The organism is Alkalihalophilus marmarensis DSM 21297 (assembly GCF_000474275.2).
In the GTDB taxonomy this organism is placed as follows: domain Bacteria; phylum Bacillota; class Bacilli; order Bacillales; family Bacillaceae_D; genus Alkalihalophilus; species Alkalihalophilus marmarensis.
The window spans coordinates 57,672-115,342 of record NZ_ATAE01000042.1 but is presented as its reverse complement, the minus strand read 5'-3'; the positions used below and the strand labels follow the sequence as shown (position 1 = coordinate 115,342).

Sequence of the window (57,671 nt, the reverse complement as noted above, 5' to 3'; positions counted from 1 at the left end):
TTAAAGAAGAAATTAAACAACAGATGGAAGAAATGGGCATCGAGTTTGAGGATGTAGGATGCGAATGCGATACATCTGTCGACTATCCTGATTATGCGATTCCTGTTGCTGAGAAGGTAGCAAAAGGCGAAGTGGACCGCGGCATTTTAGTGTGTGGTACAGGAATTGGCATGTCGATTGCTGCTAATAAAGTAAAAGGCATCCGCTGCGCCCTTGTACATGATACATTCAGTGCAAAAGCTACTCGCGAACATAATAACAGCAACGTCCTAGCAATGGGTGAGCGCGTTATCGGAGCTGGACTTGCCCGGGAAATAGCGAAAATCTGGCTTGAAACAGAGTATGAAGGTGGACGTCACGAGCGCCGTGTAAGTAAGATTACTGAATACGAAGCATAAAAGGAGTGGCCCCGTTATGCCGGTTGTAAAAGAAGAAATAAATGCTCAGCTTACGCAAGTATTACATGACTTACAGGCAATGATGCCTCTTACTCATGATCACCTTCTTGTCATTGGGACAAGCACAAGTGAAGTGGCAGGTGAACATATTGGGTCAAACGGATCAAGGGAAATTGCTGCGGCGATTTATGATGCACTCAGCCGTTTTCAAGATGAGACTGGAGTGAAGCTTGCTTTTCAATGCTGCGAGCACTTAAACCGGGCACTGGTCATTGAGGGATCAATGGCACGTGAACGCGGATATGAGGCTGTTTCGGCGATTCCGATTCGAGCGGCCGGCGGGGCGATGGCAACGCATGCTTTTTCAAGAATGGACAATCCAGTCCTTGTTGAATCGATTAAAGCGGATGCTGGAATTGATATCGGTGATACGTTTATTGGCATGCATTTAAAAGAAGTGGCAGTACCGATTCGCAGTCAGATTAAAGAAATCGGTCATGCGCATGTAACAATTGCTAAAACTCGTCCGAAGCTGATCGGAGGAATCCGAGCAAATTATTCGCGTACCGAAGAACATGAATAATCAGACCTGTTTTTGATAAATAGTACGGATTTTAGTTAATTCTTATGTTAGAATGTAGTTGAATCTAATGTTTGATACCTAAAAACCGAATGTGTAGGAACTGAAAGGGGAATAAGGATGGAGACATTAAAGAAACAAGACGAAAAAGTATATGAGGCGATTAAGTTAGAATTAGGTCGTCAACGTGACAAAATTGAATTAATTGCATCTGAGAATTTTGTTAGTGAAGCTGTAATGGAAGCTCAAGGCTCAGTGCTAACAAACAAATATGCAGAAGGCTACCCAGGCCGCCGCTATTATGGTGGTTGTGAGTATGTTGATATTGTAGAAGATATCGCGCGTGATCGTGCAAAAGAGATCTTTGGTGCAGAATATGTAAACGTGCAGCCTCACTCAGGTGCACAAGCGAACATGGCTGTATACTTCACAATCTTAGAACAAGGCGATACAGTTCTTGGTATGAACCTTTCACACGGCGGCCACTTAACGCACGGAAGCCCTGTTAACTTCAGTGGAGTTCAATACAACTTTGTTGAGTACGGTGTTGATGAGGAAACTCAGCGTGTTGATTATGATGTGGTACGTGAACTAGCTAAAGAACATAAGCCGAAATTAATCGTTGCGGGTGCAAGTGCATACCCTCGTGAGCTTGATTTTGAGAAATTCCGCGAAATCGCTGATGAAGTAGGCGCTTATTTAATGGTGGATATGGCTCATATTGCAGGTCTTGTTGCAACAGGCTTACATCCAAACCCAGTTCCTCACGCTCATTTTGTAACAACAACAACACATAAAACATTACGTGGACCTCGCGGCGGAATGATTCTTTGTAAAGAAGAGTTCGGTAAAAAGATTGATAAATCAATCTTCCCTGGAATTCAAGGCGGCCCGCTTATGCACGTTATTTCTGCAAAAGCAGTAGCGTTTGGCGAAGCCCTATCTCCAGATTTCAAACAATACGGCGAGGCAGTTATTGCTAATGCAAAACGTCTAGGCGAAAAGCTTGTTTCAGAAGGTGTCAACCTTGTTTCAGGAGGAACGGATAATCACTTACTGCTTCTTGACTTGCGTTCATTAAACCTAACTGGAAAAGTGGCAGAAAAAGCACTAGATGAAGTAGGGATTACAACGAATAAAAATACCATTCCATTTGACCCTGAAAGCCCGTTTGTAACAAGCGGTATCCGTATCGGAACAGCTGCTGTAACATCACGCGGTCTTGATTTAGAGGCAATGGATGAAATTGGTGCATTAATTGCATTAACGCTTAAAAATGTTGAGAACGAAGACAAGCTTAACGAAGTTCGTGAGCGTGTGGCAGCTCTTACGGCTAAATTCCCGATGTACCCTGAGCTTAAAATGTAATAAACAAACATCAACCCTCTTCCGGCCCGGCCGGGGAGGGTTTTTATTTTATAAAAGCCTCTCATATCAGCACATTTTAGTGAAATTTAAAAAACAAATTGTACAAAATCAATGAAATCTATCGTACAGGGTTGAGATCGCTTCACTTTTTGGGTAGAATTTTCAAGGAGCTATTAAAGGATATTAATCGACATAAGGGAGCAGCGCTAACTTCCCTTTAGTTCGCATAAAAAAGGAGTCGAGGCTGATGAGTAAGGTGTTTGTATTTGATCACCCATTAATTCAACACAAATTAACGTATATTCGTGACAAGAATACAGGAACGAAGGAATTCCGTGAGCTTGTAGATGAAGTAGCGGCACTAATGGCATTCGAAATTACACGTGACTTACCTTTAAAAGATGTGGAAATTGAAACACCGGTTGGGCCAGCGAATTCAAAAACAATCGCAGGGAAAAAGTTAGGTCTTGTGCCTATTTTACGTGCAGGTCTTGGAATGGTTGATGGGATTCTTCAAATGATTCCAGCTGCAAAAGTAGGACATGTCGGTTTATACCGTGATCCTGAAACATTAAAGCCGGTAGAATACTACGTGAAGCTTCCAACTGATGTAAACGAGCGTGAATTCATCGTTATTGACCCAATGCTTGCGACAGGCGGTTCTGCAGTAGAAGCAATCAACAGCCTTAAAAAGCGCGGTGCGAAAACGATCAAGCTGATGTGTTTAGTTGCTGCCCCTGAAGGTGTTGAAGTGGTGAAAGATGAGCACCCTGATGTAGATATTTATCTTGCGGCCCTTGATGAAAAGTTAAACGAAAAAGGTTACATCGTCCCTGGTTTAGGTGACGCGGGTGACCGTCTATTTGGAACAAAATAAATAGATAATAAGTAAAGAACGAAATAAGTAACGTAGAAAAGAGGCTAAGCCGATGAGTTCAAAGTTGAAAGTCTTAACGGTGTTTGGGACAAGACCTGAAGCGATTAAAATGTCGCCTTTAGTGCTTGAGCTGAACAAGCATCAAGATACTATTCAATCGTTTGTAGCTGTAACAGGCCAGCATCGTGAAATGCTTGATCAAGTGCTTCAGTTATTTGATGTGAAGCCGGATTTTGACTTAAATATTATGAAGGAACGTCAAACGCTTGCTGATGTAACAACAAATGCGCTCCAAGGGTTAGATGGAGTCATTAAAGAAGTGGAGCCTGACATTGTGCTTGTACATGGTGACACCACTACAACGTTTGTAGCAAGTCTTGCAGCTTTTTACAATCAAGTAGCTATTGGTCATGTTGAAGCAGGTCTTCGTACGTTCAATAAGTACTCCCCGTTTCCGGAAGAAGCGAACCGTATGCTGACAGGCGTATTAACTGATCTGCACTTTGCCCCGACAGAGCAGGCACACAAACATTTGATTGATGAAAATAAGAAAGATGAATCGATCTTTATTACGGGAAATACAGCGATTGATGCCCTGAAGACTACGGTCAATGACAGCTATCAGCATGAGGTATTAGATAAAATTGGTGATGGCCGTCTAATCTTATTAACGGCGCATCGTCGTGAAAATCTAGGTGATCCAATGCGAAATATTTTCCGTGCAGTCCATCGCATTGCAGATGAGCATCCGGATGCCCATGTAGTTTATCCTGTGCATTTAAATCCAGCCGTGCGCGAGATTGCTGGTGATATTTTAGGTGATCATGACCGTATTCACTTGATTGAACCTCTTGGCGTGCTTGATTTCCATAACTTTGCTAATCGTGCTGAAATTATTTTAACGGATTCTGGCGGTGTGCAGGAAGAAGCGCCGTCGCTTGGAACGCCGGTTCTTGTCCTGCGTGATACGACAGAGCGTCCTGAAGGTATTGAGGCAGGTACACTGAAGTTAGCTGGAACAGATGAAGATGATGTGTATCGTCTTACAGATGAACTGCTTAGAAATAAAGAAGAATATGATCGCATGGCAAAAGCTTCGAACCCTTATGGGGACGGAGAAGCATCTGCCCGCATCGTTCAAGCCCTTCTTTATCATTTTACACAAACAAAAGAGCGTCCTGAGCCGTTCAAGCCGCTTTCAGCTGAATAATTGGATATCTCGAACAATCGACCTAACTACTATTGTAGTTAGGTCTTTTTTGTCTGCTTCATACATGATTTCTTCTTAACTACTCATACTACATATACGCAAAAAAGTTGGGAGGAGATTGATTTGCGTCAAATAGTCTGGCTATGCTGCTGTGTGCTGTTACTATCAGTGGTTTCACCGGCATATGCTACAAATGCAGTGTTTCCGGAACGACCGCAAATTACTGAAAGAAATCTTGAAGAGAATGAAAAAATGGTCGTCATAGTGACTGCAAAAGGTACGGTAAACGATGCAGTAGCGGAAGTGATGGCTGCTTTGCCTTCAAGTAAAGTGAGAAAGACATTTAATCGTTTATATAATGGATTTTCCCTCGAGCTAGAAAAGGGAGATCTTGATGTATTAAAAAATGTTCAATCTGTAGAACGTGTTGATCAAGTAGCACAATATGAAGCAAACCTCGACGGCAGTGTTCCCTTTATAGGAGGTGATCACGTCCGAGGAATGTTCAGCCGTGACGGGGAGCGTTTAACGGGTAAAGGTGTGAAAGTGGCTGTGATTGATACGGGCATTGATTATAGACATCCTGATCTCCAAGCGAATTATAAAGGCGGCTATGATGTCGTCGATTATGATCATGATCCGATGGAGACACAAAGCACTCAAGGGGTGCCGACCTTGCACGGAACGCATGTTGCGGGAATTATTGCAGCCAATGGTCAAGTAAAAGGAGTGGCACCTGAAGCAGATATTTATGCGTATCGAGCTCTCGGTCCAGGAGGGCAGGGGACAACCGAACAAGTGATTGAAGCGATTGAAAAAGCAGTTGCTGACGGAGTAGACGTGCTTAATTTATCACTTGGAAATACAGTGAATGGACCCGACTGGCCGACAAGTGTTGCGCTTGATAAAGCAGTAGAGGAGGGGGTCGTTGCTGTCACATCGAACGGAAACAGCGGACCTAAAATGTGGACGGTCGGCTCTCCTGGTACCTCGACAAAAGCAATATCCGTAGGTGCTTCAGCCCCGCCGATAAAAACACCTTACGCCACTGTATTCGGTGATGATACAGAACTAACCCTGTTTCCGATGGGTGGAACGATGCCGTGGGCGTTAAAGCGAGATTTTCCGCTTGTTAACGGAGGTCTTGGCACGGAAGAAGATTTAGATGAGCTTGAGGTAGAAGGGAGTGTTCTTTTGGTAAAACGCGGTTTGATCCCGTTTACTGAAAAGGCTCATAATGCCAAAAAAGCTGGAGCCAAGGCAATGATTATTTACAATAATCTGCCGGGGGCATTTGTCGGCGTGGTAGAAGGCGGTGTGAAGCTGCCTGTTGTCAGTGTCACAAAAGAGGACGGAGAATATTTGCTGGATAAACTAGAGGAAGCACACAAAGAGCTGACGATCCGCACGATCTACCGGGAAGAAGAAGATTTTATTGCCCCGTTTTCGTCGCGGGGACCGGTGACGCAAACGTGGGAAGTGAAGCCTGATTTAGTCGCTCCTGGCGTCTCGATCGACAGTACAGTTCCAAGAGGATATTTAGCGTTAAATGGAACGAGTATGTCAGCCCCGCATGTGGCAGGAGCTGCAGCCCTCGTAAAGCAGGCCCATCCTGACTGGTCGCCTGAGCAAATTAAAGCAGCACTGATGAACTCGGCTAAAAAGCTGACGTCACCAGAAGGGGAGAGGTACCTCCCGCATGAACAAGGGGCAGGCAGACTGCAGGTGGATGATGCAATTGAGTTAAAGACGCTTGTCTATCCGGGTGCTGTTACATTTGGAAAGTGGACAAAAGAAGATCCGCGTGAGAAGCGTGAAGTAACGTTTACGATTGAGAATCATGATGATCTGCCGCGCACCTATCACATCACACCGCCATTTGAAGCACCGGATGGACTTCAGTGGGATGTACCGTTTGCCACGACGCTTAAACCAGGTGAGAAGCGCGAGGTTAAACTCCAGCTAGATATGCTGCCTTCTGTTTTAGCTGAAGGTATCCATCATGGGGACATCCTCATTGAAGGCGGACGCGAGACGATTACTGTACCGTATGTTTTCTTTATTGAGGAGCCGAATTACCCGAGGCTCATGGCGTTTAACTTCGGGCAAGGTGATACGGCAGATACGTATCGGTATGAATTGTACTTACCTGGTGGAGCGGAAGAGTTTGGTATCGTCTTGTACGATCCAGACACCTTTGAATTTGTCACATTCCTCGACAGCAAAGAAGATATAGGCCGAGGGATGGTAGAAGGTACGTTAACAGATGTTGACTTAGAAGACGGCGTCTATAAAGCGCTGATTTACGCTGTGAACGACGGACAGGAAGATACAATTGAAGCATGGATTACCATTGGAGAAGAACTCCCTCCGAAGAGTCAAGGACTCGAGTAGGGGAGTGCAAAAGAGCGCGTGAATGCGCTCTTTTTTGTTGGTTTTGGGAGTAGGGGAGTGCTAAGCTGCCTACTCGAGCTGCGCCGTTGCAGCGCTTCCGCCCGGGTGAACCGGCGCAATTAATGTCAAAGTAGATAGAATAATGCCTGAGAGCCGCGCATATATTGTGTAAAGTGACGCAATTAAGACGAAGAGGCGCAATTAAGGCTGAGACTGACGCATAAGTAAGCGGAAGCAACGCGATTGTAAGAGCAACCGGCGCAATAAGAGGGTGAATAGACGCAATCCGGCCGTCTGCTCTACCGAAGGCTGTCTGCTCTAAACGAGGCCAAGATGCTCGATTCGACAAACCATCTCACCTGTCCCGCCCTTCGACACACTCCTACACAAACTCCAATATCACGCACACAACCCATATATACCCATGACATAAATACTTGACAATAATTTCTCACAAACATGTATAAAACCCTATAAAAATGTGGAATATGACAGAAGTGTGAACAAAGGAAGATATCGACAAATCTCTTTTTTTTTAGTCGGAAAACACATTGACACAAAGTTTTCGCTATTGTACGATTACAAAGGATATGATGATAAGGTTTACATACGAAAAGTGAAAAGGTTCGAAAGCTCTGGAAAAGCTTGAGGGGAGCGGTGTTCATGTCTAACGGGAAACGCAACCCATGGCGCGCGATGGCGCTTGTTTCAGTCATCTCATCCTATGTTGTAGGGGGAGTGGTGGCAGGTGTTTTTACCGGGTTATGGCTTGGGAATCGACTTGGTGCTAAACCGGTGTTCCTCATAGTATCTATCCTCATTGGTTTGGGTGTAGGTTTTTATGGCGTAATGAAGACGATTGAACCGTTCTTAGGAGACGATGAGTAATATGACTTCACTAGAAGGAAAAATGAAACAACATACAATTACAACTAGTATTTTGCTAGTGTTGTTTCTTGTATTATATCTCATCACCCCACTTCAAACGCAATTCCTTGGCTTAGCTTTAGGCCTCTCCGTTAGTTTTCTTAATCTTTGGACAACCTACCGCAAGACTCAAGTAGTCGGAATGGTTGCCGACCGCAAAAGGAAACAGTCGTTTCTTCCATTTATTCTTGCAGGGTTTGGCTTCGGAATTCGTATTATTCTGACAATCGCTGCGGTGTATCTGGCCCTTATCTATCCGGACAAGTTAGATGTTATCTCAGTCATTGCAGGGCTTGCCCTGATCTATGTCATTATTATCCTTGATATGCTAGTTCAATTTGTGAGAAAGAGGTGAATTTAATATGGATCATGAAGCGCCTATACGAGAGTTTCTAGGGCTGAGCTTCAACATGTCCACAGTGCTTATGACAACTGTGACGTGTGTGATTGTGTTCTTGATCTGCTTTATTGGCTCAAGACGTCTCGCCATGCGTCCTTCTGGAATGCAGAACTTCCTAGAGTGGGCAATTGATTTCGTCCGTGGGATCGTTAAAGCGAACATGGACTGGAAGGTCGGTGGACAATTCATTGCACTCGCCTTCACCTTGCTATTCTATGTGTTTGTAGCAAACATGCTAGGGTTGCCATTTGAGCTTTATAACCCGAACACGCACGAGGTTTGGTGGAAATCACCAACATCTGATCCAGTCTTAACCTTAACAATGGCTGTGTTAGTCGTAGTGCTGACTCACTATTACGGGATTAAGATCCGCGGGTTTGGTGAATATTTGAAAGATTATGTTCGTCCGGTACCATTTTTACTTCCATTTAAAATTATTGAGGAATTTGCTAATACGTTAACACTTGGAATGCGTTTATTCGGTAACGTTTATGCAAAGGAAATCTTAATGATTTTACTTGTAGGTTTAGGAACATCAGGTTTACTTGGAATGTTTGGAGCATTCTTGCCGCTTATTGTATGGCAGGCATTTGGTATGTTTATCGGTGCGATCCAAGCGTACATTTTTGCCATGCTAGCGATGGTTTACATGGCACACAAAGTAGAAAGTCATTAATCTTAGTAACAACGCTTTGGTCAGGCTAGGTTTATAGGTTGGACAAGGCAATTAAATAAAAACTATTAAGTATACAATAGGGAGGAAATTTATCATGTCATTATTAGGCGCTGCAATTGCAGCAGGTTTAGCAGCGGTTGGTGGATCAATCGCAGTAGCAATTATCGTAAAAGCAACTCTTGAAGGTGTAACTCGTCAACCAGAACTTCGCGGTACACTTCAAACTCTAATGTTCATCGGTGTTCCTCTTGCTGAGGCGGTTCCGATCATCGCAATCGTTATCTCTTTCTTATTACTATTCTCATAATAAGATACGCACGAACAGTCTTTTCATTGTGCATAAAAATGGCGACAGTGTTCTGTTTGAACCTGCGCCATTCCTTATGTACGACTAACCGATTAGAATTATTCATCCGATAAAAGGGTGCCGAAATACGTTAGGTTACTTATTTTTCACGTCCAAGAAAGGAGTGAATCCACGTGGGTTTCGATAGCATTAACTGGGGCTCAGCCCTTTATCAACTTATCGCATTCTCAACGCTTTTATTCTTAGTAAGTAAGTTTGCTCTTAAGCCTCTTATGGGGATTATGGAGAAGCGTGAGCAGATCATCAATGATCAAATTGATTCTGCAGAGAAAAACCGTAAAGAAGCTGAGGCGTTTATCGCTGAGCAGCGTGCAGAGCTAGAGCGTGCGCGTACTGAAGCTAATGGAATTATTCAAAATGCGAAAAAACTTAGTGAACAGCAAGGTCAAGATATTGTAAAAGCAGCACGTGACGATGCTGAGCGTATTAAGGAATCAGCAGTAGCTGAGATCCAACGCGAGAAGGAACAAGCAGTAGCTGCCCTTCGTGAGCAAGTTGCGGGTCTATCTGTTCTTATTGCTACTAAAGTGATTGAAAAAGAACTTAATGAAGCAGAACAAGAGAAGCTTGTACAAGAGTATCTTAAAGAGGTAGGCGAGGAGCTATGAGCAACCAAGCAGTAGCCAATCGTTATGCATATGCCCTTTTTCAGCTTGCTGAAGAAAAAAGCATTTTACCTCAAGTTGTGCAGGAGATGGAGCTTGTAAAGGAAGTTGTGAACACAACGCCAGAATTTTTACAGCTTCTTGCGCACCCGAAAGTAACAGCAGAGAAGAAGCGTGCTTTCATTGAAAACAGCTTCAAAGATTCTCTAAGTGAAACAAGCCTTCATACACTGCTTCTATTAGTAGAAAACAAGCGTATTGAAAGTCTTGTGGATATGATTGATTCGTTTAAGGATATGTCTTACGAGGCACAAGATATGGCTGAGGCTGTTGTGTATTCAGCTAAGCCGCTTACTAGCGAAGAGCAAGCGCAAATCGCTGTGATCTTTGCTAAAAAGGTGAACAAAGCGAAGCTTCTAGTAACCAATGTAGTGAATAAAGACCTTCTTGGCGGACTCAAGATTCGTATCGGAGACCGCATTTATGACGGCAGTGTTAAATCACAGCTAGACCGCTTAGAGCGTCAGCTGATTGCCGGTACACGTTAGTAGAAGATAGGGGTGAATGATATGAGCATCAAACCAGAGGAAATTAGCTCTCTTATAAAGCAGCAGATTGAAAGCTTTCAGTCTGATGTTCAAGTTCAAGATGTAGGTACGGTTATCCGTGTTGGTGATGGTATCGCGCTTGCACATGGCCTTGAGAATGTCATGGCTGGTGAGCTTCTTGAATTCTCAAACGGGGTAATGGGGATGGCTCAGAACCTTGAGGAGAACAACATCGGGATTATCATTCTAGGACCATACACAGACATTCGTGAAGGTGACGAAGTAAAGCGTACGGGTCGTATTATGGAAGTTCCTGTTGGAGAAGAATTATTAGGTCGCGTTGTGAACCCGTTAGGACAACCTATTGATGGTCTTGGTCCAATCGCAACGACAAAATCTCGTCCAATTGAAAGCCCGGCACCAGGTGTTATGGATCGTAAATCTGTACATGAGCCGCTTCAAACAGGTATTAAATCAATCGATACAATGATTCCAATCGGCCGTGGTCAACGTGAGTTAATCATCGGTGACCGTCAAACTGGTAAAACGGCAATCGCTATCGATACGATCTTAAACCAAAAAGACGAAGATATGATTTGTATCTACGTAGCAATCGGTCAAAAGGATTCTACTGTTGCAGGTGTTGTTGAAACACTTCGTCAACGTGGAGCGCTTGATTACACAATCGTTGTATCAGCAAGTGCATCTGATCCGGCACCAATGCTATTCTTAGCACCATATGCAGGCGTATCTATGGGTGAAGAATTCATGTATAACGGCAAGCACGTTCTTGTGATCTATGATGATCTTTCAAAACAAGCTTCTGCTTATCGTGAGCTTTCACTATTACTACGTCGTCCTCCAGGTCGTGAGGCATTCCCAGGGGATGTATTCTACCTACACTCTCGTTTACTTGAGCGTGCAGCGAAGCTTAGTGATGCTAAAGGCGGCGGTTCAATCACTGCATTGCCTTTCATCGAAACACAAGCGGGTGACGTATCAGCTTATATCCCAACAAACGTTATCTCAATTACAGACGGACAAATCTTCCTTCAATCTGACTTATTCTACTCAGGTATCCGTCCTGCCGTTAATGCCGGTTTATCGGTATCACGTGTAGGGGGTTCTGCACAGATTAAAGCGATGAAGAAAGTTTCAGGTACATTGCGTCTTGACCTTGCAGCGTACCGTGAGCTAGAAGCATTTGCTCAGTTTGGATCTGATCTTGATAAAGCAACTCAAGCGAAACTTAACCGTGGTCAGCGTACAGTTGAAGTTCTTAAACAAGACCTTCACAATCCGCTTCCAGTTGAGAAGCAAGTTGCAATCATCTATGCTCTTACAAAAGGCTTCATGGATGATATCCCAGTTGAAGATGTACAACGTTTTGAGTCTGAGTTCTTCACGTTCTTAGATCACAACAAAAAAGATCTTCTAGATCACATTCGCACAACTGGAAACCTTCCTGAAGATGCAGACTTTAAAGCAGCGATCGAAGAGTTCAAGAAGGGCTTTAGTGCAAGCAAGTAAGGCTAGTGGCTGGTAATTAGCAAGGGGTAGCGGCTGCGTACTTTTCTAGAGAGTACGCTTGCCGTTTGGCTCTTGCTATCTGCCAAGCAAAACACGAACCAGTTTTTGCGAAAAGGTGGTGAATCGAATGGCTTCATTACGTGATATACAGGGACGAATTACCTCGACTAAAAAGACAAAACAAATCACAAAAGCGATGCAAATGGTATCAGCGGCAAAGCTGAACCGTGCACAGCACAACGCACAGTCTTTTACTCCTTACACGGATAAAATTCGTGAAGTTGTAGCTGCGATCGCATCATCAGGCACTGAGATCTCTCATCCGATGCTTGAGGAGCGTCCTGTTAAAAAGACAGGATACATTGTGGTTACGTCTGATAAAGGGTTAGCTGGCGGATACAACTCTAGCTTAATTCGTTCTCTATTAAACACGATTAAAGAGCGTCACAACTCTCCTGATGAGTACGGAATTATCATCATGGGACGTATTGGACGTGATTTATTTAAAAAACGCGGATTGCCTATCATTCAAGAGGTAATCGGCTTACCGGATCAACCGGAATTTAATGATATTAAAAACATTGCGCGTACATCTGTTGAAATGTTTGCTGATGGGATCTTCGATGAGTTGTATGTTTGGTACAACCACTTCGTAAGTCCAATCACTCAAGATGTAACAGAAATGAAGCTCTTACCGCTTACAGATATCGGTAGTGATGAAAAAGCGGCTTCAGCTAGTGCTTCTTACGAGTACGAGCCAAATGAGCAAGCTATCCTAGAAAAACTTCTTCCACAATATGCGGAGAGCCTTATCTATGGATCACTGCTTGATGCGAAAGCGAGTGAATTCGGTGCGCGTATGACAGCAATGAGTGCTGCAACTGATAACGCATCTGCTCTAATTGAAGAGCTTACGCTTAAGTTTAACCGTGCGCGTCAAGCGGCGATCACTCAAGAAATTACAGAGATCGTCGGCGGTGCAGCAGCACTAGAATAGATATTATTTTAACTACTACAAATACCCTGAAAAAATTGGCTAGGAGCCATTAGGAGGGACGGAATACTATGAATACAGGTCACATTACTCAAGTAATGGGTCCGGTTGTTGACGTAAAGTTCAAGAGCGGACAATTACCTGAAATCAATAACGCATTAAAAGTCGTACAAGTAGGTGCAGACAAAAATGCGGTTGATGTTACAGTTACACTTGAAGTTGCATTGCACTTAGGTGATGATTCAGTTCGTACCGTTGCAATGGGTTCAACAGACGGCCTTGTACGTGGTACAGAGGCACTTGATACAGGCGCTCCAATCAGCGTTCCAGTTGGAGAAGCGACTCTTGGTCGTGTATTCAACGTACTAGGAGAAGCAATCGACTTAGGTGAGCCGGTTGCAGCTGATGTAAAGCGTGACCCAATCCATCGTGAAGCTCCTAAATTTGAAGAGCTTTCAACAACTACTGAAATTCTTGAGACAGGAATTAAAGTAGTAGATCTTCTAGCACCTTACATTAAAGGTGGTAAGATCGGTCTATTTGGTGGTGCCGGTGTAGGTAAAACTGTTCTTATCCAAGAACTTATCAATAACATCGCTCAAGAGCACGGCGGTATCTCTGTATTCGCTGGTGTAGGTGAGCGTACTCGTGAAGGGAATGACCTTTACCACGAGATGACTGACTCTGGCGTTATCAAAAAGACTGCCATGGTATTTGGTCAAATGAATGAGCCGCCTGGTGCGCGTATGCGTGTTGCTCTTTCTGGTCTTACAATGGCAGAGCACTTCCGTGACCGCGATGGTCAGGATGTACTTCTTTTCGTTGATAACATCTTCCGTTTCACACAAGCAGGTTCTGAGGTATCAGCCCTACTAGGCCGTATGCCTTCAGCCGTTGGTTACCAGCCGACACTTGCTACAGAGATGGGTCAGCTTCAAGAGCGTATCACATCGACTAAAGTTGGTTCGGTTACATCAATCCAAGCGATTTATGTACCAGCCGATGACTATACAGATCCAGCGCCAGCGACAACGTTCGCTCACTTGGATGCAACAACAAACTTAGAGCGTAAATTATCTGAGATGGGTATCTACCCTGCCGTTGATCCACTTGCATCAACATCTCGTGCACTTTCTCCTGAAATCGTTGGAGAAGAGCACTACAGTGTTGCTCGTCAAGTTCAACAAACGCTTCAAAAGTATAAAGAACTTCAAGATATCATCGCAATCCTAGGTATGGATGAGCTTTCTGAGGAAGATAAGCTTGTTGTACACCGTGCGCGTCGTATCCAGTTCTTCTTATCTCAAAACTTCCACGTAGCTGAGCAGTTCACTGGTCAGAAAGGTTCTTACGTGCCAGTTAAAGAGACAATCAAAGGATTCAAAGAAATCCTTGATGGTAAATATGATGATCTTCCTGAAGATGCATTCCGTCTTGTCGGCCGCATTGAAGAGGTTATCGAAAAAGGAAAACAAATGGCGTAATTCACGCATCGCATAAACTAAAGCGGGGGCGCAGCTAAGCTTGTTGCGCACCTGTTTATGCAAACTAACCCCGTGATGCTACTCGAGGAGGGTTTCTCACATGTCGACGATTCGTGTAAATGTAGTAACTCCTGATGGCAAAGTGTATGATGGTGATGTGGATATGGTAGTAGTTCGCACGGTTGAAGGCGAACTAGGTATCTTGCCAAAACATATTCCGTTAGTTGCTCCGCTTACAGTTGGAGCAGTACGCTTGAAAAAAGGCAACTCTGAAGAACAAGTTGCGGTTAGTGGCGGTTTCGTAGAAGTTCGCCCTGATCAAGTAACGATCTTAGCTGAGGCTGCTGAATTACCATCAGCAATTGATGTCGACCGTGCGCGCGCTGCTAAAGAACGTGCAGAAAGTCGTCTCAACTCTACAAAACAAGATGCAGTAGACTTCAAACGTGCTGAGCTTGCTCTGAAGAGAGCGATCAACCGTCTAGATGTCACTGGTAAATAAGAAAGCGGGATGAGCACTCAGCTCATCCTGTTTTTTTGTGGTTGTGATGAGGTGCGGCGTGGTGTTGTGGGTTTGTTTTCCAGATTTTTGCTCCGTTTGTTCAAAAAAAGTGGAAAGTTGTTCGAAATAATGATGAGTTTATTCGAATTATGCATTTGTTTGTTTGATAAAATGAGTTTTATGTTCGATATATCGCTTGACCATGTTGTACATTCCAATATATTGCTCCGTTTGCTAAAATTATTCAGCGTTTCGCTGGATTATAGAGAAGATTCGCCGAAAAAATAAACTATTTGCAAGAATGAACGCTGTTTTCGCTAGATAAACTCCTCATCGTGCTTGATCCTCACACCACTCTCACTCACTAATCCGTCACTAATTTGACTTTATTTCACGATTTCATGTGAATATTATCCATGCTATGTATCGTATGATTAGGAGGTATGGATGAGGCTGTGTCATAAGTCATGGATTAGATGACAAACATGACAAAAGATAGGTCCGTACAACTATAAAAATGATGGTAATTCGCTATAGATTTTTTTGCTAAAATCCGTTAAGATGAAAAATGGATTGCTTTGTCCTTGACATTTTTTTTTGAGTCAATCGACAAATTTCTACTTACAGTAACACGAGAGAAGGATTGGGACTGGGGGTTAAAACGTTGTTTGAAGGCATAGGCCAGCAAGCACTGATCCACGTATTTGTGAATGTGATGTTTTTAGCAATCACTTGGTGGGCTTTGCAAGCTTTTAAGTTTGATCTATTTGTCAAAGAACCGAATAGCCCTAAGGCAAAAGCGTTGATGATTCTTGTCACCATCGCCGTAGCCCAGTTAGTAAGTAGCTTTTTTCTTGATTATTACAATGCTTCAACGATGTTACGGTATTTGTGGTAAGGTGGTTGTTGTCGAGTAATGACTACAACTTCCATGTATGCTTTTACTCCTCAAGGTAAAAATGGTACTAATCAGCTTTATTTGGGGGAGTGAGTCTTATGGGCATGGTACGAATACTATTTTTCGGTTTCATATTTCTTTTAGCAGGGTACAGTTATATGCAGGCAACAACAAGTCACGCACATAACAACAATTTACGTGAAATTGAATCCATTTTAGATTTAGCACAACAAGAAGAATTACATGTTCAAGGGTGGCAGCTGCGTATGAGAGCAGGACAAGGTCAAGTTAGCGATCTTGAAGCGTTTAAGCAGTATGTACATAATTTGAACAGCCAATTCACTGGTTGGAATGTGAGCGACGTACACATGTCTGAGACAGATTGGTCGATCGAGGCAACTCGTCCCAGCGTTTTGGGAGACAGCCAAGAAAGACTGAGTATCTATGCATACGAACAACATGGATCCTATGAAATCATCCACACTTATGAACTGAATGGAACATCAACCAAAGCGCTTGGTGAGAGAGAATTACACGAATTACTTGAAGAGAGAAAAGAATCATTTTCCCTGCAAGACTCGCCTATTTACTCTCAAGTAAGAGCAGTACGACCGGAAGATTCTGAATATGTGCAACCTTCTCTGGGAGACCAAGCAAGAGATTTCGTAAAAAAGCTCGGTGCAACAGAGATTGAATCACTGAATGAAGAAACGTTTGTCTCGGTTTCTGCATACAATGATGTATGGACAGATGCCATCGTTACAAAAGGTCACAAGATGAACCTGCAAGTTGCCTTAAGAAGCGGAGAGACAATGGGCTCCGGTACAACCGTGACAATAGGAACGCCTATTATTACGACTGAATATTGATGATATAGAAGAGACTATAATTTCTAGACGCGGAGGGGAATACGTTGGAAAAAATTATTGTCCGTGGTGGCAATAAGCTAGAAGGCACTGTTAAAGTAGAAGGTGCTAAAAATGCTGTGCTACCCGTAATTGCTGCATCGATTTTAGCTGGAAAGGGCACAAGCAAACTTTATGATGTGCCAGAGCTTGCAGATGTATACACAATGAGAGAAGTATTACGTAATTTAAATATTGATGTGGAGTACGTAAACAACACATTTACGGTAAATGCCGAGAAAACATTAAAAACAGAGGCACCATTTGAATATGTTCGCAAGATGAGAGCGTCTTTCTTAGTGATGGGGCCATTACTTGCGCGCGTAGGTAAAGCTCGTATCGCTCTTCCTGGAGGCTGTGCAATCGGATCACGTCCAATTGATCAGCACTTAAAAGGGTTTGAAGCAATGGGTGCGACAGTTGAAATCGGAAATGGTTTCATCGAAGCGCGCATTGACGGCAAGCTTCAAGGAACAAAAATCTACCTTGACTTCCCAAGTGTAGGTGCTACTGAAAACATTATGATGGCTGCGGTCCTGGCTGAAGGAACAACAATCATCGAAAACGTAGCAGAAGAGCCTGAAATCGTTTGTCTTGCGAATTATTTAAATGGTATGGGTGCAAAAGTTCGCGGAGCTGGTACTGGTATCATTCGTATCGAAGGGGTAGAAGAGCTTAACGGCGCTCAACACACAGTGATCGGCGATCGTATTGAAGCTGGTACATTTATGGTAGCGGCTGCTATTACTGGCGGAAATGTGTTAGTTGAAGGAGCAGTAGCAGAGCATCTTCGTCCATTAATCGCGAAAATGCGTGAAATGGGAGTTGAAATCAAAGAAGAGGAAAATGGTTTACGTGTCATCGGGCCTGAAACACTAAAGGCAATTGACATTAAAACAATGCCTCATCCAGGATTCCCGACGGATATGCAAGCTCAAATGATGGCACTTCTTTTAAAAGCAAAAGGCACAAGTGTGATCACTGAGACTGTATTTGAAAACCGCTTCATGCATGTGGAAGAATTCCGCCGCATGAACTCTAACATTAAAATCGAAGGACGTTCAGCGATCATCTCAGGTCCTAACAACCTTCAAGGTGCAGAAGTAGCTTCAACAGATCTTCGTGCTGGTGCAGCTCTTGTAATAGCTGGTCTTGTAGCAGACGGTATGACACGTGTAACTGAACTTAAGCACATCGACCGCGGCTATGTAGATCTTGCTGGCAAGCTACAAGCACTAGGCGCTGACGTTGAACGCGTAAAAGAGCAAGTTGAAGAAGAAACGACAACTGAAGATGCTCCATTACGTGTAAACACAAACCTTTAATCAAAAGCCCTTTTCGAAGGGCTTTTTTATTTTGCGGTTTTTGAGCGGGTGACCGTGTGCAAGATGAACGTAGTTGAAACCGGCGCAATTAACGCTTAGATCGACGCTATTCCCTCACCAATTCACGCAATAAACAGCTGAACCAGCGCAATTGCTATCAATTGACACATACGCGCTCTCAATCAGCGCAATTCCTCAAGCAACCGATGCAATAGCGCTCGAGAAAAACGCATAAATGTTTCCAAACGTCGCATATCTCTTCCACAACTTATCCACAGTTATGTCAACAAGTTTCCTTATCCATCAATTTAGCCAAAATAAACTCTTTTTATTCTTATATTCTGAATATTACCGCCTTTATGCCTCATTTTTAAAATTAAGTCATATTTTCTATAAAGGTTCTATATAAATTAGTTATCAACAGCTTGTCCACAACTGTTAAAAAGAGAAGCCTCTTACTTCTCTTTATAATCCCAAAGCAGCCGCCAGTCTCCTTCTTCATTTGCGACATATACATATTGAATAAATTGAAAGTGGCCATATGTTCCGCGGTATGTTTTGGTCACTATGACTTCATAAGCTTCCATTTTTTCTGAGTCTTCATAGAGCTTCCAATTCTTTAATTTTTTCGGACGGCTCATATCAAACTCAAATGTATCAACGCCAAAATGATTCATAAATGTATGAGGCCGATCACTTATATAGCGATCCCGTGAGAAATGGCTTTGCATAGATGAGTGAAACAACTCCCATGAAGAAGAAAACTTGGCTTCCTGCTCAAGAGAGTAAAAGTCATCAACTACCTTTTTCACTTGTCTTGCCTCAGACGGAATGACTAAAAAAATGACGAGAAAGAAGAGTCCAATGATAACGATGGTTGGCAACATCAGAGGTTGAAGTGGATTTCTTCTACGCAGCATAGACGCCCCTCCTTAAGATTTCTCTATTGATCCTATTCCGGCATGTACGCATTTATCACAGTAAGAAGAACTTGTTCTATTAGAGGGGCCTCCCACATAAAATAATAGAGAGATCAAAGACATAATGGAGGCTTGAATATGAAACGGTTACTCATTATTGCAACAATCCTGTGTACGGTTGTACTGATCATTCCTACAATGATGGTGCTAATCGGGGATCGATCGACGCAGACTACGACGCTAGAACCAACGAATCAAAAGCCGGCCGTCTCGAATCAAGTCACCTATGAGCCACAAGCAGATGTATCGATCCAAGTGTTTAGGAGCAGCACCGAGCAAGTGGAGGAAGTTCCCTTAGAAGAGTATGTAGTTGGGGTCGTCGCTTCTGAAATGCCTGCTACATTTGAAATGGAAGCATTAAAAGCGCAAGCACTAACCGCGCGAACGTACATTTTAAGACAGATGCTTGAACCGGGAGATGTCGAGGTGCCTGGTGACGCAATGGTTACAGATACGGTGATGCATCAAGTTTATCAAGGAAAAGAAGAGTTGAAGTCTCGCTGGGGAGGCGACTTCGAGCAAAACTATGCACGAATTAAAGAGGCTGTCTTACAAACGCAAGGACAAGTATTAACATATGATGGAGAGCCGATCACAGCTGCCTTTTTTTCAACAAGCAATGGCTTTACAGAGAACTCAGAGGACTATTGGCCAAATCCAATTCCTTATTTAAGAAGTGTAGAGAGCCCGTGGGATGAACGCTCTCCCGAATTTACATCAGAAAAAGTATTCACAAAAGCTGAGGTCGAGCAAAAGCTTGGGGTAAGCCTTCCGGGCGATGGGACAGTCGGCTCTATTACAGCACGTACCGATGGAGGACGTGTAGCGACAGTGAGTGTCGGAGGAAAAGAATTCAGCGGACGTGAAATTCGTGATAAATTAGAGCTTAATTCATCAGACTTTGACTGGCAGCGTCAAGGGGATCAAGTGGTCATAAAAACAAGAGGATGGGGTCACGGGGTAGGTATGAGTCAGTACGGAGCGGACGGTATGGCCAAAGAAGGAAAGAACTACGAGGAGATTGTTCATCACTACTATCAAGGGGTGAGCATCCAGTCGATGGAGTCGTATGAAGCAAAGCTGACGGCGAGAGCGGAATAATAACACAAAATAAGAAGACCCTCAATTGGAAGGGTCTTCTTTCGTACGTATTTCTTTTTTAAAACCCAAACAATTTCCAAGGGTCATCCCTGCTGCAACAAAAACGAGTAGAAGGAGAGTATGAACTGCGCCAGGCTGAAGAAACTCGAACCAATGACCTCCGAATACCATTAACGTAAAGAGTCCTGCAAAGAAGCTGATCGTAGCACCTAGGGTTATCCCGCCAAGGTGGATCCATTTCATTATGTGCTTAAACCAGATCAGTCCGGCTATCATGAATAAGAGGGGGATGATGCCGATGTATGGACTGTATACTTGGGGAAGGAAATAAGCAACCTCCAAACTATGTCTCCCTATCATAAGAACAATGTCCACAAGCTTTAACACGAAAATTCCAATTAACGCACCTAATAATAACCCGCCAAGCCGTGACCAGTCTTTTGAATAAGCAGCTATGACGACAGAGCACAGGAATAAAATAAACAATCCGATGAGCGGAAAAACAGGTATTAATAAGAGTGGGAACATCAAAAATCCCAATACAAATAATGCTTTTGAAAAAAAGTCCGCTAACGGTTCAAATAAGCTAATGTGTTGGGCGAGCAGGGACCCATAATCAATAATCGTAAAGCTGGCATATAGAAAGGCGAAAAAGGTTAGTACACATAAAACAAAAGCATTAAATAATTTCATACCATAACTCCTTACATAATTTCTCACAGAGTTCTAGCCTAACATTAAATGTCAGTGGGAGAAATCTTTTTTTACAAATTGCGCATAATACGCATACCTTTGTCGAAAACTAATCTAAAAATTTTTTTCGGTTGAATGTATATATTTCCAGGAATCGGCTCAAACTGGTTGCTGAGGTGATGAGAAATGAGAGAAGAAGAAAATAAACGCTCTTCTAAAAATGAGGAAAATTCATTTGATCTACAAAGCTTCCTAAAGAAGCGCTGGGTAGTTCCCGCAGTCTATTTAGTCGCAGCCGCTGGTGTATTAAGTGCCGTGTTCTTTATGCAAGGTGGAGACGAATCAGCTCTACCAGGCGAAGGAGTCGAAGTGGAAGATCCATCGCAAGAAGGTATGTATGGTGAAGAAGCAGTAGAAGTTACTGCTGCAAATGAAGTCATCAAAAAGCCAGTTGCAGAAGAAGAAGGAATTGAAGTAGTTGTCCATTATTTTGATGAGTCAGCATCTGCTGAAGAAAAAGAACTCGCTTTGGTATACTACAATAATGAATACCGTCAAAATAAAGGAATTGATTTTGGTCACGTTGAAAACGAAAGCTTTGATGTAGCTGCTGCTCTAAGTGGAACGGTTGTAAAGTCAGAGAAAGATGCACTTCTTGGATATGTTGTAGAAGTTAGTCACGATAATGGAATCGTTACGCATTACCACAGCTTAGATGGTGTGGAGCTTGAAGAAGGTCAAGTGGTAAGACAAGGTGACGTTATCGGACAAGCAGCCCGCAACTTATATAATCAAGAAGCAGGCGTACATGTTCACTTTGCGATCCGTCAAGACGGAGTTGCTGTCAATCCATCTGATGTATTTGAGCAGCCGATTGATTCAATTGGCGATGCTGTGAAAAAGCAGCAAGAAACGGCTAATGCAGAAGAGGAAGCACCAGCAGAAGGCACTGAGCCTGCAGAAGGTGAAAAAGAAGACAAGCCAGCTGATGAAAATGCAGATGCGCTTGGTGATGAAGACGAAACAGAAGCACCAGCTGAAGACGAAGATGGTGCCGAAGAGTCTGATGAAGAAGAAAATAATATTGGATAATGTTTAAGAAAGCGGCTCACGCATCAAGCGTGGGTCGTTTTTTTCTGATGGGTTGGGAGCTTATTCACCACCAGGGGATGCCCGATAATCTGCAAAGCCGCCCGATCCCCCGCACATTCCCGCAAGTCATATTTTGTCTACAAAAAATAAAAAGACATTTGTCCTCTCTCTTGACATATTTCAGAATATTTGAAATAATAATGCTTATGAAAAGACTGTTATGGAACACCGCAAGAAGACCTGCTTGGATGTTCCACTATATTTAACAAAATAATGATAACGCTTACATATGGCTCGTATGATCTGTATTAGTACTACTCGAGACTGACTATCCGGTCTGAGTAAACGACATCAAAAATATATTACATAAAAGGAGGGCACGTATGCTGTATGTATTCTTGCTTATCACGACCTTATCGATTTTCTTTGCTTTTAAAATGAAAAAGCCGCTGATGTTATCTGTTCCATTTGCAGCGATTCTCGTGTACTTTGTCGTTCAAATCGCCATGGTGCCGCTGGGCTTTTTTGAGACCGTCCGGTTTATCTTTGATCTAAGATAGGGAGGAAGCTATGCCGAAACGAAAGAAAACTCAAGTGACACAGCAAAATGCTGAACACTGTACGAAATGTCATCAAGACTCACTCACCTATATTCAAACTGGGCAATACTTTTTCATGCTCAGTATCCTGCCTTTTATCGTGGCTATTGTCTTAACTTTTGTGGTTCATCCAATTTTTCTAGCATTTATTCCATTCATAGCTTGGATGAATTTCAAATCTGCTAAAAAGAAAACACCTCTTAGACGCTGCACAAACTGCCACCACATCATGACCCCACAACAACTTACACACCAAGCCTAATGAATATTTTACTCTAATAAGGAGGCGATGAAATAAGCAGTCAGTTAGTTAGTTGGAAAGGAAAAAGGTTGGAAAGTTGGAAAGTTAGAAGGGCAAAAGGTTGGTTAGCTGGTTAGCTGTTAGGTTTTAGGAAAAGATTAAAGTCTTTAAGAACTTTCTCCTAACCAACTAAATACTAACCACCCAGCCACCCAACCACCTAAAAACAAACCAAAACCAAGGAGGCGTTAACACTTGAAGAAGATTGATAAGAAAGTAGCCGATGCCTATTTTCGTGCGAGAACGACTCTTGTCATTGTCTGTTTAATTATTGGAGGCCTTGTATCATTTGGCGTTGTTGCCTTTGCCGAGTTCTTTGTAACTTTTAACATTATGGGAATGCCTGCTAACTACTTTATGGGGGCACAGGGAGCTGTCGTAACCTTCGTACTCTTACTTTTTGGAAACGCTATCATAAGTGATCAGATTGATAAGAAATTTGGAATCAATGAAGAAGAAAATATTCGTGCAAGTGCAGGGAAAGCACTAGATCACTAAAAAAGAGAAGAGTAAAAGGGGGACATCATTGTGGACCAACAGACGATAGTATCGTTATTAATGATTATGGCAACGTTTGGACTTTATATCGGTATTTCCGTATATAACCGAGCAAAAGCAACTTCTGACTTCTATGTAGCAAGCCGCGGCGTACCACCATTCTGGAATGGTATGGCGATTGGCGGGGACTGGATGAGTGCGGCATCCTTTATCGGGATGGCCGGTACGGTTATGATCCTTGGGTATGACGGTCTTGCTTACATCATGGGTTGGACTGGCGGTTATTTATTCTTAACCTTCTTACTAGCACCACAGCTTCGTAAATACGGTCGTTACACTGTGCCGGAATTTATCGGTGACCGTTTTGGGAGTAACACAGCGCGCTTAATCGCAGCGATTGCAACGATTATCATCAGTTTTACCTACATTATCGGACAATTGTCTGGTTCCGGGGTTGTTATTGGACGTATTTTAAATATCCCGGCAATGTATGGAACGATGATCGGGGTCGTTGTTATTGCGATCTATGCGACTCTTGGCGGGATGAAAGGGATCACTTGGACACAGGTAGCGCAGTACATTATCTTAATCATTGCCTACATTATTCCGATCGTGTTTATGTCACTTCAAATTACAAGTAATCCATTACCATGGCTTACATATGGAAACATTGTCACGCAGCTAGGTGAGCTTGACAGAGAGCTCGGGATTTCGGAGTACTTTGCTCCGTTTGCTGAAAGTGAAAAATCACAGTTTATTGCCCTGATGTTTACCTTAATGGTTGGTACAGCAGCGCTTCCTCACGTTATCGTTCGTTTCTACACGGTAACAACGATGAAAGCAGCACGTTGGAGTGGTGCTTGGGCGCTTGTTTTTATCGCATTACTTTACTTATCAGCACCAGCATACGCTGCCTTCTCTCGTTTCATCTTAATGACGCGTGTAGCAGGTCAGCCGATTGATGAGCTGCCAGCTTGGACAACAACATGGGTTAACACAGGACTCTTACAAGTAGCCGACCAAAACGGTGATGGAATCCTGCAATGGGAAGAGATTGTCATTTCAAATGATATCGTCGTAATGGCGACACCAGAGATCGCAAACCTTGGCGTTTTTGTTATCGGACTAGTCGCGGCCGGTGCGATGGCCGCAGCCTTATCGACTGCTGGTGGTCTATTAATCACCATTTCATCATCATTTGCTCATGATATTTATTATCGTCTTGTGAATCCAAATGCGAGTGATAAGAAGCGTCTTGCTGCAGGGCGTTGGGCGATCGTGCTTGCGACGATTGTAGCTGGGGTTGTTGCGCTTAATCCGCCAGGGGTTATTACGCAAATTGTTGCCTGGGCCTTTGCGCTTGCCGGCGGTACCTTCTTCCCTGTTCTCCTACTCGGGGTATGGTGGAAACGTGCCAACGCAAAAGGTGCAATTGCAGGGATGCTCGTTGGACTATCCGTTACACTCACATATATCTTACTAGCACGCAGCGGCATTACGCTCTTCGGTATTCAAGATACAGGAGCAGGTCTGATTGGGGTGCCGATTAACTTCATCGTTACAATTCTTGTATCGAAAATGACGGCAGCGCCATCTCAAAAACTTCAAGATGAAGTCGTAGATTTACGTTATCCTGAACAAATGACGTATAAAGACGGAGAGGTATGGATGGATGAATCCTCAGGCAGATAAACAAATTATTCAAGACATACACACTCACCCGCTATTTGTCGGCACAACAGCCGACGAATTGCGGGATCTCTTAGAAACATGTGAACTCAAACACTACGGAAAATCACAAAAAGTACTTTACTCCAAGACACCGCGCGAAGGACTTCTGCTTATCCTAAAAGGGGTGGCAGAAGTTTTTGTCAGTGGCAGGGACTCAAATTCAGAAGAGGTATTAGAGGTGCTTCAAAAAGGCGATATGATCGGCTTCTCAAGTCTTGCTGATTTTCTCGGCGAAAAGAGCGAGAATCCCGATCAATATGCAGTCGAGGTCCGGGCAGTAGAGGAGGCTGTTTGCCTGCATATCCCGTACCCAGTCATTGAAGCGCGCTGGCATGATGACACGGTTCGTGACTTTATGCTTCGCCAAGCGTCGATCAGATTGCGTGATATCTATCAATCTCTCGCAGAACAAATGAAACAAGCGAGTCATTTTGGCGAAAGTGAACCTTTTATCCGCCGAATTCATGACGTGATGACCGAACCGGTGATTGTTGTCGACCAGGATGATGATGTGCAAGATGTCGCAGCAACCATGGTCGAGCGCGGCACAAGTTCAGTCGTCGTGTTAAATGACGGCGATCAATTAATTGGCATTATCACTGAAAAAGACCTTGTGGCCCGAGTGGTTGCAAATGGAGGCGGACCAGGGATTGTGGCCAAAGAAGTGATGACTGCTAATCCATTTATAATCGCTGATGATGCCTTCTATTATGAAGCAATGTCGAGCTTTCTTATGAACGGGATTAAGCACCTGCCGGTAATGAGGCGCGGCCGTGTTGTCGGCATGTGTACGCTATCGGATCTTCTGCGTAAGAAAAACCGCGGCACAATGGAGATCCTCCATACAATAGAGGAATCTGATTTTGAGACAATTGATGCAATGAAACCAGCAATCTATGATGTGCTTAGCAATTTAATTCAAGACCGCATTCCAACAACTCATCTGTTAAATGTGATTACGAAGCTGTACGACCGCCTCGTGAAGCATGCGGTAACGCTTGCTGTGCGTGCGGTAGAAGACCGTGGATTCGGAGCACCGCCTGTCAGGTTCAACTGGTACATGATGGGGAGCGGGGGGCGAGCGGAGCAGTTTATGTTAACGGATCAGGATCACTTCCTCGTCTATGAAGATGTCGGAGATGAAAAACGTGAGCAAGTAGAGACCTATTTTGCGGAACTCGGCACAGAAATTGTGCGTCATCTTGAGCAAGCAGGGTATAAGCGCTGTAAGGGACTCATGATGGCAAGCGAGTCACAATGGCGCGGGTCAATGAAGAAATGGGAAGAGCGTCTGCGGGGCTGGAGTCTGCGCTCGACGAATGACAATATTCTACTCGGCCATAATTTCTTGTCCTATCGTCTTCTTTACGGTGACCCTGAGCTCCATGATCAATTTGTCGGTGTGGTTGAAGAGATTTTAACGAAGTCGAAAATCTTCTTATATCGGATGGCAGAGCAGGAGAAAGAGCACCCAGTGCCGACGCTTGATCATCCAATTCGAGCGTTGTTCCGTATGAAGCGGGAGTCGATTGATATTAAGATGCATGCCCTCTTCCCGCTCCATCATTGTTTGCAGCTGCTATCAGCACATCACGGCATATTTGAAGGAACACCGCTAGAGCGACTCGATCGTTTAGTAGAAATTGATGTATTTGATGCTAAAACAGCTGATGAAATCCGCTTTGCCTATGAGGTTGTTCTTTCAATCCGTGTAGATCAAGCATGGCAAAGCTATCAATCTGATACAGAGAGAACGAGCAAAATTCATTTTGCCCATTTGCGTACAAAAGACAAAGAAGAGCTGATGATTGCCTTAAGAACGATTCGCAGTTTGCAAAATCAAACATTAGGCGCATTTGGCATGTATTAAAGGAGCATTACGCGACGACTAGGAGGTGTGTGTCATGATGTTTTGGAAAAAGCAAAAGCTTAATTATCAGCTGCAATCAGAGGTCCCGCTAAACACGCATATTCGTGATTTAACCTTTACGATATTTGATACAGAAACGACAGGGTTCGCCATTAATGGGGCAGATCGGATGATTGAAATTGCTGGGGTGCGGGTGGCTGGTTTGGAGGTTCAGGAGCAGACCTTTCAAACGTTCGTCAATCCTGAACGAGAAATCCCAGAAAAGATTACGAGTCTGACCGGTATTTCCGGGGAAAAGGTGAAAGATGCGCCGTCCTCACTCGAAGCTCTTGAGCGATTCTTTCAATTCAATGAAGACATTGACAGCAATCTGTGGGTTGGCCATTATGTCAGCTTTGATATGATGGTCGTCAAAAAGGAGCTTTTGCGTCATAAATACACATACGACACCCCGCTAGTCGTCGATACACTCGATTTAATCGGTTACCTCAACCCCTCACGTGACATGCGCGACCTTGAGGTATATGCGCTGCAATTCGGCACCCTCGTCTATGAGCGCCATCAAGCGCTAGGAGATGCGATGACCACTGCCCATCTATTCTGTGAGCTGATGCGTCATCTAGAAGACCGGGGCAAGACGACGCTCGCTGATCTAATGGAGATCGGCAGCTCCACGACAAAGGGTGTAGTGTTTTAATAAGAGGAGGAAAAACGCGGCCGAGGCCGCGTTTTTTTGTGTAATGCGGTTTTAGGCGGCGGGAAGGTGTTGACTGAGAGTGACGCAATTACAGCCTCAACCGGCGCATAAGCCAGTCGGAGCGGCGCAATAAGCCAGGAGACAGGCGCAATAAGTGTCAACCGGCGCAATAAGCTGTTGAAGTGACGCATATACTTAATCAACCCACACAATTCCACCTGAGAGCAGCGCAATTAGGCCGCGAACTGGCGCAATCCCCCTACCAAAAGCTTTCCGCCCCACTCTGCAACCCCGAAAAATACTCTCCAATCACCCAAATATGTAAAAAAAGTCTGAAAATAGCCCTCGTCCTCTTTAAAATGTGGTATATCTGCTTAATCTCCCTAATAAACTGTACCAATCACCAACACAGAATTAGGGAGGCGAGACGTGTGCACGATTACATCAAAGAGCGAACGATCAAGATTGGCAAGTATATCGTCGAGACGAGGAAAACGGTGCGGACCATTGCAAAGGAGTTTGGGGTATCCAAAAGTACCGTTCATAAAGACTTAACAGAACGCTTGCCAGAGATCAACCCAGAGCTCGCAAATGAAGTAAAAGAAATTCTTGAATATCACAAATCTATTCGTCATCTTCGGGGCGGCGAAGCGACGAAAGTGAAATACAAGAAGACACAAGAAGAGCCTGTACAGCAAATTGTAAAAAGTCGTCAATAATTTGCAGAAATTATTATCCCTGTCTGAACAATCTGTGATAAAATTTACAATTAGGTATATCGTAATCAGTAGATACGATCATGTTCGGTAAAACAGGGAGGAAAAAGAATCATGTTTGGTAGAGATATTGGAATTGATTTAGGTACTGCGAACGTCCTAGTCTATGTAAAAGGTAGCGGTATTGTCTTAGATGAGCCCTCAGTAGTTGCAGTCGATACACAGTCAAAGAGAGTTCTAGCTGTCGGAGAAGAAGCGTTCCGCATGGTTGGACGCACACCAGGAAATATTGTTGCCATGCGCCCAATGAAGGACGGCGTCATCGCAAACTTTGAAATGACAGAATCGATGCTGAAGCATTTTCTTGGCAAGATCAATGTCAAAAGCATGTTTTCAAAGCCGCGCATTTTAATTTGCTGCCCGACAAATATTACATCTGTTGAGCAAAAAGCGATTCGCGAAGCAGCTGAGAAGAGCGGCGGGAAGAACGTGTATTTGGAAGAGGAACCGAAAGTTGCTGCAATCGGAGCCGGAATGGATATTTTCCAGCCAAGCGGTAACATGGTAGTCGACATAGGCGGTGGGACAACAGATGTTGCTGTTCTTTCAATGGGTGATATCGTCACCGCCTCTTCCATCAAAGTAGCTGGTGACAGATTCGATTCTGACATCTTAACTTACATCAAAAAGAGGTATAAACTTCTTATCGGAGAACGTACAGCTGAGAACATTAAGATGCAAGTCGCAACAGTATTTCCGGGTGCGCGTGAAGAGGAAATGGAGATTCGCGGACGCGATATGGTAAGTGGACTTCCTAAGACAATTACGGTACACTCAAAGGAAATAGAGGAAGCGTTGCTTGAATCGGTTTCATATATTGTACAAGCTGCTAAGCAAGTCCTTGAGCAAACGCCTCCAGAGCTGTCAGCAGACATTATTGACCGCGGTGTTATCTTAACAGGCGGCGGAGCTCTTCTACACGGTATCGATCAGCTTCTAGCAGAAGAGTTGAAGCTTCCGGTACTTGTAGCAGAGGATCCAATGCATTGTGTGGCAAAAGGAACAGGCATCATGCTTGAGAACCTTGACCGCATATCAAAGAAAGTTAAAATTTAACAAGAACCTAAAACATACCGATACATGTGGCATAGGGACGAATCCATGCCGCATGTTTTCGTGCTTAATTATATAAACAGTGAACCAAGGAGGAACACAATGCTTAGAGGATTGTACGGCGCAGCAGCAGGGATGATTGCCCAACAGCAGCGCCAAGAAATGCTGACCAACAACCTAGCCAATGCGAATACTCCAGGATACAAAGCCGACCAAGCATCACTGCGTGCGTTTCCAAACATGCTGATCAAAGCAATGGACACACAAGGACCTAAGGGCGCTCAAGCACCGATTATCGGAGAGCTCGCAACAGGTGTCTATTTGCAAGAACGCATGCCGAACTTCCGTCAAGGAGACATCAATGAAACAGGCAATTCAACCGATATTGCACTGGTTCAAGGGGTACTGCCTGAAGGAGAGGCAGGGCGTCCGGGTGCATTATTTTATACGATTCAATCTAATGATGAGATCCTATACAGCCGTAACGGAAACTTTACGATAGACGGGGCTGGATTTCTGACAACGACGGAAGGGCAGTATGTTCTTGGCACGAACGGAGAGCCGCTTCAAGTAGGTGATGAGAATTTCACGCTTGACCCAAATGGTACAATAACTTCATCAGATGGTGCAGTGATTGGCCAAATTAACTTGGCTTACGCAGAAGACCCAATGTTGCTTGTGAAAGAAGGAGACGGCCTGCTTCGTTATACAGAAGAAGGGGAGCTGCCGACTGCAATTGGAAATGCTGAGATCAACTATCAGCTCCAGCAAGGCTTTATTGAACGCTCGAACGTTGACGCCTCACAGACAATGACGGAAATGATGAGTGCATACCGCTCATTTGAAGCGAACCAGCGTATTCTTCAAGCCTATGATCAAAGCTTGGATAAAGCTGTTAATGAAGTCGGGCGGTTAGGCTAATGGCTGAACAGAAAGTGAGGATGGAACGATGAATCTTTCGATGATATCAGCTTCTGTAACCATGGGGCAGCTGCAGCGTAAAATGGATACACTCTCACATAACATGGCAAACAGCAACACAACAGGCTTTAAGCGCCGTGAAGCCACGTTTTCAGACCTGTTATTCCAGCAGGTTAATAACAACACGGACACACGCTATGAAACCGGAAGGCTGACGCCAAACGGAATCCGCGTCGGTGCAGGAGCAAAGATTGCTCAGACCGCTCTTCGGATGGAGCAGGGGGCCATTATGCAAACAGGACGAGAGCTTGATTTTGCGATTGCTGAACGTGATCATTTTTTTGAAGTAGAATCTGTGGAAAATGGACAAGCTACCTCGTATCTAACACGCGATGGGTCTTTTTACTTAAGTGAAGATCCACAAAATCCTAATGCGTTAACCATTGTGAATGCAAAAGGAGACTTTTTACTAGACGGGGGAGGCAACCGGTTTACCCTCCCGATGAACTTCTCAGAAATTAAACTCTCAGCAACTGGTGAGCTTGAAGCCATATTAAATGACGGCACAACCCAAGATCTAGGTCAATTACAGCTGATTCGTGTGTTAAAGCCGCATTTACTTGAAGCAGCAGGAGACTCAGGGTTTAAAATCCCAGACCTTGCTGGACTAGGATTTGCTGAAGCTGATGTGTTTGAGCAAGTTGCAGGTGATGAGGGGAGATTAATTCAATCTTCACTAGAAGCATCAAATGTAAATATCGGCCAAGAGATGACCGAGTTAGTTAATACCCAGCGACACTATCAATTCAATGCACGTGCCCTTTCTATGGCAGATGAAATGAACGGTTTAATTAACGGGATCCGCCGTTAATTGAAATCAGCGTTTGTGCAAATGAGGAGAAGAAGATGACTGAACAAGAGAGACACCCAACGACAACTGAACAAGAAGCTGCTAAGACAGAAGCGGAAGAAACTCCTGTTGCAGCAGGTGAGGAGGAAGAACCGAAAAAGAGACGCTTCGGTATGCGCAAAAAAGGACCAAAAAAAGAGCGCATCCGTCTGATTCCAATTTGGCTCCGTCTTATTATCGTAACCGTTCTTGTCGGCGGCAGTCTTCTTCTTGGAATCATTATTGGCTACGGGGTCATCGGCGATGGCGACGTGTCTGACGCCCTCAAACCAGAAACCTGGTACCATATTCTTGATATGATGCAAGGGAATTAGTTAGTGAAAACCACCTTTTGAGGTGGTTTTTTGTTTTGGGCTGATGTTAGCGTGAGGTCAACAGGCGCAATTACACCTCAACTAGATACAATTCCAGCTTACACCGACGCAATACCGTCCCCAATCGGCGCATAAACAGCCGACTGACGCAATTACCCTTCATACAGACGCAATAACCCTATAGATAGGCGCATTAGCCAAGCACACCCGCGCAATAAGCCTCTGAACCAACGCAATCCACCATACGGCTGCTCCCTCACCAACCGCATCAAAAAAAATTTGTCACAAAATAAAGGGTTTTCCCGACCTTAGTCGAATAATTAACTTTACTAATTATCAGGAGGCCTGCATATGATCCGAAAACAGCGCGAAACCCCGATTCATCTGCTCCAAATTGAAGCCCTTCATAGAAGACTAGCCCCGCACCACTCCAAAAAGAATGCAATAGAAGAAGAGCTGTACAAGTACCAAGCCGGTTTAAAAGGTGAACAATCCCTCGATTACTTCCTCGACCCGTTTAACAGCGATCAATATTCCGTGCTGCACGACATCAGGCTTCCTCTAAACGGTCAACATTTTCAAATGGATTCTATAATCATTGCTCCAGCATTTATTCTCATTCTCGAGGTGAAAAATCTATCCGGCACGCTGCATTTTGATCTAGAATACAACCAGCTGATCCGTTCCATACAAGGAAAGGAAGAAGTATTTCCAGACCCCATCCTGCAAGTGGCAAGACAAGAGCAGTTCCTCGCCGAATGGCTGAAGCAGCAAGCTTTCCCTGACATTCCTATCTATTCACTCATCCTTGTAGCAAATCCAAATTCTAAAATCGAAGTAAGCGGCGGTACACGTGAGCAGCGCTTAAAGATCCTCCACCTGGCCAAAGTGCCGTATGTCCTCTCCGAACTTCTTCAGAAAGGCTCGCCATCAAAATTATCCGATAAGCAAGGTGAAGCCCTCATTAAACAGCTGATAAGTCAGCACACTTCCTACACACCAAATATTTTAAGTTACTTTAAACTTCATCCGAACGAGCTTTTAACAGGCATTCACTGTGCTCACTGCAATGCGCTTCCGATGCGAAAGGTATATGGAGGCTGGTTATGCGCATACTGCAGTTATCACTCGCGTACGCCGTTTGTCGATGCACTCACCGACTACCGTCTGCTCATTAATGAATCCATCACAAATAAAGAGCTCAGGCGCTTTCTTGGCGTGCCCACACGAAATATTGCCAACAAAATATTAAGGCAGCTCACATTAAAGCGAAACGGCATGACAAAAGGGACCACTTACAGCCTAGAGAGAATTGGCTTGAAGTGAGAGGTATGGCGAGGGAGGGGGGGAACCGGCGCAATTATAGCCGGAGTCAATACAATAGTCTGGTCAACCGGCGCAATCCGGCCTAAGACTGACGCTATTAGCAGCAACCGGCGCAATAACATCCAAGACCGACGCAATTACAGTCTGAACCCGCACAATTACCCAAGCAACTAGTCAAATAACCCCTCCAACTGACGCAATTACCCGCATGTCCATCCACCGCCCACCCATCCGCCTCATGCCCACGCACCTCTCATATGCTATAATAAACTCATCAAAATCCCACCACTGAAAGGAAGTCTAACCATGAGCGAATTAACAATTGAAGAAATCAAAGAGATTATTCCGCACCGCTATCCATTTTTGCTGATCGACCGTATTCTTGAAATCACTGAAGGTGAACGAGCAGTAGGACTCAAAAATGTCACAGCGAACGAAGAATACTTTAACGGACATTTCCCTGACTATCCGGTTATGCCTGGTGTCCTCATTATTGAAGCACTTGCACAAGTCGGTGCAGTAGCCATGCTAAAAAAAGAAGAAAACCGCGGCAAGCTCGCATTTTTCGCAGGTATTGATAACTGCCGCTTTAAGCGTCAAGTCGTACCAGGAGATCAATTGAAACTAGAAGTAGAGATCACACGCCTTAAAGGACCAATCGGCAAAGGACATGCAATTGCCACAGTAAACGGCGAGGTTGCAGTTGAGACAGACATTATGTTTGCCATCAAAAATGCTTAAACAGCCTCTGTAAAGGCCGGCCGAACACATACATAGCAATGCACACAATCTCCAACCGGCCGAACGGCTTGCTTGCCGCATAAAGAACCGGGATGAAGCCGGCAAAACAAAAACATTCCTGTAACCCTTGGTACATCAGCGTTCGACTAGGATTCGACATAATCCTAGTTTGTGATAAACTGTGTGACACCTTGGGAAGATGCCTAGATCTTACCAAAAAAACCTGCAACCTATAGACGATTGCGCATAAGCTTGGTAGGATGTACACAGACTAACAGCAAGGCAAATGAGTCACGCACTCATAAACCCAATACGTTAGTCAGATAAATAATCAGGGGGTATTATCAATGAAAAAATTTATGATGACAACAGCAGCAGCTGTATTATCTTTAAGTGTATTAGCAGCATGTGGAGAGCCAGCAGATGAGCCGGCAGTAGACGAGCCAGTAGAAGATCCAGCAATGGATGAGCCTGCTGAAGAGCCTGCTATGGATGAGCCAGCTGACGAAGAGCCAATGGAAGAAGAGCCAGCTCTAGATGAAGAGCCAGCTGAAGACGAAGAAATGGATATCGAAGAAGAAGACGAAGAAGCTACTAACTAATTCTAGTCTGATTCTACAATACAAAAAACCCCGCCTAAGCGGGGTTTTTTCTGTGGTTACGAACATGATTTCAGGGTCTGGTAGGTGAAAATCAGTTTATCTAACTCCTCACTTATCTGCAATACTTCTTTTGAGTTCATCCCGAACCTGAGTGCTGAGACATGTAGCTCTTCACGCTTGGATTCGATCACTAAAAGCAAGCTCTCTTTATTCATAGTATTCACCCGTTATGGTTGATTTTTTAGCTGTTCTCTTCAAAAATATAAGTATACTTATTAGTAGTTATTTCCTATTCTACTGGATTTTCCATGGGAATACCACCATTATTTGAACAGATTTCAGTATTTTGTCCATTTAAGAAAAACAAAAAAGATGATGACTAGTTGCTGTCATCACCTTTTATTCGTTTGATTCAATTGGCAGTTCGAGATGCTCTCTTAGCTCATTAGACATTTCTTTACGGTCTTCATCCGAAACAATCACATAATAAAGACCGTCAATCCGTTCGTTTTCGCCTTCTAGCGCTAGCTGCTCTACCTGATGTCGTGCGCCGCGGTAGTTTGATTGGATCGTCCACATTTCACTTAACGTTAAATCCGTCCGTACTGATCTACCGACCGCATCTAGTATGTCTCCAGCTCGTGCAATGGATGAGATATCGGCAGCTTCTAGAATCACTGCTTCAACAATTTCACGCTGCCGGTCATTCCGGCCAAAATCTCCCCGCGAATCCTCTTTTCTCATACGCGAGTAGGCAAGAGCTTCCTCGCCGCTAAGCTTCTGCTCACCAACTGGGAACCGGTAGCCGCTTTGGCTGAACTCAAAGTCATTATCAACCGTCACCCCGCCAAGAGCATCGACAATACCAACGAAGCCTTCCATATTAATGCTCACATAATGGTCAATCGGAATATCTAAGAAGTTCTCAACGGTGTCAATCGCCATTTCAACCCCGCCCCACGCATAGGCGTGATTAATTTTTTCAACCGTTCCGCGCCCAATGATATCTGTTCTGGTATCACGCGGAATGCTGAGCATTTTAATCGATTCCTTTTGCGGGTTGACCGTGAGCACAATCATCGTATCCGACCGCCCTTTAAGCTCTTCTCCAGATGAATCCACGCCAGAGATTAAAAAGGAGAGAGGCTCCTGGTTTTCAACATCCACTTTGACCTCGCGTTTTTCTGATTTCTCTTCCTCACGCTCGATCGGCTCATACATGTCTTGCGCGGTCTCATTTACCGACGCCCACAAATAGACCCCATATCCTGTTATTGAAAGAAGAACGACAGCTGCAATTACTAGTAAGACTCGTTTCATCGACATTCCTGCCCTCCGTATAAGTTGTTCTTTGTTATAATGTACTTCATTATATAGGAAAATGGCTGTCGATGGAAATGGACGTCGCCTGCATCATCAATTAAAACAACTCTCCATTCACTAAACGGTACAATACTTCCTCATCGGTTAACGTACTTGCTGCGGATCCGGCCTTCTCACGTGCCTTCTGAAGCGTGCCAGAGTAATGCAGCTGTCCTTCTTTTAACACACCAATTTCATCACATAAGAAAAGAACTTCAACTACATCATGTGTCGTGTATAAAATGGTCTTGCCATCTTGCGCTAACTGTTTGATCAATTGATTGATTTCAAATTTTGATTGGAAGTCAATCCCGACAGTTGGCTCATCCATTAAGAGGATTTCTGGGTCATGGAGGAGGGCGATCACAATGTTTAATTTTCGCTTCATCCCACCAGATAATGTTTTGACTTTATCATGAGCACGATCGCCAAGCCCAATCATCTCTAAATGGTTAATCAGTGCTGACTTAGTGAGTTTTTTACTGGCAAATGCACTCCAGTACTGAGCATTCTCGAGCACGGTTGCTTCCTCCCAAATCGATAACTCTTGAGGTACATAGCCGATCAACTCACGAATTGGCTTTGTTTGCTTTTTTATATCAAAACCCGCGATGGTGATGTCTCCGCCAGAAGGCTCCAGGACCGTCGCTAACAATTTAAGGAGGGTTGATTTCCCAGACCCATTCGCGCCAAGAAGACCGTAGATTTGTCCTTCTTTAACAGATAATGATAGGCGATCAAGGGATTTATTCTTCCCGTACGATTTAGAAACATTTCTTACCTCGATCTGATTCACTTCAACCATTCTCTTCCCTCCAATCGTTTAATCGCTAATGTGAGCATGACACAAGCGGCAATACCATTCACAATTAAGGATAGGGGTGAAACAGAATCCACATGCATCACCGCAAAATGTGGAAGATACGCAGAGACCGCTCGAAGGACCTCAGCTAGTTCATGAACAGGGATGAAACTTCCCCCTAAAAGGCTTAAGCCGACGACCACCATCATGCCAAGGATATAATAACTAACAAGGTTCTTGCTCCAGGCCGCGAGCATAAAGGAAAGGGCCATACTTACACATACAAACAGCATCATGCTTAAGAATAAGCTCACACTAGGCGCAACTTTATGTAACGATAGTAAGATAAAATACGAAGCCGAAGCTTGCAGAATAAAGAAACTGACATACACAATAAACTGAACGAATAAATAGTTCCGTAATCCAGCAAACGTAGAGCGAATCCGCGGAAAGATCACCTGTTTTTCCCGAAGCACCCAATCTGATAGAACAATGCCAATCAACAGTGTGAAAAAGGTCCACATCCCTAAATACGGGTTTAACCACTGTCTTTGAACGTCAATTACCCGACCGTCACTTGAAACATCTTTATACTCGATCGTAAGCAGCGGCTCAGGGTCCCACTGGCTTTCGCTGTATTCAAATGTCCTTTGCCAAACCACATTTTCTTCCGCATCAAGCGGAAGCTCTAATAAAGAAGATAAAACGAGGACGCGGTCAGCAGCATTCACACTGCTTGACAGTCTCACTGCCATACTAGCGATAATCTCATTTATAATCCCAGTCGTTAAAGACTGAGGCGCGGTCCACACCTCAATCTTCTCTTGCCTGTTTCCCTGTTTTAACGCGGCTTCAAAGTTCTCCTTAATCACATAAACTGAATCGACTTCATGTCTCAAAAGCATTTTCCGGGCATCTTCCCTGGTGGTTGTAATCACAGAGATCCGGTCTTGGTTGGAAAGGTGTGTGACAAGCAATTTCGAAAAGACCTGGTTGTCCTCATCTACCACAGCAATTGGAATAGCGATTTCTTGTTGTCCTTTTTCAAGGAGAGTGGCAAAAAGCAGCATCCCGCCTATAGGTACCAAGAAAAGGAGCAGCAAGACAGCCGGCTTATAAAAAAGTCTGGAAAGAACCATACGTAAAAGCTTCATGAGACTATCTCGCTCCTTTCTTGGCCAATATGCCGGTTGCAGCGAATATTAAGGACCCGATAACGAACAAGCATAATGACTGGAGGCTTGCAGCTGTTCCTTGAAGAAGGGCGATAGCTGCATCAAGAGCCCATTTGTTTATCGTCCAATCACTTAAGGTTTGCAGCCAATCGGGAAAATAAAAAGCAGGAACAAAATGCCCGCCTGCTGTTGCTCCAATTAAAAAGAACAGCCAGCTGACGATCTGCACACCTTGCTCGGATTTTATCCATACAGAAATTCCGTAAAATAAGCTGCTAAATAAAAGCGCGAGAAGAACAATTCCCACTGCTATTAAAAATAAGGAGGCATTACCTTCAGCAGCATAAATAGCTGGCAAACCAACAACGGCCCCGGTTAAAAAAACGATAGCTGCAGCATTAATAAAGGTGGCTCCGGCAAAATGCCAATCATTGATCCCGCGTGTACGTAAGCGGTCAAAGGTTGCGGCATCGAATGCTTGGCGCAGGATATGAACGATAAAAAAGCTCCACGTCATCACAGCTAACACAAGAAAAGATGCGATATAGTACAGCACGAGATGTTCTTGAAATAACCCGCTGACTAACACTTCATCAAATACATCAAGTCTGCCTAAGGCATCGAGCGAAAATGTCACGATATTTCGCTGCAGCTCAGCTTGCCGTACATCCGCTGAAACATCCTGCTCCACCAAAAAATGATGCACGGCGTTCACACCGCTTTGAGCAGCTGAGACATAATGACTGGCAGCGGTTAGGAGCTGAAGGATCAGTGCTGATTGCAGCGGCTGACTGCTTTGACCAATAACGGTGATAGGGGAGTTTATTCCGTAGCGAAGATCATCGCTAAAGCCTTCAGGAATGACCACTAACGCATCAAGCTCACCTGAGGCTAGCATTTCTGTCCCTTTTGCTTCAGTTGTATCAAACGTCTCAATCACCTGTTCGACATCCTCGTTATCAAACATTTGGCCGATTGCTTGTTTCGTTTCAAATGTCTGATCTAAATCAACCACTCCGACTGACATTTTATTAATCGTATCACTTGGGGTGAGCTGGTGAGTGACGATGAGTCCAATCGCTGAAAAAAGAAGAAGAGGAGTAACAATAACTGTTACTCCAAGCTTCCACTGCTTAATCCACATATGAAATTGAATAGTGAGTAAAGCCGCAATATGCTTCATGCTGCTCTCCTAGAACAAGCCAAGCTCATACATCAGCTGACCAAGGCGCATTTCGATATCTTGAGTAATCTGCATCATATCCATTTGCGTTAATTCCACTATGTTAATTCCTTCATCCCCATCAAGGGTTGGGAGTGAAACCTCTTCAATGATCGTAGAATCTGACTCAACTACGACAGAAAGCGAGCCATTCTCAAACTGGTCATTAAGGTCAATGGTAAAATCGTATTTATAAGAGGCTGTTTCGTCTTTTAAATTAATCTCCTTCTCTTGATTCAATGTGCCTGTTAAAAGCGGCTCCATCGTTGAGATGTCGTTTGACATAACGGCAAATGTACGTTCAACTTGCTGCTCTCCTGTCCCAAGTCCAAAGAACTCAGACTGCATTGACAGGCTGAAAGGCTCAGATATTGTGCCGAATTCCTGTATCGAAACATGGAGGTTCATATCTTCTGTTCTCGAGCCATCGCCTGCACCAATTAAGTTGGTATACGCTACATTAAGCTCAGAATCTTGCTGTCCTTCAGGTGCAACAGTAATGACGGCTGCACGGTCGACTTCATTCGTATCAAGCTCAACATTTCTCGTCTCAACCATAAGGCTGCCAGCTTCATTTGTGTTTTCCGTTGAAATGGCTGTATTGATTTGACGGTTCACAACAATATTGCTGTTATCAACAAGAATCGTCGACGTGAATCCGTTCGGGAACTGAAGATTCGCTGCATCTGCTTTTAAGTCTTCAAATACGTCTTTTATCTCTGCTTGAATGGTTTCAACATTAAATTCTTCTAGGTCTATAAATTGCTCAAAAGTTTCGGCATCACCCGTCATGACAATTCGTTCTGCAATTAACTGGTGAAGCTCATCATCAGCTGCAACAAACTCGAAAAATTCATTTGAAAAGGCTGAAGCTTCTTCAGGAGACAGCTCCATGACCAATTCGCGTAAGCTCAGCGTTGTATCGCTATGTTCATAATCTACTTTTCCGTTATCCGTAAAGTACTCATCTTTCAATGAATCCATAAAGAAGGTTGAGTATCTAGATTGAAGAGCTTCTTGTTCTGCTTCTGAGAGCTTATAGTCTTCTAAGCTGTACTGCGCGGATTCCAGGCTTTCGATTCCGTCATAAAATGGGTCAAACATACGCATGAAATCACCGTATTGATCAAGGTTGATATAGAAGTATTCATCATAGAGGAAGGGAACCTTTAATCCCATTTGTTCATTTGATTGAATCATTTCTATCGTAAGCGCATCTGTTTGTTGAATATTTAAACCAAGTTCATAAAATGCCTGGTTCACAACAGGGTCCATTTCTTGTGTCATCGTAATAGACGAGGAATTTAGAATGGTTTGGATCATATCAAGATCGGGGTCATATGTAGCTGCATCCATATTCAGCATCCCGCTAAGAGTTACTTCAGAACGTGAAGGGTTTGATACAGTTAATTCGTTAAAGGCTAAATCTTCTCCGTATTTGTTCTGGAATTCTTCTGAAAGCTGTTCAAATGATTTGTATTCAGCATACAAGAAGCGCTGCTTATCACTCATAAATAAGCCCATTCCAAACGCAAGCGCAGCAAATCCCATTAATAGTACGGCTACGGCAGAAGTAATGATAATGGCTTTCTTTTTGGATTTCTTAGGCGGTGCAGTTTCACTAGGGGGGCTGTGTTCTGTCTCCTCATATTCTAGTGCTACAGCTGCTGCTGTCTCATCTACCTCCGTGCCGCAAGATGGACATACCGTTGCATCTTGCTTTAGAGCAGCTCCGCAATTTTTACATACCACTGGCAATCTCTCCTTTTATAATGAAATAAAGTGAAAACCGAGCTTCATTATATCTCTATTTTTCCATGAAACTGGTAACAAACACATCTAATCATAAGCCGTAATTACTGCTCTTTCCATGATTTCGACAATAAAAGACAAATATCCCAGAGAAATGAGACTAAAGGCTTGTCTAAATCTGTCTGTTATCTATGAATAATGGCCTGATCAAGCGTCCGTTTAACGTTCTGAATGTTTGAAGTGAAGAGGATATACGTATGTTTTTTTGTTTTTAGTACAACACGATCTAGTGCCCCGCTCGGATTTCCGATACGAATGGCAGAAGGATCCGCCCCGCCATATGTCTCATCTAGTGATACTTCTAAAATATCTGAAATAGGTATTTCCACTTTAGTAAACTGCCATTTAATGATGACCGATTCATTGACTTTTTTTACAGAGAGTCCAAACATCGCACACACCAGCTTCCATCCATTATTTTCATTCTTACTTAGCTACGATGCGAGAATATAGATGGTTTCGTATTCTTCCTATTAGTCTTACATACGAGCAACCTTTTATAGTAAAATAGAAACAGCTTGTCATAGGAGGTACACACCATATGAAGAAATTTTTAATCGCAGCAACAGCAGGCGCTATGCTATTAGCAGGCTGTTCTGAAGGCGAAGAGCAAACGGATGTTAAAGACGAAACTGAAGAAACAAACGAGGAACAAGAGATAGAAGAAACAGAAGCAGGAGAAGATTTTGCTGAAGGGGAACCGGTAGACAGCGCGGACTACATTGAAGACGGAGCGCCGATTACGGCAAATATTGAGCAGGAGGCAGGCGTACTAGGCGCACAAGTATTTGTAGATGGAGACACAGCAGTCGGCTCTCTTATGCTAGATGAGAGTGTCGAAGAAGAGCGAGTCGAAGTTCTTGCTGAAAGCTTTGCCGAAGAAATAAAGGCGGCACATGAAGATAAAGCCGCTAATGTGCAAGTTGTACAGAATAATGAAATCGTAGCAGATATTACGATTGAATAAGGTGGAATGCGATGAGCGGAGGCTTGTCGCATTTCTTTTTTTATTATTTGAAAATTTATTATTGAAATTGTTTACGCTTACATTTATAATACAGATAAATCGATTTAGTAAACCGGTTTAGTAAATCGATTTAGAAGGTAGCTTTATAAAGGAGTTTTCATGAAAAAGGTTACGATGATGGATGTCGCTAAAGAAGCGAATGTATCCAAAAGCACAGTCTCTCAGTACATTAACAAACGTTATGACTATATGAGTGTAGAGACGAAAAAGAGAATTAAGGAAGCGATCGAAAAGCTTGGGTATCAGCCGAACTACATAGCTAAAAGCCTTAAGCAGAAGAAGACATCAACAATCGGTGTCATTGTCGCAAATATTCTTCATTCCTTTTCTACTCAAGTCATCCGAGCCGTTGAAGATTACTGCCATGAACATGATTTCCATGTCATTGTTTGTAATGCTGATGATGATCCTGAAAAGGAAAAGAAGTATGTCGAGATGCTGCAAGCTAAGCAAGTAGACGGGTTAATTGTTTTTCCAACTGGAGGCAATGTCGAGCTTTTTCAGCAGATGGTCGAGCAAAATTTCCCGCTTGTGTTTGTAGATAGAAGAATTGAAGGCTTAGACGTGCCTAGCATTCTACTCGACAACAAAAAAGCAATAACTCTTGCAGTAGAACATTTGCTTGAGAGGAACTATAAACGGATTGGCATTATTACACCTTCCTTAATTCGTAAGATTACACCTCGTATCGAACGGATTCAAGGCTATAAGGATGCCTTAGAAAAACACGGATTAGAACTAAATGAACAATACATCAAAAGTGTAGATGTTCCTCTTATGAAAGATACAGTAAAAGAGATGTTAGAACTTCCTGAGCCTCCTGATGCACTATTAGCAGGGAATGATTTAGCGTTGATGGAAGTCTTGAAATTAGTGAAGGAAGAAGGTCTCGAAGTTCCTAGTAAGCTAGCAATCGTAGGGGTTGATGATGTTTCTTTTGCAAGCCTTTTCAATCCTTCGCTGACAACGATTGCACAGCCTGCTTTTGAAATGGGTACAGACGCAGCGGAACGATTATTGAACAGAATTAAAGGCTCTCCTGTAGAGCACAGCTGTGTGACGTACTATGAACCCGTTCTACGCAAGAGACAATCTAGTTAAAACAAAATAAGTAGATGGGAGAGCGATGATGAGAAAAGATGTTATTACAATTGGCGATGCCATGATTACATTTAATCCAGCAACGACTGGCCCAATGAGGTTTGTCCAAAGCTTTGAGCGAAAGGTTGGCGGAGCAGAGCTGAACTTTGCTCTCGGCTGTGCTCGCCTAGGCTTACAGACGGGCTGGATCTCAAGACTCGGTGCTGATGAGTTTGGCAGATTTATTATCAATTTTGTACGAGGTGAAGGGATTGATATATCGGAAGTAGAGCTGGTTGAAGGGTGCCCGACATCACTTAATTTTAAAGAGATTAGAGAAGATGGCACAGGAACGACCCATTATTACCGGTATAATTCACCAACCCAAGTCCTGACAGAAGACACGTTAAATGAAGACTATATTAAAAACAGTAAAGTCCTTCATGTCACCGGGGTATTCGCAGCGATTGATAAAAAGAATCCAGGCATCTTGCTTGAAGCAGTGAAGCTTGCAAAAAAGCACGGGGTTACGGTTTCATTTGATCCAAACTTGCGCTTGAAGCTGTGGACGATTGAAGAAGCGAAAGCTGCTTTTCATTCTATTCTTCCTTATGTAGATATTATCTTATCTGGAGTTGAAGAAGCAGAACTGCTTTACGGCGAGAAATCAATAGACGAGTATATTGATATTTTCAAAGGATACGGGATTAGAGACATTATCCTGAAACGCGGGGCAGAAGGTTCAGTCGGCTACCGCAATGGCGAGCTGATTTATGCTGATCCTGTAAAACCTAAAGTGGTCGTCGATACAGTAGGCGCAGGAGATGGATTTAACGCCGGCTACATTTATTCTTACTTAAATGGAAGCGCTCTCGATGAGTCCCTCGCATTTGCAAACTTAATCGGTTCGATGGTTGTAAGTGTACAAGGCGACAATGAAGGGCTGCCTTATCTTGATGATGTGATGGTAAGGCTCGGTAAGAAAGAAGAAGTGGAAAGGTAGGCGGGTAACATGAAGCTGCAGCTTGCCCTAGATCGTTTAACAAAAGAGGAATGCACAGACATTCTTAAAGAAACGCAATCAGCAATTGATTTTATTGAAGTTGGAACGGGCGTGATTAAAGAATACGGCACCTCAATTATAAAAGAAATGAAGCAGTCGTACCCCAAACACATCATTGTAGCAGATATGAAAACATGTGATGCAGGGAAGGCTGAAGCAGTGCAGGCATTTGAAGCAGGTGCCGATATTACAACGGTTATGGCATTTGCACATGATGCGACGATCCGCGACATGGTCGAGGTAGCGAAGAGTTATCAGAAGCGAGTAATGGTTGACCTCTTAGGGGTCGATAGCAAAGAGAGAATACATGAGCTTAAAGAATTAGGTGTTGATTTAGTTAGTCTCCACATCGGCAAAGATATGCAAGGGGATGGAAAGGTTGCCACAGCAGAGCTTTTCAGCTTACTTGAAGAAGTAAGAGCGGAGATGGAAGTGTCAGTGGCAGGTGGAATTAATGAAGAATCACTGCCGCAATTCCTTCAACACTCACCAGATATCTTAATTGTCGGCAGTGCGATCACGAAGGCAGATGATAAAGCCTCTGTTGCCCAGAAAATGAAGGAGATGATTTTAACTTGAAAACGACACTGAATACAGTAGCGAAAGAAGTAAATGAAGTCCTTCAACAGGTTAAAGAAGATCAAGCGATTGACCTCTCAAAAGCGCTGCTGCAGGCTAAACGGATTTTCGTTTTAGGAGAAGGGCGTTCTGGACTAATGGGCAAGGTCTTTGCGATGAGGCTGATGCATGCAGGGTTTCATGTTTACGCAGTAGGGGAGACAATCACACCAAGCATCCAGAAAGATGATCTGCTAGTAGCCATCTCAGGATCAGGCACCACAGGATCGATCGTTCAATTTGCAAAGAAAGCCAAAGAGGCAGGGGCTGAGGTTGCAGGAGTAACAACAGATGCCGCGTCTCCATTAGCAGAAGTGAGCAGCAATGTGCTAATCATCCCAGCAGCAACGAAATACAGAAGAGAATCTGAGCCGGATACGATCCAGCCGCTCGGCAATCAATTTGATCAAAGTCTACATTTACTTCTAGATGCCATCATCATCTACACCGTGAAAGAAACAAGCAGTCATGAAGAGATGAAAAACAGGCATGCCAACTTAGAGTAGGGGAGAGAATCATAAATGACCGATATTAAAGTATCACAAGAAAAGCTTAAAGAGTTAGTTGTAAATAAATTGACAGATGCATCACTTGTAAGGGAACATGCTGAAATTGTAGCAGACGTTTTAATACATGCCGATATGCGCGGCGTTAGTTCACACGGAGTTCTTCGTACAGAGCATTATGTTAAACGCTTAAATGAAGGCGGAATGAACCCGAATCCTGAATTTAAAGTAACAGAAACAGGTCCATGTTCAGCGATTTTTGATGGAGATGACGGCATGGGGCACGTTGTAACAAAAGAAGCGATGGATATTTCGATTGAAATGGCGAAAAAGAACGGAATCGGAATGGTTGGAATTACGAACAGCAGCCACTGCGGAGCTCTTTCATACTTTGTGCAGCAAGCAGCGGAACATAACCTGGTAGGTATGGCACTCACTCATACAGATAGTATCGTCGTTCCTTTTGGCGGGGCAAAGCCTTACTACGGTACGAACCCGATTGCTTATGGTTTCCCAGCTCGTAAAAATAAGCCGGTCATTCTTGATATGGCAACAAGCAACGTAGCATTTGGAAAGGTACTGCATGCTCGTGAAGCAGGCGGAGAGATTCCAAGTGACTGGGGCGTAGATGAAAAAGGGCAGCCAACGACAAACCCTCATGATGTTTCATCCTTACTGCCATTTGCAGGACCTAAAGGATACGGACTTGGCATGGTTGTCGATATTATGTCTGGAATTATGACGGGTTCAAGCTTCGGTCCTAATATTGCCAAAATGTACGGCGACTATGATAAAAAACGTAAGCTTGGCCACTTTATCTTTACGATCAATCCTGCGATGTTCACCAATATTGATGACTTCTTAGATTCAATGGACCAAATGATTGATGAAATTCACCAAGTAGAACCGGCTGAAGGGTTTGACAAAGTGTTAGTTCCAGGAGAACCAGAACAGTTAAAAGAAGAGGTTGCTTTAACTGAAGGCGTGCCTGTTACTAAATCGGTTTATGAATATTTAGCTAACTAATTTATCGGTTTTAAACGGTTACGATAACCGTACACAAATACACATTTAGGGGGATATACACATGAAAAAGCTTAAAGGGTTAGTGATTGGATCTGCATTACTTATGATGCTTGCTGCTTGTGGCGGCGGAGATACGGAAACAACAGCGGACGGTGTAGAAGAAAATACTGCATCTGGTGAAACAATTAACTGGAGAATGGGTCACTTAGCTGCTGAAGATCACATTTGGCACCAAACTGCTGAGAAATTTGCAGAGCTTGTTAGTGAGAAAACAGAAGGACAAATTGATATTTCCATCTATCCGAACAACCAGCTTGGCGGGGAAACAGAAGTATTAAACAGTGTGAAGGGCGGAAACGTTGATCTTCTTATCACTGGTGAAACGATGCAAAACTGGGCACCCAAAGCAGCTCTTTTAGCTGTACCATATGCATTCCGTGATTCAGATCACTTAAATGCAGTCGTTGAAGGCGAAATCGGACGCGAGATTGAAGAAGAAATCGTAGAAAAAGTCGGCGTTACACCTTTATTCCACATGGAGCGTGCACCACGTAACTTAACATCGAATGAGCCAATCAGCACACCTGAAGATTTAAGCGGTTTCAGAATGCGTGTACCTAATGTTCCGCTATTCATGGATTCTTGGAGTGCAGCTGGGGCGAGCCCGCAAGTAATGGACTTTAACGAAGTATTTACTGGGCTGCAGCAAGGTGTGATTCACGGTCAAGAAAACCCGGTTGACCTTATTCACAGCGGCGGTCTTTATGAAGTACAACAATATGTAAACGAAACAGAGCACGTGTACTCTTGGATTTATGTAGTAGTTGGGAACTCTCAATTCGAGGCGTTAAGTGAAGACTTACAGCAAGCGGTTATGGAAGCAGCTGAGGAAGCTAAAGGATACGGTGATGAGCTGTTCGTTGAAGAAATTCAAAATTACCGTGACACTCTTGAAGCTGAAGGCATGACATTTAATAGTGATGTAGACCAAGATGCATTCCGTGAAGCAATGGAGCCAGCGATTGAAAGTGCATTAACAGAAGAGCAATTTGAGCTTTACCAGCAAATTTTAGAAGTTCAATAAGGAATTCTAATAAGACGTATCAACTAGGCGTTGGTACGTCTTATTTCTAAGAAAGGCGATGAGAAATGTGAGACCGCTAAAACTTTTAGATCGAACGCTAGAAGTCTTAACTGCCCTATGTTTTATCGGTATTATTGTCGTTGTAACTATGCAAATATCTACTAGATTCCTACCCTTTTCAGCTGTTTGGACAGAAGAGTTAACACGTTATTTATTTATATTTGCGGTATCTTTTGGAGCACCGCTTGCGATGAAACGTCAAGAATTTATTAGTATCGATTTCATTTTGAATGCAATACCGGAGAGGTTCCGGAATTATTATACAGCGTTTACTCAACTTCTAGTCATTGTGATGTGTTCCTACATTGCCTATTACGGCTATTACTTCATGCTGCTTGGTCAAGGGCAGCGTTCAGCTACGATGGCAATTGAAATGTCATGGATACATGCAAGCATCGGTTTATCCATGCTGCTTGTAGGAGTGTATGCGATTATCAGCATCATTGATCTATTTGTTAGAAGGAAGCGAGGCGAACAAGCATGATGGCATTACTTTTATTCCTATCCTTCCTTGTTCTCATGTTTTTAGGAGTACCGATTGCCTTTAGTTTAGGGCTTTCAAGTTTACTTTATTTAATTATCGTTGATGTTCCTCTGACGATTATCCCGCAGCGAATGTTCTCTGGAATTAACTCATTCGTTCTTCTATGTATCCCGGGTTTTATTCTTGCCGGGAACTTAATGAATGCAGGCGGAATCACCGAGCGAATTATTAAATTTGCCAATGATATCGTCGGTCATATCAGAGGGGGACTAGGTCTGGCGAATATCGGGTCCTCAATGGGGTTTGCCGGAATTTCTGGTACAGCCTTAGCGGATACAGCGAGTATTGGTTCGGTCATGATTCCAGCGATGAAAAAGCAAGGCTATGATGCACCTTATGCAGCGGCTGTCACTTCATCATCCTCTACAATTGGACCGATCATCCCGCCATCTCTTCCGTTAATTATTGTCGGTACGCTCGCAAGTGTATCGATCGGAGATTTATTTTTAGCAGGAGCGATTCCCGGTGTGCTTCTTGGTTTGGGATTAATGGCTATGGCTTACTTCCTATCAGTGAAGAGAGGCTACCCAAAGCAAGACCGTAAGCCAATCGGTGAAATTACAAAATCATTCTTCGGCGCATTCTGGGCGCTTTTGATGACAGTCATTATTTTATACGGAATCCTTGGCGGTTACTTTACACCGACAGAGGCATCTATTGTTGCTGTTCTTTACGCATTAGTGATCGGGTTGTTCGTATATAAAGACTTAAAGATCAAACAAGTTCCAAAAATCATTCTAGATTCAATGATCAGCACAGCATCAATCTTAATTCTAGTAGGGTTTGCTAACCTTTTTGGCTACATTTTAGTAAGTGAACAGATTCCAATTTTAGTAGCAGACACAATCTTAGGGATTACAGAAAATCCAATCCTCGTTATTCTGCTAATTATCTTATTATTGCTATTTGTTGGAACGTTTATGGAAACAATCGCAGCTCTTGTTATCTTATTCCCGGTACTGCTTCCGGTTGCGGCTCAAGTCGGCATGGACCCAGTACACTTTGGGATCGTCATGGTGCTTGCATTAATTATCGGCCTGACAACACCGCCTGTAGGAGTTTGTTTATTCGTTGCATCAAGCATCGGAAAAGTGTCGATCTGGGATACGACCAAAGCACTTGTTCCGTTCCTATTTGTAAGTTTAGTCGTTTTACTTTTAGTTGCCTTTATCCCTGAAATTACGTTGTTCTTACCAAGTTTGTTTGATTAATAGGAGGCGTCTAGATCATGAAAGTTGTAAATGTTGAGGAAGCTGGTTCAATTGCAGTTATTGAAAAAGAAGTACCAGAAATAAAAGCGGCAAATGAAGTGCTGATGCGCGTTCGTATGGTAGGAATTTGCGGGTCAGATATGCATATCTACCACGGGACCAATCCATTAGCTACGTATCCGCGTATTATTGGACATGAAGTGACAGGTGAAGTCGTCAAAGCCGGCGAGAGTGTCTCTCGTTTAAAAGAAGGCGATAAGGTGGTATTAGAACCCATCGATACATGCGGCGAGTGCTATGCATGCCGTAATGGCCGAGCAAATGTGTGCGAAAAGCTTGAAGTATATGGTGTACACCGCGACGGCGGCATGCAGGAATATATGGTCGTAAACGAAGCTCACCTTCATAAAGTGGATGCGGCAATACCATTTGAAGATTCGGTATTAGTCGAGCCATTTACGATCGGGGCACAAGCCAACTGGCGTGGAAATGTCCAAAAAGGTGATACCGTTTTGATTCAAGGAGCTGGTCCGATTGGAATCTGTTGTCTGAAAGTGGCAAAGCTGCTTGGAGCTACATGCTTTATCACCGATCTAAGTGAAGAACGATTAGACTTTGCCCTTAAGTGCGGAGCAGATAAAGTGATTCACGCTGGTAAAGAGGATGTAGTGGAGACGGTGATGAAAGCCACAACTGGTGAAGGAGCTAATGTCGTGATTGATGCGGTATGTCTTCCGCAAACATTTGAACTAGGCATCCATGCAGCCTCCATTGCCGGACGTGTTGTGGTACTAGGGTTTGATGAGCGTCCATCAACAATCTCTCAGCTTCCGATCACGAAAAAAGAATTAACAATTGTCGGATCACGCCTGCAAACGAATCAATTTGAAAAAGTAATTAAGTGGATGGAAGAAAAAGAGCTGAATGTAGATGAAATGGTCACACATACTTTCTCTATTGATGAAATTAAAGAAGCTATGTCTTTCATTGAAAACAATCCAAATGAAGTACGAAAAGCAGTAATCTCCATGTAAGCACGATCTGCCCGCCCAATTAACGGGTGGGCATGATGTGTTGATTCGCAACTAACTTGATAAAAGGAGAATGATCATGAAAAGCTATCAAACCTTACAAAAGATGATTGATGCCAGCATTACCGCTGTCGTTCGCGGGGATACATTTGAAGAAGCCGAAACGATTGCTAAAGGCTGTATTGAAGGCGGCGTGACATCCATTGAAGTAACTTTCACCACACCAGATGCGATGCGTTTAATTAAACAATTAAGCACTCAATATCCTGATATTACAGTAGGTGCAGGAAGTGTATTAGATTCAGAAACTGCTAGAATCGCTATCTTAAATGGAGCGGAATATGTGGTTTCCCCGTGCTTTGACGCCGGAGCAGCTAAGCTCTGTAATCGATACCAAGTCCCTTATGTACCAGGCTGTATGACAATCCGTGAAATGAAGGAAGCGACAGAATACGGCGTTGCGTTAATTAAACTATTTCCAGGAAACCAATTTGAGCCATCCTTTATCAAATCGGTTAAAGGACCTCTCCCGCATGTAGCAATCATGCCGACTGGCGGAGTAAATGCTTCGAATGCCCAGGAATGGATTGAAAACGGGGCAGCTGCAGTTGGAGTCGGAAGTGACTGGAACAAAGCCTTAAAGAAATCCGGTGTAGAAGGCGTAGTGGAAGCAGCGAAAGTGTATGTGGAGCTATTAAATAACTAAAAAGGGAGGGAATAAGATCATGAGAATGGTATTCAGGTGGTTTGGAGACGGCAATGATCATGTGTCGCTAAAAGAAGTTAAACAAATCCCAGGTGTCGAAGGGATTGTCTGGTCTTTGCATGATGTTCCTGCAGGTGAAGAGTGGCCGATTGAGAAGATTCATGCGGTGAAAGAACAAGCCGAAGAACATGGTTTACATATCGAAGTGGTAGAAAGCGTAAATATTCACGAAGATATTAAACTCGGCCTTCCAACAAGAGATCACTACATCGAAGCGTACAAGAAAACGATTGAGAAATTAGCAAGTGTCGGCGTCAAAGTGATCTGCTACAACTTCATGCCGATTTTTGATTGGCTGCGCACAGATTTAGCGAAGGAACTAGAAGACGGTTCAACTGCGCTGTTTTACGAAGGATCAAAAATCCATGATATTGATCCAATGGATTTGGTCAAAAAGATTAATGAGAATTCAGAGCTGACCATGCCCGGCTGGGAACCTGAACGTCTAGCTGATTTAACAAAGCTGTTTGCAGCGTATAAAGATGTGACAGAAGAAGATTTGATGAGCAATCTTCAGTATTTCCTAGAAAATATTATTCCAGTTGCCGAGCAGCATGATATCAAAATGGCCATCCATCCAGATGATCCACCATGGTCTATATTCGGACTTCCACGCATCGTTAGAAATAAAGAGAATTTGCAGCGCATCTTAAATCTAGTAGACAGTCCATCAAATGGGCTAACTCTATGCAGCGGATCACTAGGATCTAACCCTGATAATGATGTGGCTGATATGGTACGAGAATTTGCCGATCGAATTCCTTTTGCTCATATTCGCAACGTCCGTATTTATGAAAACGGCGATTTCATCGAGACCTCACACAGAACGCAAGACGGTTCTCTAGATATCACAGATATTGTAACGGCCTATCACGAAAATGGGTTCACAGGCTATGCCCGCCCCGATCACGGCCGTCATATTTGGGATGAGAAATGCCGTCCGGGCTACGGGTTGTATGATCGAGCCCTTGGGATTATGTACATCTGGGGAATTTGGGATGCGTTAGAAAAAGCGAAAGCAAAGCAGGAGGCCTAAAACGATGCTGGCAATCAATGAAAATTTAAAAGGTAAAGTAGCGGTCATTACAGGCGGAAGCGGCGTGCTGTGCAGTGCGATGGCAAGAGAGTTAGGACGTCAAGGCGTGAAAGTAGCGATCTTAAATCGTACCGCTGAAAAAGGAAAGCAAGTGGAGCAGGATATTATCGAGGCAGGCGGCGAGGCGCTGGCGATCGCATGCGATGTTCTTGATTTAAACAGTATCGTAGAAGCAGAAAAAGTGATCACTGAAACGCTTGGCGTATGCGACATTCTAATTAACGGCGCAGGCGGCAATCATCCAAAAGGAACAACTACAAATGAAATCTTCCAAAAAGAAGATTTGACGAATGACTCGGTTAATACATTCTTTGATATGAGCAGCGAAGGCTTCCAGCATGTATTTAACTTGAATATTCAAGGGACGATCAATGCCACGCAAGTATTCTTAAAGCGCATGGTTGATAAAGAAGGCGCCGTTGTCATCAATATTTCGTCAATGAGCGCACCATCTCCAATGACAAAGGTGCCTGCATACAGCGCTGCAAAGGCGGCTATCGATAATTTCACGCAATGGCTCGCCGTTCACATGGCTCAGTCAGGCGTACGTGTAAACGCGATCGCACCAGGATTCTTTTTAACAGAACAGAATCATAAGCTGTTGAAAAATGAAGACGGCAGCTTAACAGAGCGTTCGGAGAAGATTATTACGCACACACCAATGCGCCGCTTCGGCGATCCAGAAGATCTGCTCGGCACATTGCTGTGGCTGGCAGATGAGAATATGTCTGGATTTGTAACAGGCATCACTGTACCGGTAGACGGCGGGTTTATGGCGTATTCAGGAGTGTAAGACGAGGGCACAACCGCTGGGGCGGTTGTGTTTTTCCATATATTTGCTGCGTTTGTTTGTATATTTGGGATTTAGTTTATAAGTTAGCTAATTCGTTTATAAAATGCTCTTTTCGTTTATAAATTAGGATGATTTGTTCATATCTAGATAACTTTGATTATTATGATCTTCTTAGAAGGACAAACCACTCAATTTGTCGAAGTTCTTCATCTGCTAAATCACTAACAAACCGCAAAGGAGCCTAATATGATTGCTAAACCTCGCAAAATCCCCATTCATATTGACAAATTAGAAGCTCTCCTCCGCCGAATCCCCGCTCATCACCCTAAAAAACCTCAGATTGAAGCCGATCTTGCCAAACGAAAAGCCGGCTATAAAGGTGAGTCCGCCCTCGATTACCATCTTAGCTTCCTGCCGCCAAAAGAGTACATCATCCTCCACGACCTTCGTCTCCAAAGCGGTGATTACTTCTTTCAAATCGATACACTCATCCTCACTCCCACCTACATCCTTATCATCGAAGTGAAGCATCTCTATGGAACCCTCTCATTTGAACCAGAATTTCAGCAGCTCGTCCGCACAACTCCTGAGGCAGAAGACACATTTCCAGACCCCATCATCCAAGTCCAAAAGCAAGCTAGTCAACTTCGCCAATTTTTAAAGAAGCATAAACTGCCGGATATACCGGTTGAAACGCTAGTGGTCATAACGAACTCACAAAGCAGAATAGCCCTCTCCGACTCCACGACCTATACAAGAAGACATGTAATACGCGACACGGTTTTGGTGAAACGGATAGAGAAGTTGACCTCGCAATATGCCACAATCATTTTCGATCCAAAGCTACTCAAAAAAGCGACTAGAATTCTAAATAACTCCCATGTGCCATCAATATTTGAACCCATCCATTTTTACCGAATTGAGCTAGATCAATTATTAAGCGGTATCCACTGTCCAAAGTGTGATGCACTTCCCATGCAGAGATTACACGGGAAGTGGGTATGCCCAAGCTGCTATTACCAATCAAAGTGGGCGCATATAGACAGCTTAGTAGATTATGTCTTACTCGTAAGTGATATGATTACGAATAGAGAAGCATGTGACTTTCTCAATATAAATCGTCCATTAGCATCACGCTTATTAAAGATAGTGGAATCGAGCAAAATTGGGAGTAAGAAAGGGACAAAATATAAGTTAGAGGTTGATAATTTAATAGAATTAACAAAAAAGAAAGGTATCGACTAGTGTCGGTACCTTTCTTTAAGTAGATATAAACGAATTGATATATTTTTGAACAAATCAGGTTCATTTATAAACAAATTTTCAAATTTATAAACGAATTCCTCTTTTTATCGCATAAGCGATTCAATAATATGGAAATAACCACTCTATTGCGTGCTTCCTTCCCTACTTCGCCTCAACCGCCGCTTCCAAACTCGCCGCCGGTCCAAAGAACTCATAATGTACGTGCTCGTCACTCACGCCCATTTCAGCTAAATACTGCTTCATTACTCTCATAAACGGAACCGGTCCGCAGAAGTAGAAGTCAGCCTCAGCCGCCACATCACCTGCTGCAGCTTTGAGCCATTTTAAATCAATCAAGCCTTTAAGATCAAACGCGCCGCGCTCAACGTCGGCCTCTGTCGGGTTTGCATAGACAACATAATTCTTAACCTGTCTATTAGCTCCGGCCAGCTCTTCCACATGCTCACCAAATGCTTGCAACGCACCGTTTTCAGCTGCGTGGATGAAGATCACTTCACGCTCTGGCTGTGCTTCAACCAATGTGTTGAGCATGCTCATCATTGGCGTCACGCCGACCCCGCCGCCAATTAGAACCACTGGCTTATCAGAATCTGTATTTAAAACGAAATCTCCGGCTGGTGCTGTCAGCTCTACTTTATCGCCTTCAACCACTTTTTCATGCAAATAGCTTGATACGACGCCATCATTTTCATGCTTCACGCTGATTCGGTAATAATCTTTTCCGGAAGCATCAGATAAGCTGTATTGACGAAGATGAGTATACTCGCTTTCCTCAGGCTTCACTTTAATCGTCACATACTGTCCGGCTTTAAATTCAGCAATCTTACCGCCGTCATATGGCTGTAAGTAGAAGGAGGTAATCACATCGCTCTCGACTACTTTTTTAGCGACGACAAATTCACGGAAATCAGCCCAGCCGCCATCTTGATTTTCAGCTTCCTCATACATTTCTTTTTCCACACCGATAAAGGCATTAGCAATCACGCCATACGCCTCGCCCCATGCAGCGAGGATTTCATCAGTAGCCGCATCGCCTAACACATCTACCATCGCATCTAGCAATGTTTCACCGACAATTGGATAATGCTCAGCCTTCACGCCAAGACTTCTATGCTTATGTCCGATTTGTTTTACAACCGGAATGATCTCTTCTAAGCGGTCGATATGAACAGCTGCCGCATACACTGAGTTTGCCAATGCTGTTTGCTGGCGTCCTTGTTTTTGATTCGCATGATTAAAAATATTTAATAGTTCAGGGTGACGCTCGAATAACATTTGGTAAAAACGAGTCGTAATCTTTGTTCCGTGGACTTCCAATACAGGAACCGTAGACTTTATAATAGAAATAGTTTCTTTAGATAACATATGCACTCGCCCCTTCTCATCTTCTGTTTTCTACACTTATGAGTATAGCTCGCAGCAGTTGGCAAGGGTGTGATATACATCACAATAGATGTGACTAACTGGTGAAATCTAACAGGTGAAAGGAGGGTACTCCATGCTAAATACGGATACGATTAAAGAGTTATTAACTCATTTTCCGCTGTTTAAACGACTCGACGATACGGCGCTCGATCAGATTGTTAATATATCAATATATCGTGAGTGGGGGCGGGGCAGCCATATTTTTATGCAGGATGAGCCGATTGAAAATGTGTATTTCATTTACAGCGGCCGCATCAAAATATATAAGGCCGATAACCGCGGCCGTGAGCAGATTGTGGCGATTTTACGAGAAGGCGAGATGTTTCCTCATGTCGGGTTCTTTAGAAAAGGCGGCTATCCGGCCTATGCACAGGTGGTTGATCATGCCCAGCTCGTTGTTATTCCGATAAATGATTTTGAAGACATTCTCCGCAAAAATCCAGAGCTGTGTATCCAAGTGTTTCATGTACTAGGAGAGAAGATCGTTGACTTGCAAGACCGTCTTGAAGCGCAAATCGTCAACAATACATACGAGCAAATTATTAAATTGATTATTCGCCTCGGAGAAACAAACGGTGAGACAGCAGAAAACGGTGCAACAGTAATCAAGTCTGAGTACACCAACCAGCAGCTAGCCAAAATGATTGGCACGACGAGGGAAACGGTCAATCGTACGTTAACCAAGCTCCGTAAAGAAGGCTTGTTAAAAGAAAGCGAAGAAAGTAGGCTCTGTTTTGTTCGCGCGGAAATGGAGGGGAAGCTCTACGGCGAGTAGTGTTTCCTCTTCTATAAATAAAAAAGACCTATTCCGCTCCTATCCTTCGACAACTCCTTCTCCCCTCTTGTGCAACCGATTGCCTATTTTTCAGAAAATTATTGCATAAATGAATAGGACCATACTACAATGAAAACTAGTAAGCGTTTTCAATTGTGCTAAAACCCGAAAAAAGAGAGGAGAATAAGATGAAAAAGAGTTTAGTCTTAATCATGATAGTAAGCCTTTTATTATCTCTGTTTGTGCAACCGTTTGCACAAACGAACAAAGCGGAGGCTGCAGGCGACCAAGTATACGATAAAGTCGTTCTGCGCGGGGAATCACCGCTGCGCTGGGACGGAGAGAACAACCCACTCACATTTGATGAGTCCGAAGGCTTATGGAAGAGTGAACCTGTCACACTTTCCGGCGGAATTCAGTTTGAGTATAAATTTGTCATGGATAACGAGTGGCTCCCTGGTGACAATTTACGATTCCAGGTGCCGCAGACAGGCGAATATGAATTTTATTTTGACCCGAGCAATCAACGTAAAGTTGATGTACGGCCAGCAACAGAGTACGACGGATCGATTACGCTTCAATTAACGGTGCCGGAAGATACACCCGATTGGGCCGTACCAACAGTCGCAACGAGCAATAACAGCTTCAATTACAGCGTGACACCGCTAGAGCGGGAAGGTAAGGCGTTCACTGTTACGTTAAACGGCCATGCAGGCGAGGAGATCGAATACCGCTACGGGCTAGGAGATTCGAAGTATCGTGAAGTTATTGATGCCAACCGCACCGCAACGTTTACGGAAGAAGGAACGGTTGTATCCGACACGGTAACAGAATGGACAGGCCTCCCTGTGGCTAAAAATGTCTCGCATAATTTTAACCACAACCCGTTCATCCCATCGCCAAATGATGATGTTGAGATTACAGTAGAGGTGGAGCATTACGGCCCGATTGATGAGGGCGGAATCTACTTTACAACAGACGGAAGCACTCCAGCTGGCGCGCGCGGGGAAGCAAGTTCTGGCGAGTTCTCTCCATTAGAGGTAGTCGAAACAAATCCAGACGATAACTTGCAGCGTACCACGTTAAAAGGATTAATCCCTCAGCAAGCAGACGGCACACCGGTGAAATATGTTGTCGATGTGTGGGCAGCTGAGGGCGTTGGATCTCAATTTGCCGATACAAACAGCTTAACAAGCGTGGAAGCAACCGAGTTTGCCTACTATGTTGAGAACTACAGCTCACCAGACTGGGCAAAAGATGCAGTCATTTATCATATTTTTGTCGATCGATTTTTTGATGGCAATCCAGATAATAATTTTGGGGTAAATCCTGACTTGCCGCTAGAAGAAGCATTAAAAGACTGGATGGGCGGCGACCTTGAAGGTGTGCTTGCAAAGCTTGATTACATCGAAGAGCTTGGTGTGGATACGATTTGGCTGTCGCCGGTATTTGAAGGTCCGTATTCTCATGGCTATCACCCAACAGACTTTATGGGCGTTGATCCGAACTTCGGCACTCTTGATGTGCTAAAAGAATTAATTGATGAAGCGCATGATCGTGATATGAAAGTAATCTATGATTTTGTCCCGAATCACACATCAAGCGAGCATCCATTTTTCCAAGACGCGCTTGAAAATGGGGAAGACAGCCCGTATTACGATTGGTATACGTTCTATGAGGACGGCACTTATGAGACATTTTACGGGATTGAAGAGCTGCCGCAATTTAATAACG

The 57,671-nt window shown here is 43.7% G+C and carries 61 protein-coding genes (2 of these 61 cut by a window edge); 51 read left to right on the top strand and 10 right to left on the bottom strand.

The annotated features are described in order from the left end of the window. From rpiB to murA, 19 genes are all read left to right on the top strand, one after another. Positions 1-398, top strand: the 3' portion of a protein-coding gene (rpiB, locus tag A33I_RS16045) for a ribose 5-phosphate isomerase B (RefSeq protein ID WP_012960715.1). 40 nt of this gene lie to the left of the window's left edge; 398 of the gene's 438 nt are visible here — the last part of the coding sequence; the start codon falls outside the window, past its left edge; it ends in the stop codon at positions 396-398. A 16-nt stretch (positions 399-414) separates the two neighbouring features. Beyond that, positions 415-981 carry a TIGR01440 family protein gene (locus A33I_RS16040; protein ID WP_022629372.1) on the top strand — a complete coding sequence of 189 codons (567 nt, stop codon included), beginning with the start codon at positions 415-417 and terminating at the stop codon, positions 979-981. Between the two features lie 117 nt (positions 982-1,098). Next, positions 1,099-2,346 carry a serine hydroxymethyltransferase gene (glyA, locus tag A33I_RS16035; protein ID WP_012960713.1) on the top strand — a complete coding sequence of 416 codons (1,248 nt, stop codon included), beginning with the start codon at positions 1,099-1,101 and terminating at the stop codon, positions 2,344-2,346. A 247-nt stretch (positions 2,347-2,593) separates the two neighbouring features. After that, the gene (gene upp, locus A33I_RS16030) at positions 2,594-3,223 is read left to right on the top strand and encodes a uracil phosphoribosyltransferase (protein WP_012960712.1); all 630 of its coding nucleotides are present in this window, start codon (positions 2,594-2,596) and stop codon (positions 3,221-3,223) included. Positions 3,224-3,275: 52 nt separating this feature from the next. Next, entirely contained in the window at positions 3,276-4,433 is a 1,158-nt protein-coding gene (gene wecB, locus A33I_RS16025) for a non-hydrolyzing UDP-N-acetylglucosamine 2-epimerase (RefSeq protein WP_022629371.1), read from the top strand. A gap of 123 nt (positions 4,434-4,556) precedes the next feature. Then, on the top strand, positions 4,557-6,827 hold the full coding sequence (locus A33I_RS16020; RefSeq protein ID WP_022629370.1) for a S8 family serine peptidase: 2,271 nt from the start codon (positions 4,557-4,559) through the stop codon (positions 6,825-6,827). A 663-nt stretch (positions 6,828-7,490) separates the two neighbouring features. Next, a complete protein-coding gene (locus A33I_RS16015) occupies positions 7,491-7,715 on the top strand; it encodes an AtpZ/AtpI family protein (protein ID WP_022629369.1) in 225 nt (74 codons plus the stop codon). After that, the gene (locus A33I_RS16010) at positions 7,708-8,109 is read left to right on the top strand and encodes an ATP synthase subunit I (RefSeq protein ID WP_083477676.1); all 402 of its coding nucleotides are present in this window, start codon (positions 7,708-7,710) and stop codon (positions 8,107-8,109) included. Before A33I_RS16015 ends, A33I_RS16010 begins: the two co-directional genes overlap by 8 nt. 7 nt (positions 8,110-8,116) lie before the next feature. Beyond that, positions 8,117-8,830 carry a F0F1 ATP synthase subunit A gene (gene atpB / locus A33I_RS16005; RefSeq protein ID WP_022629367.1) on the top strand — a complete coding sequence of 238 codons (714 nt, stop codon included), beginning with the start codon at positions 8,117-8,119 and terminating at the stop codon, positions 8,828-8,830. Positions 8,831-8,924: 94 nt separating this feature from the next. Continuing rightward, positions 8,925-9,137, top strand: a complete 213-nt coding sequence (gene atpE / locus A33I_RS16000) for a F0F1 ATP synthase subunit C (RefSeq protein ID WP_022629366.1) — start codon at positions 8,925-8,927, stop codon at positions 9,135-9,137. A 173-nt stretch (positions 9,138-9,310) separates the two neighbouring features. Continuing rightward, on the top strand, positions 9,311-9,805 hold the full coding sequence (gene atpF, locus A33I_RS15995) for a F0F1 ATP synthase subunit B (protein WP_022629365.1): 495 nt from the start codon (positions 9,311-9,313) through the stop codon (positions 9,803-9,805). Continuing rightward, entirely contained in the window at positions 9,802-10,350 is a 549-nt protein-coding gene (locus tag A33I_RS15990) for a F0F1 ATP synthase subunit delta (protein ID WP_022629364.1), read from the top strand. The genes atpF and A33I_RS15990 overlap by 4 nt, the downstream gene beginning before the upstream one ends. Before the next feature lie 21 nt (positions 10,351-10,371). After that, complete coding sequence (gene atpA / locus A33I_RS15985) at positions 10,372-11,880, top strand: F0F1 ATP synthase subunit alpha (protein ID WP_012960703.1); 1,509 nt, start codon at positions 10,372-10,374, stop codon at positions 11,878-11,880. Between the two features lie 127 nt (positions 11,881-12,007). Continuing rightward, positions 12,008-12,877, top strand: a complete 870-nt coding sequence (locus A33I_RS15980; RefSeq protein WP_022629363.1) for a F0F1 ATP synthase subunit gamma — start codon at positions 12,008-12,010, stop codon at positions 12,875-12,877. Between the two features lie 68 nt (positions 12,878-12,945). Next, a complete protein-coding gene (gene atpD / locus A33I_RS15975) occupies positions 12,946-14,358 on the top strand; it encodes a F0F1 ATP synthase subunit beta (protein WP_012960701.1) in 1,413 nt (470 codons plus the stop codon). 100 nt (positions 14,359-14,458) lie between these two features. Then, a complete protein-coding gene (locus tag A33I_RS15970) occupies positions 14,459-14,860 on the top strand; it encodes a F0F1 ATP synthase subunit epsilon (protein WP_012960700.1) in 402 nt (133 codons plus the stop codon). A gap of 664 nt (positions 14,861-15,524) precedes the next feature. Continuing rightward, a complete protein-coding gene (locus A33I_RS15965) occupies positions 15,525-15,758 on the top strand; it encodes a DUF1146 family protein (RefSeq protein ID WP_012960699.1) in 234 nt (77 codons plus the stop codon). A gap of 98 nt (positions 15,759-15,856) precedes the next feature. Then, positions 15,857-16,627 carry a YwmB family TATA-box binding protein gene (locus tag A33I_RS15960; RefSeq protein ID WP_022629362.1) on the top strand — a complete coding sequence of 257 codons (771 nt, stop codon included), beginning with the start codon at positions 15,857-15,859 and terminating at the stop codon, positions 16,625-16,627. A gap of 44 nt (positions 16,628-16,671) precedes the next feature. Beyond that, positions 16,672-17,988 (top strand): UDP-N-acetylglucosamine 1-carboxyvinyltransferase, encoded by a 1,317-nt coding sequence (murA, locus tag A33I_RS15955; RefSeq protein ID WP_022629361.1) that lies wholly within the window; start codon positions 16,672-16,674, stop codon positions 17,986-17,988. A gap of 455 nt (positions 17,989-18,443) precedes the next feature. Here murA and A33I_RS15950 read toward each other — a convergent pair whose 3' ends face one another. Further along, positions 18,444-18,908 carry a hypothetical protein gene (locus A33I_RS15950; protein WP_022629360.1) on the bottom strand — a complete coding sequence of 155 codons (465 nt, stop codon included), beginning with the start codon at positions 18,906-18,908 and terminating at the stop codon, positions 18,444-18,446. Between the two features lie 138 nt (positions 18,909-19,046). Here A33I_RS15950 and spoIID point away from each other — a divergent pair, with 138 nt between their 5' ends. Continuing rightward, on the top strand, positions 19,047-20,069 hold the full coding sequence (gene spoIID / locus A33I_RS15945; protein WP_022629359.1) for a stage II sporulation protein D: 1,023 nt from the start codon (positions 19,047-19,049) through the stop codon (positions 20,067-20,069). Between the two features lie 21 nt (positions 20,070-20,090). Here spoIID and A33I_RS15940 read toward each other — a convergent pair whose 3' ends face one another. Further along, positions 20,091-20,762, bottom strand: coding sequence for a hypothetical protein (locus tag A33I_RS15940; protein WP_022629358.1), 672 nt, complete (start codon positions 20,760-20,762; stop codon positions 20,091-20,093). Positions 20,763-20,948: 186 nt separating this feature from the next. Between A33I_RS15940 and A33I_RS15935 the strand changes: the two genes are divergently transcribed. The 15 genes from A33I_RS15935 to A33I_RS15870 all read left to right on the top strand — a co-directional run bounded on the left by A33I_RS15935 (position 20,949) and on the right by A33I_RS15870 (position 34,193). Then, complete coding sequence (locus A33I_RS15935) at positions 20,949-21,854, top strand: stage II sporulation protein SpoIIQ (protein WP_022629357.1); 906 nt, start codon at positions 20,949-20,951, stop codon at positions 21,852-21,854. A 383-nt stretch (positions 21,855-22,237) separates the two neighbouring features. Further along, complete coding sequence (locus A33I_RS21125; protein WP_022629356.1) at positions 22,238-22,414, top strand: hypothetical protein; 177 nt, start codon at positions 22,238-22,240, stop codon at positions 22,412-22,414. A 10-nt stretch (positions 22,415-22,424) separates the two neighbouring features. Next, positions 22,425-22,715 carry an ABC transporter ATP-binding protein gene (locus A33I_RS15930; protein WP_022629355.1) on the top strand — a complete coding sequence of 97 codons (291 nt, stop codon included), beginning with the start codon at positions 22,425-22,427 and terminating at the stop codon, positions 22,713-22,715. Positions 22,716-22,949: 234 nt separating this feature from the next. Beyond that, complete coding sequence (locus tag A33I_RS15925) at positions 22,950-23,252, top strand: DUF4212 domain-containing protein (protein WP_022629354.1); 303 nt, start codon at positions 22,950-22,952, stop codon at positions 23,250-23,252. 30 nt (positions 23,253-23,282) lie between these two features. After that, positions 23,283-24,944 (top strand): sodium:solute symporter family protein, encoded by a 1,662-nt coding sequence (locus tag A33I_RS15920; RefSeq protein ID WP_022629353.1) that lies wholly within the window; start codon positions 23,283-23,285, stop codon positions 24,942-24,944. Further along, positions 24,925-26,853, top strand: a complete 1,929-nt coding sequence (locus A33I_RS15915) for a DUF294 nucleotidyltransferase-like domain-containing protein (RefSeq protein ID WP_022629352.1) — start codon at positions 24,925-24,927, stop codon at positions 26,851-26,853. The genes A33I_RS15920 and A33I_RS15915 overlap by 20 nt, the downstream gene beginning before the upstream one ends. A gap of 34 nt (positions 26,854-26,887) precedes the next feature. Then, positions 26,888-27,550 (top strand): 3'-5' exonuclease, encoded by a 663-nt coding sequence (locus tag A33I_RS15910; RefSeq protein WP_022629351.1) that lies wholly within the window; start codon positions 26,888-26,890, stop codon positions 27,548-27,550. Between the two features lie 431 nt (positions 27,551-27,981). After that, positions 27,982-28,269 (top strand): sporulation transcriptional regulator SpoIIID, encoded by a 288-nt coding sequence (gene spoIIID / locus A33I_RS15905; RefSeq protein ID WP_012960686.1) that lies wholly within the window; start codon positions 27,982-27,984, stop codon positions 28,267-28,269. Between the two features lie 111 nt (positions 28,270-28,380). Further along, entirely contained in the window at positions 28,381-29,382 is a 1,002-nt protein-coding gene (gene mreB / locus A33I_RS15900) for a rod shape-determining protein (RefSeq protein ID WP_022629350.1), read from the top strand. Positions 29,383-29,481: 99 nt separating this feature from the next. Continuing rightward, a complete protein-coding gene (locus A33I_RS15895; protein ID WP_022629349.1) occupies positions 29,482-30,300 on the top strand; it encodes a flagellar hook-basal body protein in 819 nt (272 codons plus the stop codon). 28 nt (positions 30,301-30,328) lie between these two features. Next, on the top strand, positions 30,329-31,171 hold the full coding sequence (locus A33I_RS15890) for a flagellar hook-basal body protein (RefSeq protein WP_022629348.1): 843 nt from the start codon (positions 30,329-30,331) through the stop codon (positions 31,169-31,171). A gap of 35 nt (positions 31,172-31,206) precedes the next feature. Next, positions 31,207-31,524: a DNA-directed RNA polymerase subunit beta gene (locus A33I_RS15885; protein WP_022629347.1), complete on the top strand. Its 318-nt coding sequence runs from the start codon at positions 31,207-31,209 to the stop codon at positions 31,522-31,524. Positions 31,525-31,875: 351 nt separating this feature from the next. Further along, positions 31,876-32,850 (top strand): nuclease-related domain-containing protein, encoded by a 975-nt coding sequence (locus A33I_RS15880; protein ID WP_022629346.1) that lies wholly within the window; start codon positions 31,876-31,878, stop codon positions 32,848-32,850. A gap of 306 nt (positions 32,851-33,156) precedes the next feature. After that, a complete protein-coding gene (gene fabZ / locus A33I_RS15875; protein WP_012960679.1) occupies positions 33,157-33,591 on the top strand; it encodes a 3-hydroxyacyl-ACP dehydratase FabZ in 435 nt (144 codons plus the stop codon). Between the two features lie 347 nt (positions 33,592-33,938). Further along, positions 33,939-34,193 carry a hypothetical protein gene (locus tag A33I_RS15870; RefSeq protein WP_022629345.1) on the top strand — a complete coding sequence of 85 codons (255 nt, stop codon included), beginning with the start codon at positions 33,939-33,941 and terminating at the stop codon, positions 34,191-34,193. Between the two features lie 56 nt (positions 34,194-34,249). Here A33I_RS15870 and A33I_RS20355 read toward each other — a convergent pair whose 3' ends face one another. The 7 genes from A33I_RS20355 to A33I_RS15840 all read right to left on the bottom strand — a co-directional run bounded on the left by A33I_RS20355 (position 34,250) and on the right by A33I_RS15840 (position 40,958). Then, complete coding sequence (locus tag A33I_RS20355; protein ID WP_022629344.1) at positions 34,250-34,408, bottom strand: aspartyl-phosphate phosphatase Spo0E family protein; 159 nt, start codon at positions 34,406-34,408, stop codon at positions 34,250-34,252. A 184-nt stretch (positions 34,409-34,592) separates the two neighbouring features. After that, on the bottom strand, positions 34,593-35,513 hold the full coding sequence (locus tag A33I_RS15865) for an LCP family glycopolymer transferase (protein WP_031311756.1): 921 nt from the start codon (positions 35,511-35,513) through the stop codon (positions 34,593-34,595). 100 nt (positions 35,514-35,613) lie between these two features. Next, positions 35,614-36,360: an ABC transporter ATP-binding protein gene (locus tag A33I_RS15860; RefSeq protein ID WP_022629342.1), complete on the bottom strand. Its 747-nt coding sequence runs from the start codon at positions 36,358-36,360 to the stop codon at positions 35,614-35,616. Continuing rightward, positions 36,348-37,511: an ABC transporter permease gene (locus A33I_RS15855; RefSeq protein WP_022629341.1), complete on the bottom strand. Its 1,164-nt coding sequence runs from the start codon at positions 37,509-37,511 to the stop codon at positions 36,348-36,350. The genes A33I_RS15860 and A33I_RS15855 overlap by 13 nt, the downstream gene beginning before the upstream one ends. Positions 37,512-37,515: 4 nt before the next feature. Next, on the bottom strand, positions 37,516-38,715 hold the full coding sequence (locus A33I_RS15850) for an ABC transporter permease (protein ID WP_022629340.1): 1,200 nt from the start codon (positions 38,713-38,715) through the stop codon (positions 37,516-37,518). Positions 38,716-38,724: 9 nt separating this feature from the next. Next, positions 38,725-40,506, bottom strand: a complete 1,782-nt coding sequence (locus tag A33I_RS15845) for a zinc ribbon domain-containing protein (protein ID WP_022629339.1) — start codon at positions 40,504-40,506, stop codon at positions 38,725-38,727. Positions 40,507-40,691: 185 nt separating this feature from the next. Beyond that, entirely contained in the window at positions 40,692-40,958 is a 267-nt protein-coding gene (locus A33I_RS15840) for a SunI/YnzG family protein (protein ID WP_022629338.1), read from the bottom strand. A 149-nt stretch (positions 40,959-41,107) separates the two neighbouring features. Between A33I_RS15840 and A33I_RS15835 the strand changes: the two genes are divergently transcribed. The 14 genes from A33I_RS15835 (at position 41,108) to A33I_RS15770 (ending at position 53,716) form a co-directional block, all read left to right on the top strand. Beyond that, on the top strand, positions 41,108-41,533 hold the full coding sequence (locus tag A33I_RS15835) for a hypothetical protein (RefSeq protein WP_022629337.1): 426 nt from the start codon (positions 41,108-41,110) through the stop codon (positions 41,531-41,533). Between the two features lie 159 nt (positions 41,534-41,692). Further along, positions 41,693-42,694, top strand: a complete 1,002-nt coding sequence (locus A33I_RS15830) for a substrate-binding domain-containing protein (protein WP_022629336.1) — start codon at positions 41,693-41,695, stop codon at positions 42,692-42,694. 25 nt (positions 42,695-42,719) lie between these two features. Beyond that, a complete protein-coding gene (locus A33I_RS15825) occupies positions 42,720-43,676 on the top strand; it encodes a sugar kinase (RefSeq protein WP_083477675.1) in 957 nt (318 codons plus the stop codon). A 9-nt stretch (positions 43,677-43,685) separates the two neighbouring features. Further along, entirely contained in the window at positions 43,686-44,315 is a 630-nt protein-coding gene (hxlA, locus tag A33I_RS15820) for a 3-hexulose-6-phosphate synthase (protein ID WP_022629334.1), read from the top strand. Then, complete coding sequence (hxlB, locus tag A33I_RS15815; RefSeq protein ID WP_022629333.1) at positions 44,312-44,860, top strand: 6-phospho-3-hexuloisomerase; 549 nt, start codon at positions 44,312-44,314, stop codon at positions 44,858-44,860. Before hxlA ends, hxlB begins: the two co-directional genes overlap by 4 nt. A gap of 15 nt (positions 44,861-44,875) precedes the next feature. Continuing rightward, a complete protein-coding gene (allD, locus tag A33I_RS15810) occupies positions 44,876-45,886 on the top strand; it encodes an ureidoglycolate dehydrogenase (protein WP_022629332.1) in 1,011 nt (336 codons plus the stop codon). 61 nt (positions 45,887-45,947) lie between these two features. After that, positions 45,948-46,970, top strand: a complete 1,023-nt coding sequence (locus A33I_RS15805; protein ID WP_022629331.1) for a TRAP transporter substrate-binding protein — start codon at positions 45,948-45,950, stop codon at positions 46,968-46,970. Positions 46,971-47,037: 67 nt separating this feature from the next. Continuing rightward, complete coding sequence (locus A33I_RS15800; RefSeq protein ID WP_022629330.1) at positions 47,038-47,514, top strand: TRAP transporter small permease; 477 nt, start codon at positions 47,038-47,040, stop codon at positions 47,512-47,514. After that, positions 47,511-48,785 carry a TRAP transporter large permease gene (locus tag A33I_RS15795; RefSeq protein ID WP_022629329.1) on the top strand — a complete coding sequence of 425 codons (1,275 nt, stop codon included), beginning with the start codon at positions 47,511-47,513 and terminating at the stop codon, positions 48,783-48,785. Before A33I_RS15800 ends, A33I_RS15795 begins: the two co-directional genes overlap by 4 nt. A gap of 17 nt (positions 48,786-48,802) precedes the next feature. Further along, the gene (locus A33I_RS15790; RefSeq protein WP_022629328.1) at positions 48,803-49,819 is read left to right on the top strand and encodes a zinc-binding alcohol dehydrogenase family protein; all 1,017 of its coding nucleotides are present in this window, start codon (positions 48,803-48,805) and stop codon (positions 49,817-49,819) included. Positions 49,820-49,895: 76 nt separating this feature from the next. Further along, positions 49,896-50,522: a bifunctional 2-keto-4-hydroxyglutarate aldolase/2-keto-3-deoxy-6-phosphogluconate aldolase gene (locus A33I_RS15785; RefSeq protein WP_022629327.1), complete on the top strand. Its 627-nt coding sequence runs from the start codon at positions 49,896-49,898 to the stop codon at positions 50,520-50,522. Positions 50,523-50,541: 19 nt separating this feature from the next. Beyond that, on the top strand, positions 50,542-51,618 hold the full coding sequence (uxuA, locus tag A33I_RS15780) for a mannonate dehydratase (protein WP_022629326.1): 1,077 nt from the start codon (positions 50,542-50,544) through the stop codon (positions 51,616-51,618). Between the two features lie 4 nt (positions 51,619-51,622). Then, positions 51,623-52,471, top strand: coding sequence for an SDR family oxidoreductase (locus tag A33I_RS15775; protein WP_022629325.1), 849 nt, complete (start codon positions 51,623-51,625; stop codon positions 52,469-52,471). Positions 52,472-52,717: 246 nt separating this feature from the next. After that, complete coding sequence (locus tag A33I_RS15770; protein ID WP_022629324.1) at positions 52,718-53,716, top strand: nuclease-related domain-containing protein; 999 nt, start codon at positions 52,718-52,720, stop codon at positions 53,714-53,716. A 162-nt stretch (positions 53,717-53,878) separates the two neighbouring features. Here A33I_RS15770 and hmpA read toward each other — a convergent pair whose 3' ends face one another. Then, entirely contained in the window at positions 53,879-55,102 is a 1,224-nt protein-coding gene (hmpA, locus tag A33I_RS15765) for an NO-inducible flavohemoprotein (RefSeq protein WP_022629323.1), read from the bottom strand. A gap of 133 nt (positions 55,103-55,235) precedes the next feature. On the opposite strand from hmpA, the gene A33I_RS15760 reads away from it, so the two are divergent. Continuing rightward, positions 55,236-55,937: a Crp/Fnr family transcriptional regulator gene (locus A33I_RS15760; RefSeq protein WP_022629322.1), complete on the top strand. Its 702-nt coding sequence runs from the start codon at positions 55,236-55,238 to the stop codon at positions 55,935-55,937. Between the two features lie 188 nt (positions 55,938-56,125). Next, positions 56,126-57,671, top strand: the 5' portion of a protein-coding gene (locus tag A33I_RS15755) for a glycoside hydrolase family 13 protein (protein WP_022629321.1). It continues 1,130 nt past the right edge of the window; the window shows 1,546 of its 2,676 coding nt (coding positions 1-1,546); it begins with the start codon at positions 56,126-56,128; its stop codon lies off the right edge, out of view.

Bases quoted from the DNA above. Each gene is read 5' to 3' on its own strand.
- A33I_RS16040 (WP_022629372.1), top strand. From the start codon at position 415: ATGCCGGTTGTAAAAGAAGAAATAAATGCTCAGCTTACGCAAGTATTA.
- glyA (WP_012960713.1), top strand. From the start codon at position 1,099: ATGGAGACATTAAAGAAACAAGACGAAAAAGTATATGAGGCGATTAAG.
- upp (WP_012960712.1), top strand. From the start codon at position 2,594: ATGAGTAAGGTGTTTGTATTTGATCACCCATTAATTCAACACAAATTA.
- wecB (WP_022629371.1), top strand. From the start codon at position 3,276: ATGAGTTCAAAGTTGAAAGTCTTAACGGTGTTTGGGACAAGACCTGAA.
- A33I_RS16015 (WP_022629369.1), top strand. From the start codon at position 7,491: ATGTCTAACGGGAAACGCAACCCATGGCGCGCGATGGCGCTTGTTTCA.
- A33I_RS16010 (WP_083477676.1), top strand. From the start codon at position 7,708: ATGAGTAATATGACTTCACTAGAAGGAAAAATGAAACAACATACAATT.
- atpB (WP_022629367.1), top strand. From the start codon at position 8,117: ATGGATCATGAAGCGCCTATACGAGAGTTTCTAGGGCTGAGCTTCAAC.
- atpE (WP_022629366.1), top strand. From the start codon at position 8,925: ATGTCATTATTAGGCGCTGCAATTGCAGCAGGTTTAGCAGCGGTTGGT.
- A33I_RS15990 (WP_022629364.1), top strand. From the start codon at position 9,802: ATGAGCAACCAAGCAGTAGCCAATCGTTATGCATATGCCCTTTTTCAG.
- atpA (WP_012960703.1), top strand. From the start codon at position 10,372: ATGAGCATCAAACCAGAGGAAATTAGCTCTCTTATAAAGCAGCAGATT.
- A33I_RS15980 (WP_022629363.1), top strand. From the start codon at position 12,008: ATGGCTTCATTACGTGATATACAGGGACGAATTACCTCGACTAAAAAG.
- atpD (WP_012960701.1), top strand. From the start codon at position 12,946: ATGAATACAGGTCACATTACTCAAGTAATGGGTCCGGTTGTTGACGTA.
- A33I_RS15970 (WP_012960700.1), top strand. From the start codon at position 14,459: ATGTCGACGATTCGTGTAAATGTAGTAACTCCTGATGGCAAAGTGTAT.
- A33I_RS15960 (WP_022629362.1), top strand. From the start codon at position 15,857: ATGGGCATGGTACGAATACTATTTTTCGGTTTCATATTTCTTTTAGCA.
- A33I_RS15950 (WP_022629360.1), bottom strand. From the start codon at position 18,908: ATGCTGCGTAGAAGAAATCCACTTCAACCTCTGATGTTGCCAACCATC.
- spoIID (WP_022629359.1), top strand. From the start codon at position 19,047: ATGAAACGGTTACTCATTATTGCAACAATCCTGTGTACGGTTGTACTG.
- A33I_RS15940 (WP_022629358.1), bottom strand. From the start codon at position 20,762: ATGAAATTATTTAATGCTTTTGTTTTATGTGTACTAACCTTTTTCGCC.
- A33I_RS15935 (WP_022629357.1), top strand. From the start codon at position 20,949: ATGAGAGAAGAAGAAAATAAACGCTCTTCTAAAAATGAGGAAAATTCA.
- A33I_RS21125 (WP_022629356.1), top strand. From the start codon at position 22,238: ATGCTGTATGTATTCTTGCTTATCACGACCTTATCGATTTTCTTTGCT.
- A33I_RS15930 (WP_022629355.1), top strand. From the start codon at position 22,425: ATGCCGAAACGAAAGAAAACTCAAGTGACACAGCAAAATGCTGAACAC.
- A33I_RS15915 (WP_022629352.1), top strand. From the start codon at position 24,925: ATGAATCCTCAGGCAGATAAACAAATTATTCAAGACATACACACTCAC.
- A33I_RS15910 (WP_022629351.1), top strand. From the start codon at position 26,888: ATGATGTTTTGGAAAAAGCAAAAGCTTAATTATCAGCTGCAATCAGAG.
- mreB (WP_022629350.1), top strand. From the start codon at position 28,381: ATGTTTGGTAGAGATATTGGAATTGATTTAGGTACTGCGAACGTCCTA.
- A33I_RS15895 (WP_022629349.1), top strand. From the start codon at position 29,482: ATGCTTAGAGGATTGTACGGCGCAGCAGCAGGGATGATTGCCCAACAG.
- A33I_RS15890 (WP_022629348.1), top strand. From the start codon at position 30,329: ATGAATCTTTCGATGATATCAGCTTCTGTAACCATGGGGCAGCTGCAG.
- A33I_RS15885 (WP_022629347.1), top strand. From the start codon at position 31,207: ATGACTGAACAAGAGAGACACCCAACGACAACTGAACAAGAAGCTGCT.
- A33I_RS15880 (WP_022629346.1), top strand. From the start codon at position 31,876: ATGATCCGAAAACAGCGCGAAACCCCGATTCATCTGCTCCAAATTGAA.
- fabZ (WP_012960679.1), top strand. From the start codon at position 33,157: ATGAGCGAATTAACAATTGAAGAAATCAAAGAGATTATTCCGCACCGC.
- A33I_RS15870 (WP_022629345.1), top strand. From the start codon at position 33,939: ATGAAAAAATTTATGATGACAACAGCAGCAGCTGTATTATCTTTAAGT.
- A33I_RS20355 (WP_022629344.1), bottom strand. From the start codon at position 34,408: ATGAATAAAGAGAGCTTGCTTTTAGTGATCGAATCCAAGCGTGAAGAG.
- A33I_RS15865 (WP_031311756.1), bottom strand. From the start codon at position 35,513: ATGAAACGAGTCTTACTAGTAATTGCAGCTGTCGTTCTTCTTTCAATA.
- A33I_RS15860 (WP_022629342.1), bottom strand. From the start codon at position 36,360: ATGGTTGAAGTGAATCAGATCGAGGTAAGAAATGTTTCTAAATCGTAC.
- A33I_RS15855 (WP_022629341.1), bottom strand. From the start codon at position 37,511: ATGAAGCTTTTACGTATGGTTCTTTCCAGACTTTTTTATAAGCCGGCT.
- A33I_RS15850 (WP_022629340.1), bottom strand. From the start codon at position 38,715: ATGAAGCATATTGCGGCTTTACTCACTATTCAATTTCATATGTGGATT.
- A33I_RS15840 (WP_022629338.1), bottom strand. From the start codon at position 40,958: ATGTTTGGACTCTCTGTAAAAAAAGTCAATGAATCGGTCATCATTAAA.
- A33I_RS15835 (WP_022629337.1), top strand. From the start codon at position 41,108: ATGAAGAAATTTTTAATCGCAGCAACAGCAGGCGCTATGCTATTAGCA.
- A33I_RS15830 (WP_022629336.1), top strand. From the start codon at position 41,693: ATGAAAAAGGTTACGATGATGGATGTCGCTAAAGAAGCGAATGTATCC.
- A33I_RS15825 (WP_083477675.1), top strand. From the start codon at position 42,720: ATGATGAGAAAAGATGTTATTACAATTGGCGATGCCATGATTACATTT.
- hxlA (WP_022629334.1), top strand. From the start codon at position 43,686: ATGAAGCTGCAGCTTGCCCTAGATCGTTTAACAAAAGAGGAATGCACA.
- allD (WP_022629332.1), top strand. From the start codon at position 44,876: ATGACCGATATTAAAGTATCACAAGAAAAGCTTAAAGAGTTAGTTGTA.
- A33I_RS15805 (WP_022629331.1), top strand. From the start codon at position 45,948: ATGAAAAAGCTTAAAGGGTTAGTGATTGGATCTGCATTACTTATGATG.
- A33I_RS15795 (WP_022629329.1), top strand. From the start codon at position 47,511: ATGATGGCATTACTTTTATTCCTATCCTTCCTTGTTCTCATGTTTTTA.
- A33I_RS15790 (WP_022629328.1), top strand. From the start codon at position 48,803: ATGAAAGTTGTAAATGTTGAGGAAGCTGGTTCAATTGCAGTTATTGAA.
- A33I_RS15785 (WP_022629327.1), top strand. From the start codon at position 49,896: ATGAAAAGCTATCAAACCTTACAAAAGATGATTGATGCCAGCATTACC.
- uxuA (WP_022629326.1), top strand. From the start codon at position 50,542: ATGAGAATGGTATTCAGGTGGTTTGGAGACGGCAATGATCATGTGTCG.
- A33I_RS15775 (WP_022629325.1), top strand. From the start codon at position 51,623: ATGCTGGCAATCAATGAAAATTTAAAAGGTAAAGTAGCGGTCATTACA.
- A33I_RS15770 (WP_022629324.1), top strand. From the start codon at position 52,718: ATGATTGCTAAACCTCGCAAAATCCCCATTCATATTGACAAATTAGAA.
- hmpA (WP_022629323.1), bottom strand. From the start codon at position 55,102: ATGTTATCTAAAGAAACTATTTCTATTATAAAGTCTACGGTTCCTGTA.
- A33I_RS15760 (WP_022629322.1), top strand. From the start codon at position 55,236: ATGCTAAATACGGATACGATTAAAGAGTTATTAACTCATTTTCCGCTG.